Annotated in this window: 54 protein-coding genes, 1 tRNA gene and 1 riboswitch (1 of these 56 only partly in view); of the genes, 25 read left to right on the top strand and 30 right to left on the bottom strand. The window is 62.5% G+C overall.

Going from position 1 to position 55,278, the window contains the following annotated elements; genetic code table 11:
* From ccoN to QZ190_RS11335, 3 genes are all read right to left on the bottom strand, one after another.
* Positions 1 to 148, bottom strand: the 5' end (the start) of a protein-coding gene (gene ccoN / locus QZ190_RS11345) for a cytochrome-c oxidase, cbb3-type subunit I (RefSeq protein ID WP_291916337.1). It extends 1,292 nt beyond the left edge of the window; the window shows 148 of its 1,440 coding nt (coding positions 1-148); its start codon is at positions 146 to 148; the stop codon falls past the left edge of the window.
* Positions 149 to 218: 70 nt separating this feature from the next.
* Positions 219 to 356: a cbb3-type cytochrome oxidase assembly protein CcoS gene (ccoS, locus tag QZ190_RS11340; RefSeq protein ID WP_090046617.1), complete on the bottom strand. Its 138-nt coding sequence runs from the start codon at positions 354 to 356 to the stop codon at positions 219 to 221.
* A gap of 9 nt (positions 357 to 365) precedes the next feature.
* A complete protein-coding gene (locus tag QZ190_RS11335; RefSeq protein ID WP_291916326.1) occupies positions 366 to 2,762 on the bottom strand; it encodes a cation-translocating P-type ATPase in 2,397 nt (798 codons plus the stop codon).
* 107 nt (positions 2,763 to 2,869) lie between these two features.
* Here QZ190_RS11335 and QZ190_RS11330 point away from each other — a divergent pair, with 107 nt between their 5' ends.
* Together QZ190_RS11330 and QZ190_RS11325 are read left to right on the top strand one after the other, a co-directional pair.
* On the top strand, positions 2,870 to 3,313 hold the full coding sequence (locus tag QZ190_RS11330; protein ID WP_090139510.1) for a universal stress protein: 444 nt from the start codon (positions 2,870 to 2,872) through the stop codon (positions 3,311 to 3,313).
* Between the two features lie 229 nt (positions 3,314 to 3,542).
* On the top strand, positions 3,543 to 4,781 hold the full coding sequence (locus QZ190_RS11325) for an ABC transporter substrate-binding protein (RefSeq protein ID WP_291916321.1): 1,239 nt from the start codon (positions 3,543 to 3,545) through the stop codon (positions 4,779 to 4,781).
* 69 nt (positions 4,782 to 4,850) lie between these two features.
* On the opposite strand, the gene QZ190_RS11320 is transcribed toward QZ190_RS11325, so the two are convergent.
* The 6 genes from QZ190_RS11320 to QZ190_RS11295 all read right to left on the bottom strand — a co-directional run bounded on the left by QZ190_RS11320 (position 4,851) and on the right by QZ190_RS11295 (position 12,459).
* Positions 4,851 to 6,416, bottom strand: coding sequence for a malonyl-CoA synthase (locus tag QZ190_RS11320; protein WP_291916318.1), 1,566 nt, complete (start codon positions 6,414 to 6,416; stop codon positions 4,851 to 4,853).
* A gap of 75 nt (positions 6,417 to 6,491) precedes the next feature.
* The gene (locus QZ190_RS11315; RefSeq protein ID WP_291916315.1) at positions 6,492 to 7,487 is read right to left on the bottom strand and encodes a tripartite tricarboxylate transporter substrate binding protein; all 996 of its coding nucleotides are present in this window, start codon (positions 7,485 to 7,487) and stop codon (positions 6,492 to 6,494) included.
* A gap of 187 nt (positions 7,488 to 7,674) precedes the next feature.
* On the bottom strand, positions 7,675 to 8,343 hold the full coding sequence (locus QZ190_RS11310; protein ID WP_291916314.1) for an HAD-IA family hydrolase: 669 nt from the start codon (positions 8,341 to 8,343) through the stop codon (positions 7,675 to 7,677).
* The gene (locus tag QZ190_RS11305) at positions 8,336 to 9,595 is read right to left on the bottom strand and encodes a Tm-1-like ATP-binding domain-containing protein (RefSeq protein WP_291916311.1); all 1,260 of its coding nucleotides are present in this window, start codon (positions 9,593 to 9,595) and stop codon (positions 8,336 to 8,338) included. Before QZ190_RS11305 ends, QZ190_RS11310 begins: the two co-directional genes overlap by 8 nt.
* Entirely contained in the window at positions 9,592 to 10,956 is a 1,365-nt protein-coding gene (locus QZ190_RS11300) for an aminotransferase class III-fold pyridoxal phosphate-dependent enzyme (protein ID WP_291916309.1), read from the bottom strand. Before QZ190_RS11300 ends, QZ190_RS11305 begins: the two co-directional genes overlap by 4 nt.
* Positions 10,957 to 10,974: 18 nt before the next feature.
* Positions 10,975 to 12,459 carry an aldehyde dehydrogenase gene (locus tag QZ190_RS11295; protein ID WP_291916306.1) on the bottom strand — a complete coding sequence of 495 codons (1,485 nt, stop codon included), beginning with the start codon at positions 12,457 to 12,459 and terminating at the stop codon, positions 10,975 to 10,977.
* Positions 12,460 to 12,852: 393 nt separating this feature from the next.
* On the opposite strand from QZ190_RS11295, the gene QZ190_RS11290 reads away from it, so the two are divergent.
* Complete coding sequence (locus QZ190_RS11290) at positions 12,853 to 13,776, top strand: helix-turn-helix domain-containing protein (protein ID WP_291916303.1); 924 nt, start codon at positions 12,853 to 12,855, stop codon at positions 13,774 to 13,776.
* 17 nt (positions 13,777 to 13,793) lie between these two features.
* On the opposite strand, the gene QZ190_RS11285 is transcribed toward QZ190_RS11290, so the two are convergent.
* Positions 13,794 to 15,176, bottom strand: a complete 1,383-nt coding sequence (locus QZ190_RS11285; protein ID WP_291916300.1) for an alpha/beta fold hydrolase — start codon at positions 15,174 to 15,176, stop codon at positions 13,794 to 13,796.
* Between the two features lie 86 nt (positions 15,177 to 15,262).
* The gene (gene lgt, locus QZ190_RS11280; protein WP_291916297.1) at positions 15,263 to 16,060 is read right to left on the bottom strand and encodes a prolipoprotein diacylglyceryl transferase; all 798 of its coding nucleotides are present in this window, start codon (positions 16,058 to 16,060) and stop codon (positions 15,263 to 15,265) included.
* Between the two features lie 103 nt (positions 16,061 to 16,163).
* Here lgt and ilvD point away from each other — a divergent pair, with 103 nt between their 5' ends.
* Complete coding sequence (gene ilvD, locus QZ190_RS11275; RefSeq protein ID WP_291916294.1) at positions 16,164 to 17,864, top strand: dihydroxy-acid dehydratase; 1,701 nt, start codon at positions 16,164 to 16,166, stop codon at positions 17,862 to 17,864.
* A 104-nt stretch (positions 17,865 to 17,968) separates the two neighbouring features.
* Here the strand turns inward: ilvD and QZ190_RS11270 are convergent, their stop codons facing one another.
* A complete protein-coding gene (locus QZ190_RS11270) occupies positions 17,969 to 18,376 on the bottom strand; it encodes a heme-binding protein (RefSeq protein WP_291916291.1) in 408 nt (135 codons plus the stop codon).
* 193 nt (positions 18,377 to 18,569) lie between these two features.
* Here QZ190_RS11270 and QZ190_RS11265 point away from each other — a divergent pair, with 193 nt between their 5' ends.
* Positions 18,570 to 19,262 carry a Bax inhibitor-1/YccA family protein gene (locus tag QZ190_RS11265; protein WP_291916288.1) on the top strand — a complete coding sequence of 231 codons (693 nt, stop codon included), beginning with the start codon at positions 18,570 to 18,572 and terminating at the stop codon, positions 19,260 to 19,262.
* A gap of 88 nt (positions 19,263 to 19,350) precedes the next feature.
* Here the strand turns inward: QZ190_RS11265 and rlmD are convergent, their stop codons facing one another.
* The 5 genes from rlmD to surE form a co-directional block, all read right to left on the bottom strand.
* A complete protein-coding gene (gene rlmD, locus QZ190_RS11260; RefSeq protein ID WP_291916285.1) occupies positions 19,351 to 20,787 on the bottom strand; it encodes a 23S rRNA (uracil(1939)-C(5))-methyltransferase RlmD in 1,437 nt (478 codons plus the stop codon).
* Positions 20,788 to 20,852: 65 nt separating this feature from the next.
* Positions 20,853 to 21,638, bottom strand: coding sequence for a 3'-5' exonuclease (locus QZ190_RS11255; RefSeq protein ID WP_291916282.1), 786 nt, complete (start codon positions 21,636 to 21,638; stop codon positions 20,853 to 20,855).
* A 45-nt stretch (positions 21,639 to 21,683) separates the two neighbouring features.
* A complete protein-coding gene (locus QZ190_RS11250; RefSeq protein WP_291916279.1) occupies positions 21,684 to 22,529 on the bottom strand; it encodes a peptidoglycan DD-metalloendopeptidase family protein in 846 nt (281 codons plus the stop codon).
* A 14-nt stretch (positions 22,530 to 22,543) separates the two neighbouring features.
* Complete coding sequence (locus QZ190_RS11245; protein WP_291916408.1) at positions 22,544 to 23,218, bottom strand: protein-L-isoaspartate(D-aspartate) O-methyltransferase; 675 nt, start codon at positions 23,216 to 23,218, stop codon at positions 22,544 to 22,546.
* A 155-nt stretch (positions 23,219 to 23,373) separates the two neighbouring features.
* Positions 23,374 to 24,144 (bottom strand): 5'/3'-nucleotidase SurE, encoded by a 771-nt coding sequence (gene surE / locus QZ190_RS11240; RefSeq protein ID WP_291916277.1) that lies wholly within the window; start codon positions 24,142 to 24,144, stop codon positions 23,374 to 23,376.
* Between the two features lie 194 nt (positions 24,145 to 24,338).
* Between surE and QZ190_RS11235 the strand changes: the two genes are divergently transcribed.
* A complete protein-coding gene (locus tag QZ190_RS11235) occupies positions 24,339 to 25,313 on the top strand; it encodes an NADPH:quinone oxidoreductase family protein (RefSeq protein ID WP_291916274.1) in 975 nt (324 codons plus the stop codon).
* 77 nt (positions 25,314 to 25,390) lie between these two features.
* Here QZ190_RS11235 and QZ190_RS11230 read toward each other — a convergent pair.
* The 6 genes from QZ190_RS11230 to cysS form a co-directional block, all read right to left on the bottom strand.
* Positions 25,391 to 25,483 (bottom strand) — tRNA-Ser (locus QZ190_RS11230).
* Between the two features lie 18 nt (positions 25,484 to 25,501).
* On the bottom strand, positions 25,502 to 26,764 hold the full coding sequence (locus QZ190_RS11225; protein WP_291916271.1) for an aspartate kinase: 1,263 nt from the start codon (positions 26,762 to 26,764) through the stop codon (positions 25,502 to 25,504).
* A gap of 209 nt (positions 26,765 to 26,973) precedes the next feature.
* Positions 26,974 to 27,930 (bottom strand): tRNA lysidine(34) synthetase TilS, encoded by a 957-nt coding sequence (gene tilS, locus QZ190_RS11220; RefSeq protein ID WP_291916267.1) that lies wholly within the window; start codon positions 27,928 to 27,930, stop codon positions 26,974 to 26,976.
* 40 nt (positions 27,931 to 27,970) lie between these two features.
* The gene (locus QZ190_RS11215) at positions 27,971 to 28,945 is read right to left on the bottom strand and encodes an acetyl-CoA carboxylase carboxyltransferase subunit alpha (protein WP_291916264.1); all 975 of its coding nucleotides are present in this window, start codon (positions 28,943 to 28,945) and stop codon (positions 27,971 to 27,973) included.
* 49 nt (positions 28,946 to 28,994) lie between these two features.
* Positions 28,995 to 29,645: a DNA-3-methyladenine glycosylase 2 family protein gene (locus QZ190_RS11210; protein WP_291916261.1), complete on the bottom strand. Its 651-nt coding sequence runs from the start codon at positions 29,643 to 29,645 to the stop codon at positions 28,995 to 28,997.
* The gene (cysS, locus tag QZ190_RS11205; protein WP_291916259.1) at positions 29,642 to 31,018 is read right to left on the bottom strand and encodes a cysteine--tRNA ligase; all 1,377 of its coding nucleotides are present in this window, start codon (positions 31,016 to 31,018) and stop codon (positions 29,642 to 29,644) included. The genes QZ190_RS11210 and cysS overlap by 4 nt, the downstream gene beginning before the upstream one ends.
* Before the next feature lie 277 nt (positions 31,019 to 31,295).
* On the opposite strand from cysS, the gene QZ190_RS11200 reads away from it, so the two are divergent.
* Genes QZ190_RS11200 through QZ190_RS11185 form a run of 4 tightly spaced genes read left to right on the top strand, consistent with a single transcriptional unit; the run spans position 31,296 to position 33,899 of the window.
* On the top strand, positions 31,296 to 31,802 hold the full coding sequence (locus tag QZ190_RS11200; RefSeq protein WP_291916256.1) for a tetratricopeptide repeat protein: 507 nt from the start codon (positions 31,296 to 31,298) through the stop codon (positions 31,800 to 31,802).
* Positions 31,803 to 31,862: 60 nt separating this feature from the next.
* On the top strand, positions 31,863 to 32,573 hold the full coding sequence (locus tag QZ190_RS11195) for a peptidylprolyl isomerase (RefSeq protein ID WP_291916253.1): 711 nt from the start codon (positions 31,863 to 31,865) through the stop codon (positions 32,571 to 32,573).
* Between the two features lie 4 nt (positions 32,574 to 32,577).
* Positions 32,578 to 33,084 (top strand): peptidylprolyl isomerase, encoded by a 507-nt coding sequence (locus QZ190_RS11190; RefSeq protein WP_108331612.1) that lies wholly within the window; start codon positions 32,578 to 32,580, stop codon positions 33,082 to 33,084.
* Positions 33,085 to 33,095: 11 nt separating this feature from the next.
* A complete protein-coding gene (locus tag QZ190_RS11185; protein WP_291916245.1) occupies positions 33,096 to 33,899 on the top strand; it encodes a UDP-2,3-diacylglucosamine diphosphatase in 804 nt (267 codons plus the stop codon).
* Positions 33,900 to 34,075: 176 nt separating this feature from the next.
* On the opposite strand, the gene QZ190_RS11180 is transcribed toward QZ190_RS11185, so the two are convergent.
* Positions 34,076 to 36,877: a DUF349 domain-containing protein gene (locus QZ190_RS11180; protein ID WP_291916243.1), complete on the bottom strand. Its 2,802-nt coding sequence runs from the start codon at positions 36,875 to 36,877 to the stop codon at positions 34,076 to 34,078.
* A gap of 397 nt (positions 36,878 to 37,274) precedes the next feature.
* Here QZ190_RS11180 and QZ190_RS11175 point away from each other — a divergent pair, with 397 nt between their 5' ends.
* The 3 genes from QZ190_RS11175 to nrdR all read left to right on the top strand — a co-directional run bounded on the left by QZ190_RS11175 (position 37,275) and on the right by nrdR (position 40,032).
* Positions 37,275 to 38,042 carry a lytic transglycosylase domain-containing protein gene (locus QZ190_RS11175; RefSeq protein ID WP_291916240.1) on the top strand — a complete coding sequence of 256 codons (768 nt, stop codon included), beginning with the start codon at positions 37,275 to 37,277 and terminating at the stop codon, positions 38,040 to 38,042.
* 63 nt (positions 38,043 to 38,105) lie between these two features.
* Positions 38,106 to 38,274, top strand: a riboswitch (ZMP/ZTP riboswitch).
* A 51-nt stretch (positions 38,275 to 38,325) separates the two neighbouring features.
* Positions 38,326 to 39,570 carry a serine hydroxymethyltransferase gene (gene glyA, locus QZ190_RS11170; RefSeq protein ID WP_291916238.1) on the top strand — a complete coding sequence of 415 codons (1,245 nt, stop codon included), beginning with the start codon at positions 38,326 to 38,328 and terminating at the stop codon, positions 39,568 to 39,570.
* Positions 39,571 to 39,582: 12 nt separating this feature from the next.
* Positions 39,583 to 40,032: a transcriptional regulator NrdR gene (nrdR, locus tag QZ190_RS11165; protein ID WP_062405178.1), complete on the top strand. Its 450-nt coding sequence runs from the start codon at positions 39,583 to 39,585 to the stop codon at positions 40,030 to 40,032.
* A gap of 45 nt (positions 40,033 to 40,077) precedes the next feature.
* Here nrdR and QZ190_RS11160 read toward each other — a convergent pair whose 3' ends face one another.
* The gene (locus tag QZ190_RS11160; RefSeq protein WP_291916233.1) at positions 40,078 to 40,629 is read right to left on the bottom strand and encodes a GspH/FimT family protein; all 552 of its coding nucleotides are present in this window, start codon (positions 40,627 to 40,629) and stop codon (positions 40,078 to 40,080) included.
* Between the two features lie 135 nt (positions 40,630 to 40,764).
* Here QZ190_RS11160 and QZ190_RS11155 point away from each other — a divergent pair, with 135 nt between their 5' ends.
* The 5 genes from QZ190_RS11155 to ribD all read left to right on the top strand — a co-directional run bounded on the left by QZ190_RS11155 (position 40,765) and on the right by ribD (position 44,847).
* Entirely contained in the window at positions 40,765 to 41,226 is a 462-nt protein-coding gene (locus tag QZ190_RS11155) for a type IV pilin protein (protein WP_291916229.1), read from the top strand.
* Positions 41,227 to 41,248: 22 nt separating this feature from the next.
* Positions 41,249 to 41,971 (top strand): hypothetical protein, encoded by a 723-nt coding sequence (locus QZ190_RS11150; protein ID WP_291916226.1) that lies wholly within the window; start codon positions 41,249 to 41,251, stop codon positions 41,969 to 41,971.
* Complete coding sequence (locus QZ190_RS11145) at positions 41,968 to 43,149, top strand: hypothetical protein (RefSeq protein ID WP_291916224.1); 1,182 nt, start codon at positions 41,968 to 41,970, stop codon at positions 43,147 to 43,149. Before QZ190_RS11150 ends, QZ190_RS11145 begins: the two co-directional genes overlap by 4 nt.
* A gap of 71 nt (positions 43,150 to 43,220) precedes the next feature.
* The gene (locus tag QZ190_RS11140; protein ID WP_291916221.1) at positions 43,221 to 43,658 is read left to right on the top strand and encodes a hypothetical protein; all 438 of its coding nucleotides are present in this window, start codon (positions 43,221 to 43,223) and stop codon (positions 43,656 to 43,658) included.
* A gap of 73 nt (positions 43,659 to 43,731) precedes the next feature.
* Complete coding sequence (gene ribD / locus QZ190_RS11135) at positions 43,732 to 44,847, top strand: bifunctional diaminohydroxyphosphoribosylaminopyrimidine deaminase/5-amino-6-(5-phosphoribosylamino)uracil reductase RibD (RefSeq protein ID WP_291916220.1); 1,116 nt, start codon at positions 43,732 to 43,734, stop codon at positions 44,845 to 44,847.
* A gap of 4 nt (positions 44,848 to 44,851) precedes the next feature.
* Here ribD and rpiA read toward each other — a convergent pair whose 3' ends face one another.
* Positions 44,852 to 45,523, bottom strand: coding sequence for a ribose-5-phosphate isomerase RpiA (gene rpiA / locus QZ190_RS11130; protein ID WP_291916217.1), 672 nt, complete (start codon positions 45,521 to 45,523; stop codon positions 44,852 to 44,854).
* Between the two features lie 103 nt (positions 45,524 to 45,626).
* Between rpiA and QZ190_RS11125 the strand changes: the two genes are divergently transcribed.
* Entirely contained in the window at positions 45,627 to 46,670 is a 1,044-nt protein-coding gene (locus tag QZ190_RS11125; protein ID WP_090138851.1) for a quinone-dependent dihydroorotate dehydrogenase, read from the top strand.
* Positions 46,671 to 46,710: 40 nt separating this feature from the next.
* Here QZ190_RS11125 and QZ190_RS11120 read toward each other — a convergent pair whose 3' ends face one another.
* Both QZ190_RS11120 and QZ190_RS11115 read right to left on the bottom strand, forming a co-directional pair.
* Positions 46,711 to 47,529: a thioesterase family protein gene (locus QZ190_RS11120; RefSeq protein WP_291916210.1), complete on the bottom strand. Its 819-nt coding sequence runs from the start codon at positions 47,527 to 47,529 to the stop codon at positions 46,711 to 46,713.
* A 48-nt stretch (positions 47,530 to 47,577) separates the two neighbouring features.
* On the bottom strand, positions 47,578 to 48,687 hold the full coding sequence (locus QZ190_RS11115; protein ID WP_291916207.1) for an NAD(P)/FAD-dependent oxidoreductase: 1,110 nt from the start codon (positions 48,685 to 48,687) through the stop codon (positions 47,578 to 47,580).
* Between the two features lie 113 nt (positions 48,688 to 48,800).
* On the opposite strand from QZ190_RS11115, the gene QZ190_RS11110 reads away from it, so the two are divergent.
* Entirely contained in the window at positions 48,801 to 49,562 is a 762-nt protein-coding gene (locus QZ190_RS11110) for an SDR family NAD(P)-dependent oxidoreductase (RefSeq protein ID WP_291916204.1), read from the top strand.
* A 227-nt stretch (positions 49,563 to 49,789) separates the two neighbouring features.
* Here QZ190_RS11110 and QZ190_RS11105 read toward each other — a convergent pair whose 3' ends face one another.
* The gene (locus tag QZ190_RS11105; RefSeq protein ID WP_019431287.1) at positions 49,790 to 50,371 is read right to left on the bottom strand and encodes a Fe-Mn family superoxide dismutase; all 582 of its coding nucleotides are present in this window, start codon (positions 50,369 to 50,371) and stop codon (positions 49,790 to 49,792) included.
* A 284-nt stretch (positions 50,372 to 50,655) separates the two neighbouring features.
* The gene (gene xseA, locus QZ190_RS11100) at positions 50,656 to 52,011 is read right to left on the bottom strand and encodes an exodeoxyribonuclease VII large subunit (protein WP_291916199.1); all 1,356 of its coding nucleotides are present in this window, start codon (positions 52,009 to 52,011) and stop codon (positions 50,656 to 50,658) included.
* Between the two features lie 354 nt (positions 52,012 to 52,365).
* Between xseA and QZ190_RS11095 the strand changes: the two genes are divergently transcribed.
* The 5 genes from QZ190_RS11095 to kdsB form a co-directional block, all read left to right on the top strand.
* Positions 52,366 to 52,983, top strand: coding sequence for a MotA/TolQ/ExbB proton channel family protein (locus QZ190_RS11095; protein WP_291916195.1), 618 nt, complete (start codon positions 52,366 to 52,368; stop codon positions 52,981 to 52,983).
* A gap of 11 nt (positions 52,984 to 52,994) precedes the next feature.
* Complete coding sequence (locus QZ190_RS11090) at positions 52,995 to 53,417, top strand: biopolymer transporter ExbD (protein WP_291916193.1); 423 nt, start codon at positions 52,995 to 52,997, stop codon at positions 53,415 to 53,417.
* Between the two features lie 6 nt (positions 53,418 to 53,423).
* The gene (lpxK, locus tag QZ190_RS11085; protein WP_291916191.1) at positions 53,424 to 54,416 is read left to right on the top strand and encodes a tetraacyldisaccharide 4'-kinase; all 993 of its coding nucleotides are present in this window, start codon (positions 53,424 to 53,426) and stop codon (positions 54,414 to 54,416) included.
* A 73-nt stretch (positions 54,417 to 54,489) separates the two neighbouring features.
* Positions 54,490 to 54,696 (top strand): Trm112 family protein, encoded by a 207-nt coding sequence (locus tag QZ190_RS11080; RefSeq protein WP_108353913.1) that lies wholly within the window; start codon positions 54,490 to 54,492, stop codon positions 54,694 to 54,696.
* Between the two features lie 10 nt (positions 54,697 to 54,706).
* Positions 54,707 to 55,278 (top strand): 3-deoxy-manno-octulosonate cytidylyltransferase (gene kdsB, locus QZ190_RS11075; RefSeq protein WP_291916183.1); only part of this gene is annotated, 572 nt, incomplete at its 3' end.

Raw genomic sequence — 55,278 nt, 5'->3', positions numbered from 1 at the left:
TGCCGAAGTTCAGCGTCGGCCAAGTCAGCTGGGCCGCGATGATCACGCCCACCAGCATGCCCACCACACCCCAGACCACCGTCATGATGGCGAACTGCCTGACAACCTTGTCGTTGTAGGACGTCGCCTGCATATTGGCAAATTTCATTTTCACCTCTTGTTTTTAAAAGCTACCAGGGCAGTTTGCCCGGGTGTACACCGTGGCCACTTGATCAAAATCAATCGTCACGCAAAATTCGCTCACCTTCTGCCTCGATGTCTTCAAATTGACCACGGTCAATCGCCCACCACAGGCCCGCCAGGATGAAAAACACCAAGGCCACCGACAAAGGAATCAGCAAATAAAGAATGTCCATGCTGTTTTCTCAAACGGGTTGAAGGACCAGCGCCGGCTGCTGAAGCGACTCGGGCAAGGCCTGCGACAGGCGCAAAGCATTGAGCACCACCAGCAAGGAGCTGAGCGCCATGCCCAAGCCCGCAGCCCAGGCGGGCAGCCAGCCCATCAAGGCCAGCGGCACACAAGCGGCGTTGTAGGCCGCCGACCACCACAGGTTTTGCCGCACGATGCGCATCGTCTGGCGGCTGCGCTGCACCGTGCTGACCAGCACCTCGAGTTGGCCACCCATCAACACAAAATCGGATTTGGACTGCGCCAGCGGCACCGCTTGGCCCAGCGCGAAGGACACATCGGCCCCGGCGAGCACCGGCCCATCGTTCAGGCCATCGCCCACCATGGCCACTTTGTGCCCCTGGGCCTGCAAGGCCTGCAGGGCTTGCAATTTGTGCTGGGGGCTGCAGCCGCCTTGCGCATCGGCAATGCCCACAGCCTGCGCCACCTGGGCCACCGCAGCGGGGCCGTCGCCCGACAACACCTTCAGGCTCAAACCCATGTGTGCCAAGGCACGCACCACACCCGCCGCCTCGGGGCGCACTTGCTCGGCCAACTCAAAGCTGGCCAGCCAACCCGACGCATCGGCGAGACTCACCTGCAGGTGGTGCCCGGCGCGTGCCGGGGCCGCGCAAAAAGCGGCCGAGCCCAATCGCAAAGTTTGTGCGGCTTGGCCTGGCCGCGTCAACGCGCCTTGCACCCCCTGCCCTGCCAGCTCACTCACATCCTGCGCAGCCAGTGCCTCCAAGGCTTGCAAACGCCCGGTGGCTTCGGCGCGACGCCGGGCCTCGGACCACAGAGCCCGTGAGACCGGGTGCAAGGAATGCCGCGCGAGACTGCCTGCCCAGTCCAGGGCCTGGGCCGCACTCACACCATCGCGGGTGTGGATGCGGGCCACTTCAAAAGCATCGCGCGTGAGAGTGCCGGTCTTGTCAAAAATCACCGTGTCAATGAGCGCCAGGTTTTGCAGGGCACTCAAGCGCCGCACCAGCACACCACTGCGCGCCAACGCCCCGGCCGTGGCCAACATGGCGGCAGGCGTGGCCAGTGACAAAGCGCAAGGACAGGTCACGATCAGCACGGCCACCGCCACCATCACAGCGTGGGCGGGGTCGGTGGGCCACCAGTAAATGGCCGAAGCCAGCGAGGCCAACATCACCGCCACCAAAAAGGGCTTGGCCCAGCGGTCCACCAGCTGCGCCATGGCGGGCTTGGAGACCGAGGCGCTCTCCATCAAGGCCACGATTTGTGCATAGCGCGTGGCCGCGCCAATTTGCTCGATCTGCACCTGCAGCGTGCCGCTCAGGTTGTGGCTGCCTGCAATCACGCGATCACCCAAGCGCCGCGCCAGCGGCCTTGACTCTCCAGTCAGCAGGGCCTCGTCCACCTGGGTCTGGCCGGACAGTACGAGGCCATCGCCCGCAAAAGCCTCGCCGGGCAAGACCTCGATCACATCACCCACCTGCAGGCGGCGAATGGACATGAGCGCCCAGCTGCCATCGGCCTGGCGCTTGCGCACGCTGTCAGGCAGCCGGTTGAGCACGGCCTCCAGCGCCCCTGCGGTGCGGTCGCGCATGCGCAACTCCAGCCAGCGGCCCGTGAGCAAAAAGAACACGAACATGGTGAACGAGTCAAAAAACACCTCGGCACCGAACGGCCCCTGCGGCTCGAAAGTGCCCAGCGTGCTCACCACAAAAGTCACGACCATGCCCAGGGCCACGGGCAAGTCCATGCTGATCTGGCGCTCGCGCAGATCGCGCCAGGCGTTGCTGAAAAACGGGGTGCACGAGAAAAACATCACCGGCAAAGACAACACCCAGGACGCCCAGCGCAGCAAATGCATGGCTTCGTCCGAGATGTCGCCCGGCTGCGTGAGGTACGTCGGTGTGGCGTACATCATGACTTGCATCATGCACATGGCCGCCACCGCCCAGCGCCAAACCATGCGCCGGGCCTCTTCGCGCCTGCGCGCATGGGCGTGGGCATCGTTGGCGGGCAAGGCCTTGTAGCCATGGCGCTCGACCGAGCGCATCCATTCGGAGGGGCGCGTGAGCCCAGGCGACCAGACGATCTGGCCCCGGTGGCTGGCACCGCTGATTTGCACCGACTGCACGCCGGGCACGGCCCGCAAAGCATCTTCCAGGGTGATGGCGCAGGCCGCGCAATGCATGCCCTCGAACACCACACTGGAGCGCCAGCAGCCCGACTCGGTTTTTTCGGGCTGGCTGAACGCCGCCCACTCCTCGGGTGCGTCGAGCAGTTCCAGCCGCTGCTGCGGGGCGTCGCGCTCGACAGATGACAACGCCAGTGCCGCCGATTCCACCGCAGGATCTGGGGCAGATGTCAGGCCGGGCAAAACATTGACTTGGGTCATGTTTCGAAGATACGACAGCCCGCCCGATCAAAGCTTGATGTACATCAAGCGCTCCCGTTTGCCGCTCTTTTAAGCTGGGTTTTTGTCATTTTCAACAGGAGCACCTCATGTACAAACGCATCCTTGTGGCCACCGACGGCTCCACCTTGTCCAAAAAAGCGGTGGCCAGCGCCATCGAGCTGGCCGCCACCTGTGGCGCAGAGCTGATTGCCGTCAAGGTGGTGCCGCGTTACCCACAGGCCTACTTTGAAGGCAGCATCCCCCTGTCGGGCGAAGAGATCTCGCGCGTGGAAGCCCAATGGACCGAAGCGGCTCGGGTTCAGTTGGCCACGGTCGAAAAGAACGCCAAAGCCAAAGCCGTCAGCACCAAAGCCATCACCGTCAAATCGGATGTGGTCTCGGACGCCATCATTGCGGCAGCCAAAAAGCACAAAGCCGACCTGATCGTCATGGCCTCGCACGGCCGCAAAGGCATCAAACGCCTGCTGCTGGGCAGCGAAACCCAGCAGGTGCTGACGCATTCACACATCCCGGTGCTGGTGCTGCGCTGATGGGCAACTGAGGGTACGCCAGGCCGCGTGGTCCGTGCGCGGCGGCAATGCGGCGCAGCGGGTGGGCACGCCAGCCGATGGTCAAATGAGTTCACAAAGAAGAAATTAACTAAAATGAATTCACTTCAACCCATCCCATCGGCCCATGCGCACACTTTCCAGGCGACGCCTCAGCACCGACCGGCCAAACCCAAGCCAGCCTTGCCCACTTTGGAAAAAGGCCTTGGGCATGGTTTTGCTCATCGCCTCTGGGCTGGGCGCGGGCACAGCGCACGCCCAGGCGCTGACCATCGAGAGCTGGCGCAAAGACGATCAGATTTTCTGGGACAAGGTTCTGATTCCGGCCTTTCAGCGTCGGCACCCTGAAATCAAGTTGCAATTCAAACCCGAGGAGCCACTGGCCTACGATTCGCGGCTGGAGGCCCGGCTGTCCACCCGGCGCGCAGGCGACCTGATTTTTTGCAGACCCTTTGACGCCAGCGTGCGCATGCAGGCCAAGGGTTACCTGCTGCCCCTGAAGGAAGAGGCCCTGCAAAACTTCAACCCCCAGGCTCGCCGGGCCTGGACCACCGACGACGGCAGCACCACCTACTGCCTGCCAGTGGCCTATGTGATGCACGGCCTGTTCTACAACAAGAAAATCCTGCGCGAGCTCCAACTCGAGCCACCCAAGACCTGGGAACAGTTCTACCAATTGCTGAGCCAAGTGGCTGCCAAAAAGACGGTGACTCCACTGGCGCTGGGCACCGCCGACATGTGGGAATCGACCCAAGTGGTGTTCACCGGATTGGGGCCCAACTTTTGGGACGGTGAAAAGGCCCGGCAAGGGCTGATGGAGGGCACTGTCAAATTCACCGACCCGGGCTTCCTCAAGGCCTGGGACATGATGGCCCGGCTCAAGCCCTACATGCACCCCGAGCAAAACAGCATGTCCAACGGTGACATCCAGCTGCTGTTTGCCACGGGCAACGCAGCGGTCTACCCCTCAGGCTCCTGGGACATCGACTTTTTGCGCAGCACCAGCTTTGCTTACAAAAAACCCATCGATTTGGGTGTCTTCAAGCCCCCAGTTGAACAAGAAGGCCAGGCTTGCCACATCTCGGTGCACCCTGATTTCGGCATCGGGGTGAACAAGAACAGCCCGAACCAGGATGCGGCGCTCAAGTTCATCGCTTGGCTGGGCACCGCCGATTTCGCCCAGTTGCTCACCGACACGCTGACCGGCTACTTTCCTTTGGCGGACCACCCGGTCCAATTCAACGACCCCTTGGGTCAGGAGATGATGAGTTGGCGGCGCAGCTGTCAGGACACGATCCGCCTGAACGCCCAAAAAATCAACCGCGTCTGGCCCTCTATGGAAGAGGAGCTTTGGTACGCCAACGTGAAAGTGATCAACCAGGACATCAGCCCTGAACAAGCGGCTCAGCACATCCAGAGCGTGCACGAGAAAAACGCTTACCTCAAATGAAGCGCGCACTCAAATGGCCGCAAGATGCGGTCATTTGAGGAACGGCCCGTCTTGGGCGGGTGAAACCCTTCAGGCCGAAAACAGGTTTTTGTACTGATCGCGCAGCAGGTTTTTTTGAACCTTGCCCATGGTGTTACGCGGCAACTCGGGCACCACAAAACAGCGCTTGGGGATCTTGAAGTTGGCCAGTTTGGCTTTGAGATCGGCCACGATGGCTTCTGGCTTCAAGCTGGCTCCGGGTTTGGCAATGACCACCGCCACGCCCACCTCGCCAAAATCGGGATGGGACACCCCGATGACGGCACTTTCGGCCACGCCAGGCATCTCGTTGATGTAGCCCTCGATCTCGGCCGGGTACACGTTGTAGCCGCCGCTGATGATCAGGTCCTTGCTGCGGCCCACGATGGTCACATAGCCGCGCTCGTCCACTTTGCCCACATCGCCGGTTTTGAAGAAGCCGTCCGTGGTGAACTCCTCGGCTGTTTTTTCTGGCATGCGCCAGTAGCCCTTGAACACGTTGGGCCCTTGGACCTGAATGCCCCCAATCTCGCCCACGGGCATGTCTTGGCCATCGTCGCCTCGCACGCGCAAGGACACGCCGGGCAAGGGAAAGCCCACTGTGCCGCCACGTCGCTCTGACTGGTTGGCATAACGCGGGTCGGCCGCATAGGGGTTGGAGGTGAGCATGGCGGTTTCGCTCATGCCGTAGCGCTCCAAAATAGTGTGGCCCGTGCGCTGCTGCCATTCGCTGAAGGTCTCGATCAGCAAGGGGGCGGAGCCTGCGATGAACAAGCGCATCTGACGCACCGCCGCCTTGTCGAGGGAGGGCTCGGCCAGCATGCGCACATACAGCGTGGGCACGCCCATGAACACGGTCGCCTCTTTCATGCGGGCAATCACGCGCTTGGGGTCGAACTTGGCCATCCAGATCATCTTGCTGCCGTTGATCAGGGCGCCATGGATGGCCACGAACAGGCCATGCACATGGAAGATGGGCAAGGCGTGGATCAACACGTCACCGCGGCCATCAGGCCCGCCCGTCGATGTCCAGCCCCAATAGTCCTTGAGCGTGAGCGCGTTGCTCAGCAAGTTGCCATGGGTGAGCATGGCCCCCTTGCTGCGGCCGGTGGTGCCGCTGGTGTAGAGGATCGCTGCCAAATCATCGGCCTGTCGCGACACAGGGGTGTGCTGGTCGCTGTGGTGCGCAGCGCGCTCCAGCAAACTGCCCGTGCGGTCGTCGTTCAGGGTGAACACATGCTGGGTGCCTGCCTTGAACGCGATCTTGCTGACCCAGCCAAAATTGGCACCGCTGCACACCACCACGGCCGGCTCGGCGTTGCCAATGAAGTACTCGATCTCGGCACTTTGGTAGGCGGTGTTGAGCGGCAAAAACACGCAGCCTGCACGCAAGCAAGCCAGGTAAAGCACCATGGCTTCGACCGATTTTTCGACCTGCACGGCCACACGGCTGCCGCCTGGCAAATCCAGCGATTGCAGCAAGTTGGCCATCATGGCCGTGGCGCGGTCCAGGTCTTGCCAGCTGTAGCGCAGGCCTTCATCGGTTTCCACCGCCGTGGCCGACATGTCGGCAGGAAAAGCAGCCCGCAGGGCCGAAAACAGGTTGTTGTGGGTCATGGTTTCAAAATCGCAAGGTGTAAAAGGGCATGAACAAGGCCCGATCACAGGCCCGTTGAACATCCAGTGCCGCAATCAGTCGAGCTTGGCCCCGGAGGCCTTGACCACTTGCGACCACTTGGTCAGCTCTTTCTTGATGAAGCCATCGAACTGGGTGGTGGTCAGGTTGGGGAATTCCGCCCCCTGGTTGGCCCAGACGGCTTTGGCCTCGTCGGTCTGGCAGGCGCGACGGATCTCTTCAATGGCGCGGGCTTGGGCATCCGCTGGCGTGCCCTTGGGGGCCCACACGCCGTACCAGGTGGACACGGTGTAATCGGGTAAACCCAGCTCGGCCGAGCAAGGCACGTCCGGGAATGCCGCATTGCGCTTCGCACCCGAGACCATGAGGGCCTTGATGCGGCCGCCCTTGATGTGCGCCGCCGACGAGCCCAGGCCGTCGAACATCATGTCCACGTTGCCCGCGATCAGGTCTTGCAAGGCCGGGCCAGCACCCCGGTAAGGGATGTGGGTGATGAAGGTCTTGGTCTGCAGCTTGAACAACTCGCCGGCCAGATGGTGCGAGGTACCGCCCCCGGCAGAGCCGTAGTTCAGACGACCGGGGTTCTTTTTGACCATCTCCAGGAAGGCCTTGAAGTCGGCCGCCTGCACTTTTTTGGGATTGACCACCAGGACCTGTGGCACGTTGGCAACCAAAATCAAGGGGATCAGGTCGCGTTCCAGGTCGTAGTCCAGCTTGGGGTACATGCTGGGCGCGATCGTGTGGTGAACGGCACCCATGAACAGGTTGTAGCCATCGGGCGTCGATTTGGCGGCCACGCCAGCGCCCAAAGTGCCACCCGCTCCACCCCGGTTGTCAATGATGAGCTGCTTGCCGGTCAGCTTGGCAAATTGGGCCGACAGGGGCCGGGCGAAGGCATCGGTGCCGCCGCCTGCCGGAAAGGGCACCACCATGGTCACCGGTTTGGAAGGCCAGCTGCTTTGGGCCCGGGCCCACACAGGCAGTGAGCCCGTCACGGCGGCCATGGCCTTCAAAAAGTCGCGGCGTTGGCCCCAGGGGTTCAAGTTGTTCATGTCGTGTCTCCGGGTTTTGTTTGGAAGCGGCATCATAAAGTTTTTGCAAACACAGGCACGGGCCGGGGTGTCACGTCCGATCCCAGGCCCTACCGGCCCCTTCCCCCGTCAAGACGCCCCCCCTACATGCCCTGCTCTCGCCCTGCACTCGCCCTGCCTGGCCCTGTGCCAAGGCCCAAACCGCGCATCACAGTGCGGCCAGCAGCTGCAAGGCGGTGGCAAAACCGGCACCCGGTTGGCAAACATCCAGATGCACCACGGCCAAGCCGCAGCGCTGGGCGCCCGCCACGTTGCGCAGCTGGTCATCCACAAACACCGCATGCTCGGCCCGCACCCCCAAAGCCTGCACACACGCCTGGTAAGCGCGTGGGTCGGGCTTGAGGATCTGGGTGTAGGTGGCGTCCACGATCACGTCAAACTGCTGGAGCAAGGGCAAACGTTCGCGAAAATCAGCCCCATAAAACAGATCCAGCTCATTGGACAAAATGCCCAGCTTGTAGCCCAGCGCCTTGGCCTGGTGGATGGCCGTCACCGCTTCGGGCCGGATCACGGCCTGCACATCCACCCCCCGAGCGCGCTGCACAAAGGTTTGCATCGCGGTCCAGTCTTCGCCCAACAAGCCACCGACCTCGCGGGTGCGTTGCATCCAGTAATCGCGTTCACTGATCTGATCGGCCTGCATGGCTTGCCACAGCGCATCGGTTTCAGGCGCAAACGGGCCTTGCCAGTTGAGCGTGCCGGCAGCTAGGCCCAAAGCGGCTTCACTCAAGGCATGGGTTTCAAACAAAGTGCGGCTGATGACACCACCAAAGTCCAGAATCAAGGCCTTGTCTTCGGGTTTCACAGCATCAGACATGTGAGGCTTTCTTGCCCACAGCAGGCACCACCAGCCCTTTGGCCAGCCAGTCGTCAAACACTGCAAGCACCTGCTGTACAAAAGCAGCATCGTTGATGTGCGCGTCGATGCGCGAGACTTCGGCCGCGCCCCAATCGCATTGCGCCATTTCGTCCATCATCGCGGCCAGACCTTCTGGATCGTGCAGCGGTGCACCGGCCCGGTCCCACTCTTGTATGCCTTGCAGGGGCAGCACCAGGTGCACCGGGCCTTGCGCCTGGCGCAAGCGACTGGCCAACTCCCGAGCAAATTCACGGCGAATGTCTGCGTCGATGCCAACGGAGGCGATCAGGCGGTTGTGGTCGTGCGAGGGACGCCCTGCAAAGCGCTCGGGCATCTGGCCCCAGGCCGGGTAGTCCACCAGGTCGGTGGCACCCGGAGCGACGATCATCGGCACACCTTTCAGGCCTGCGCCCATCAGGCGGTCGGGGCCTGCACTGACCACCGAGCCGCCCATCTGGTTGACCATCTCCTGCAGGCTGAAGTCCATCACGCAGGCAAATTGACCCTGTGCAGCCAGTGATTCAAACGCCCGGCCCCCCATGCCCGTGGTGTGGAACACCGCCAGGTCAAACCCGCGTTTGTCCAGTTCGGGCTGCAGTTGCACCATGTATTTCAGGCAGCTCGAGCCCAAAGAGGTCATGCCCACCACCGGCCGGTCAAAGCGCGGCACCCGCGCCACGCGGCAGGCTCCCACCACCGCGCCTGCGGCTTGGGCCAGGGCCGACTGGCACAGGCTGTTGAGGCCATAGAGACCACCCGCCCAGAGCACCATCATCAAATCGGGCGGCATGCGATCGGGTGGCAACAGGGGCGAAAACGCCACCGTGGAAAGCACCACTTTGGGCACGCCCAGCGGCAAACTGCTGGCAACATCGAGCGCCAGATCGGTGCCCATGGTGCCGCCCAGCACCAGCAAGCCGTCCATGCGGCCCGTGCGCTGCAATTGCACCGCCAGGCGACTTGCGCCCAGGGCCATCAAGGCCATGGCGCTGTTTTCGTCGCCACTGTCCATCACCTGCTGCAGCGTCACGCCCGCTGCAGCGGCCACATCGGTGTTGGCAATGTCTGGGACCACCCGGCCTTTGGCCAGCACACCCACGTCCATGATCAGTGCCTGGCCGCCAGCGGCCTGCACCTGCTCGCGCATGAAGCCGATCTCGTCGCTCTTGGTGTCGACGGTGCCGACGATCAGAATGACCGGGCTCTTCATGCGCGCCCCTCCTGCACAGCAGCAAAGGCGGCTTCGAGCACGTCGCACATGAAGTCGACCTCCTCCCGGGTGATGACCAATGGCGGCGACAGGATCAGGTTGGGGCCGGAGATGCGCACCATCAAACCGGCCTTGTAGGCGGCCTTGGCCACCCGCGCCGGGATGTCGCTGGTGCGGGTCATGGGCGTGCGCTTGGCCTTGTCGCTCACCATCTCGATGCCCAGCATCAGGCCCACACCACGCACATCGCCCACAAAGCTGCAGGTGTCCACCAACTTGCGCAGGCGGGTTTGCAGGTGCGCCCCCACGCGGGCGGCGTTGCCGGGGATGTCCAGCGCCTCGATCTGGTCGAGCGTGGCCAGCGCCGCAGCGGCTGCGATCGGGTGCGCGCTGTAGGTGTAGCCGTGAGAGACCGAGGCCGTGCCCGTGGTGTCGGCGTCAAACACTTCGGCAATGCGGCGGTTGATGGCCGTGGCCCCGAGCGGGATGTAGCCCGAAGAAATGCCCTTGGCCAAGCACCACATGTCGGCATTCACACCCCACAGGCGCGTGCCAAACAGCTCACCAACGCGGCCAAAGCCGGTCACCACCTCGTCGGCAATCAAGAGCACACCGTACTTGTCGCAAATCTGGCGCACCAGCGGCCAGTAGTTGGGGGGCGGCACGATCACACCACCCGCACCCTGCACCGGCTCGGCAATGAAGGCCGCCACCGTGTCCGGCCCCTGGAACACGATTTCGCGCTCGAGCATTTCGGCGCAAATTTCGCCCAGGCGAATCGGGTCATCGGTGTAGGGGTTGTGGTACGCCCAAGGCGTGTCGACGTGAAAGCAGCCGGGCAGCAGCGGCTCGTAAGCGCGGCGGAAATTGGTGTTGCCGTTCACGCTCATGCCGCCAAAGTGCACGCCGTGGTAACCCTGGCGCAGGCTGATGAACTTGAAGCGGTCGGCCTGGCCTTTGAGCTTCCAGTACTGACGCGCCACTTTGAGCGCACCCTCCACCGCGTCCGATCCGCCGGTGGAAAACATCACCGTGGCCACGCCCTCAGGCTCCATCGTCTGCACCAGGCGTTTGGACAACTCGATCGCCCGCACATGGGTGGTGCCGCGGAACACGTTGTAGAACGGCAGCTCATCCATCTGCGCCACGATGGCGTCGCGCACAGGTTTGTTGCTGTGGCCCAGGTTGCAGGCCCACAGGCCCCCCACGCCGTCGAGCATCTTGTGGCCATCCACGTCCCAGATCCAGCAGCCCTCGCCTTTGGCGATGATGTCGGGTGTGGATTTTTTCATCTGCCCCGGGTGGGCCATGGGGTGCCACAGGTATTGGGCGTTGTCCGCCTTGAGTTGGGAGTGGTTCATGTCATTTACTTTCAAAAATCAAAGCTGAATCCAGGCCGTTTTCAGGTCCAGGTATTTGTCCAGGGCATGCATCGACTTGTCATGCCCATTGCCCGACTGCCGCACGCCGCCCAGCGGCACGGTGATGTCGGGGCCGCCATAGGTGTTGACGTGCACCAGCCCGGCCTTGATGGCGCGCACCATGCGGTGGGCACGAGACAGGCTGCCGGTCCACACCCCTGCTGCCAGCCCATATTCGGTGCCGTTGGCCAGGCGCACAGCATGGGCCTCATCGTCAAAAGGCATGACGGCCAGCACCGGGCCAAAGACTTCCTGCCGGGCAATCTCCATCTCGGGCTGAACGCCATCGAGGACGGCAGGGCTCATGTATTGGCCACCGGGCACAGGCGCAATCACCTGACCACCCGTACGCAGACGCGCGCCCTGCTCTAAAGCACGGGCCAGCATGCTCTGGTTGCGGGCCAGCTGGCGAGCGCTGCTGACGGCACCGATGTCGGTCGTCACATCGAGCGGGTCACCCACGCGCAAGCTGGAAGCGATGTTCTGCAGGCGATCCACAAATTCATCATGTACCGAGCGCTGCACCAAAAGGCGCGAGCCCGCCACACACACCTGACCGCTGTTGCGGAAGATGCCCATGGCCGAGACCTTGGCCGCCTGCGCCAGATCGGGCGCATCCTCGAACACCACATTGGGCGACTTGCCACCCAGCTCCAGGTACACCCGCTTGAGGTTGGACTCGGCCGAAGCCTTGAGCAACAGGCGTCCCACCGGGCCCGAGCCGGTGAAAGTCAAGATGTCCACATCCATGTGCCGCGCCAGCGCCTCGCCCGCCTCTGCGCCTGTGCCGGTGACCACATTGAGCACGCCCGGGGGCAAGCCCGCGTCCAGGCACAGCTGTGCCAGGCGCAGCAAAGACAGCGAGGCGTCTTCAGAAGGTTTGAGCACCACCGAATTGCCAGCCGCCAAGGCCGGCGCGATCTTCCAGGCACCGATCATCAACGGAAAGTTCCAGGGCACGATGGCCCCCACCACGCCGACCGCCTCCTTGTGGATCAAGCCCAGCGTGCCTTCTGGCGTGGGGGCGATCTCGCCGTTGATCTTGTCGACACACTCGGCGTAGTAGCGGAAGGTGCCCGCCGCGCTGCCCGGCTCGGCCTTCCAGGCCATGACGATCTCGGTGCCGTTGTCGCGCACGCCCAGCACCGCCAGTTCGGCATGGTTCGCCTCGATGCGGTCAGCAATGCGGTGCAGAATTTTCTTGCGCTCAGCCGGCGCCATGCGTGACCACACGCCCTGCTCAAAACTGCGGCGGGCCGCCTGCACCGCGCGGTCGACGTCCACAGCCCCGGCAGCGGCGATGCTGCAAAGCGTCTGCCCGTCGATAGGCGAGACCACGGGCAAGGTCTGGCCAGATGCTGCAGGCTGCCACTGTCCTTCGATCAGCAGACCTTGGTGGGCAATGGGCAAGTGACGCAGTGCGTCGATGTGTTCTTGTTTCAATGTGTTCTCCCAAAATTCAATCCATCAGTGGTTTCAATAAGAAAGATGCAGGACGATGCCCTCCTGCGCAGAGGACGCGATCAGATGGCAACCCGGGCGTCTGGCGCTTGTATGAAGACGTTGCGCCAAACCAGCCGAAGCACAGCTCGTCATGGGTCAGCAAAAAGCCTATGCCCAGGTTCACACGGCGTCTCTCAAGCCAAAGCCCATGCTAAGCACAAGGTGCGCAAGTCACTATCAAGTTTGGGCACCGCACACCCCGGGTTTTCACGAAAAAGCCTCCCTGCATGAAACAGGCACACTCGGGGTCATGCCCCAGACGACTGTTTTGTTTTTTTGATGAATCCTCCCAGCCCCGACCCACCCTGGGTCCAGGTACTGGACACCCAGGACATGGACCAGCACGCCCTGGCCCAGCAGGGCTGGGCGCTGCAATACGAACAACTCTCGCCCGGCCAGTTCAAGGGGCGCATCCACCAGGTGCAACTGCCCGAAGTGACCCTGCTGCGCGAAGACACCAGCATCGCCCTGCGCCAGCGCGGGCGACTCGACGAGAGCGTGTACGGCTTTGCCATGGCCCTGCAGGACTCACCGGATTTGTTTTTCAACGGCCAGCGGGTGCCGGCCCACGCCATCATGTGCGGCAAAGGCGACGAGGTGGACCTGACCACCCCACCCCACTTCACCCTGATCGCCGTGGTGGTTAACCGCAGCCTGCTCAACCCGCTGTGGGAGCGCATGTACCAAAAACCCCTGGCGCATTGGCTCGAAAAGCAGCTGGTGCTGCAAACCACCGACATCAAGGCCCAGAACCTGCGCGACCTGCAGCTCACCGTGCAGGACCAAGCCAGCGCCCTGGCGCACCGCCAGCACGACCCACAGGCCTTGCGCCAATTGCGCGATGAGATCTTGATGGAATGGCTCGAAGCCCTGCCCCCGCAGGTGGACACCTCGGAGCTGCCCAATTTGGAGCGGCGCAAGAAGCTGGTCGACCGCGCCTGTGAACTGATGCTCGGGCATGCCGACGAGCCTCTGTCCATCCTGGAGGTGTGCAGCCGGGTGGGCACGAGCCGGCGCAAGCTCAACTATTGTTTTCAGGACGTGCTGGGCACGACCCCGGTCAAATACCTGCGCTCTTTAAGGCTGAACGGGGTGCGCCGCGCACTGCGCCAGGCCGCATCGGGCGTGACCATCCAGGACATCGCCTCGCACTGGGGCTTTTGGCACCTGAGCCAGTTCGCTCAGGACTACAAAAAGCTATTTGGCGAGTTGCCGTCCGCCACCTTGAGGGACTTTGAGGGCCGCAAATCCAACTGACCCACAACGGGTCAGGCTCAGTAAGTCAACTCCAGCACCGTGGTGCGGCCCTCTGCCAAGGGCCAGGTCAAGCCCACCAGGCGCTCGCCGTTGAATTCAGCGGCCACAGTTCGCTGGGTTTTGTCATCCAGCCGCAGTTTGGAACTGGCCACGCCCGCTCCCGGGGGCACACCCGGCAAGCTCGTTTTGCCGTCCAGACGCATCTGGTCACGCTGCGGGTCGAAGTAACCGCGTGGCCGCACAAAGCTGACCAGCGACTGAGCAGTCTGGTCGGCTGGCGCAATCCGCTCGGGCTTCATGTGGACAATGCCGCTCGAGCGTGGAAATGCGCTGCGGTAAATGTGTGTCGTGGCATAGCCTTTGGCCGTGATAACAAACTCATAGGCTGCTTGTGATGTGCCTTTGAAAGGCCCCCAAAGCCCGTCGGTGCCCACAGTTTTTTGATGCACCGCACCGCCTTTGCGCTGCCCTGTCACAGGGTCGACCTCATAAACCTCAAGGCCTGCACCAACCAGTGGCAAATTGTTCACAAAGTTGCCACTCTGCGCGTCTTGTGGATTCAAGCCCAGACCCACCACTTTGCCGTTCAACAGCACCGAAGCCTCGGTTTGAATGCCCAAAGCAGGCGTGCGACCCGTGATGAATCGGTAAGTGGCTTCAAAAGCCGCTGCCGAATAAGAGGTTTCGCGGTGGTCAATGCGGGGGATCACCACATTGGTCGCCCCTTTGAGCTCCGGGCCGGCAAAAGTCACATTGGTGGGCTTGCCTTTCATGCCAATCCAAAGGCCATCGGGCTGGGCAAATTTGTCGTTGTTGTCCGAGCGGATGGTCATCCATTTGGCTGGGCCACACACCTCGTCACCTTGCGCATTTTTGGGCGCATTGAGCTGACTCAGAAAGGGTCCGGTGCCAGAAAATTCATTGGCTTCGTTGACGCCGGGGATGGCCTGAACACCGTGGTTGGGTGTGCCGCCCAACACCGCATGGCTGACGAGGTTTTGCCCTCCACCGTTGCAGATGAAGTTGCGAATCGCATTGCCACCCCGCGAGTTGCCCACCAAGACCACCTGCGCAGCACCCGTGCGCTTCAAGACCGCTTGCACTTCTTCGCGCAAAAAGGCCATGTGCTCGGCGGTGGAGGTGCGGCCCGCTTGGGGCTTGTTGTCGGCGTCTCGCGCCAGGGGATAGGGCACATCGATGGCATGCAGGCGCTCGCGCGGCCAACCATTGGATTCAAAGCGCCACATCGTGCTTTGCCACAAGGCGGCTGTGTCGCCATTGCCATGGACAAACACCACGGGCGGTTTGTCAGCCCCCGCAGTGGGCAAGGTGCCCGAACAGGCCCCCAGCAACAGGGTGGACAAAGCAGCAAGCCAAAGTTTTCTTCGCAGCAAGTTCATGGGACCCATCCTTCCATGTCAAAAGTGCTTCATGGTGAAGGATTCCGTTCATGGGTGCTGACCCGAAGGTGTCAGCCCAAACCGCTTCAGTTGGATTTTCGGGCTGAGAAGGCCCACAAAGCCACCCCGCCCAACATCATCGGCACACACAACCACTGCCCCATGCTCATGCCCAGGCTCAAGAGGCCCAGGTGCGCATCGGGTTCGCGGAAGAATTCGGCCACGAAGCGGAAAAAGCCGTAGCCCAGCAAAAAGGCCCCGGACACCTGCCCGGTGGGGCGGTCCTTGCGGGCAAACCACCAGAGCAGCACAAACAGCAGCAAGCCTTCCAGCGCGATCTGGTAGAGCTGCGAAGGGTGACGTGGCAAATCACCCGCCCCCCGGAACACCATGCCCCAAGGCAAGGAAGGATCGGCCACCCGGCCCCAAAGTTCGCCGTTGAGGAAATTGCCCACCCGACCGGCGGCTAGTCCCGTGGGCACACACGGCGCAACAAAGTCCATGACCTGCAAAAACGGCCGCTCGCGGGTGCGGGCAAACCAGACCATGGCCAGCATCACACCCAGCAAGCCCCCATGGAAGCTCATGCCGCCTTGCCAGATGGCGAAAATTTCGAGCGGGTTGGACAGGTAGTAAGCGGGCTTGTAAAACAGGCAGTAACCCACACGCCCGCCCAAAATGACGCCGAGCACACCCAAAAACAGGATGTCCTCCACATCGCGTTTTTGCCACTGCGGCAGGTGTTTGAAGGGCGCATGGCCCAGACGCCGCACGCCCAGCCAGAAAAACAGGCCAAAAGCGGCCAAATAGGTCAGGCCATACCAGTGGATGGCCAAGGGCCCCAATTGCAGGGCGACGGGGTCAATTTGAGGATGGATCAGCATGCCCGGATTGTGCACCGGAGATGCCTCGCACTGGACACAAAGGCCTGACCAGCGCCCGTTAGAATGTGGCGACCTTCTTTTGGGCTTCTACCGAGACACCACCATGAGCGACAAAATCATCCCGATCACCCCCATCAACAGCCGCAGCGCCAACATCACCGAGGGCAAATCCCGCGCCCCCAACCGGTCGATGTACTACGCCATGGGCTATGAACAGAGCGATTTCGTCAAACCCATGGTGGGCGTGGCCAACGGGCACAGCACCATCACCCCTTGCAACAGCGGCCTGCAAAAGTTGGCCGATGCCGCCATTGAGGGCATCGAAGCCGCCGGTGGCAACGCCCAAGTCTTTGGCACCCCCACCATCTCGGATGGCATGGCCATGGGCACCGAGGGCATGAAGTACTCGCTCGTGTCGCGCGAGGTGATTGCCGACTGCGTGGAAACCTGCGTGCAAGGCCAGTGGATGGACGGCGTGCTGGTGGTCGGCGGTTGCGACAAAAACATGCCCGGCGGCCTGATGGGCATGCTGCGCGCCAACGTGCCCGCCATTTATGTGTACGGCGGCACCATTTTGCCGGGCCGCTACCAAGGCAAAGACCTGAACATCGTGAGCGTGTTTGAAGCCGTGGGCGAAAACGCTGCAGGTAAGCTGAGCGACGATGACCTGCTCGAGATCGAAAAGCGCGCCATCCCCGGCACGGGTTCGTGCGGCGGCATGTACACCGCCAACACCATGTCTTCGGCTTTCGAGGCGCTGGGCATCTCTTTGCCCTACTCCTCCACCATGGCCAACGTGCACGACGAAAAAGTCGAGTCGGCCAAAGAGTCGGCCCGCGTTTTGGTGGAAGCCATCCGCAAAGGCATCAAGCCACGCGACATCGTGACCCGCAAGTCCATTGAAAACGCTGTGGCCGTGATCATGGCCACCGGCGGCTCCACCAATGCGGTCCTCCACTTCTTGGCCATCGCGCATTGCGCAGGCGTTGAGTGGAGCATTGATGATTTCGAGCGCATCCGCCAGCGCACGCCCGTTTTGTGCGACCTGAAACCCAGCGGCAAAGCATTGGCTGTGGACCTGCATGTGGCCGGTGGTATTCCGCAAGTCATGAAAATTTTGCTCAACGCGGGCTTGTTGCATGGCGACTGCATCACCATCACCGGCCAAACCATTGCCGAAGTGCTCAAAGATGTGCCGGACGCCCCACCCGAGCAAAGCGTGATCCACACCATCGAGAACGCCATGTACAAACAAGGCCACTTGGCCATCTTGAAGGGCAATTTGTCGCCCGAAGGTGCTGTGGCCAAGATCACCGGTCTCAAAAACCCGGTCATCACCGGCCCGGCCCGTGTGTTCGACGACGAGCAATCGGCCCTCGAAGCCATTTTGGCGGGCAAGATCAAAGCCGGCGACGTGATGGTCCTGCGCTACCTCGGCCCCAAAGGCGGCCCCGGCATGCCCGAAATGCTGGCCCCCACGGGCGCCCTGATCGGTGCCGGTCTGGGTGAAAGCGTGGGCCTGATCACCGATGGCCGTTTCTCCGGCGGCACCTGGGGCATGGTGGTGGGCCACGTCGCCCCAGAAGCCGCAGCCGGCGGCACCATCGCATTTGTGCATGAAGGCGACAGCATCACCATCGACGCGCACAAGTTGATTCTGGAACTCAACGTGCCCGAAGCCGAACTGGCCAAGCGCCGCGAAGGCTGGAAAGCCCCAGAGCCCCGTTACACCCGTGGCGTGCAGGCCAAGTTCGCATTCAATGCATCGAGCGCCAGCAAAGGGGCGGTGCTCGACCTGTATTGATGCGTTCTTGACGCCCACAAAAAAGCCGCTGTGAAGCGGCTTTTTTGTGGGTCAATGGTTTTGAAAAACCATCAGGGCCGCCCCAGGCTGCCCGGATCAGGCCATCACAGGCCGATGGCGGCGATACCGGCCTTGGCGATCTGAGCGTCTTCGTTCGACTTGACGCCGCTCACACCGACTGCGCCCAGGCAAAAACCATCTTTCATGATCGGCACGCCACCTTCGAGCATGCCTTGAATGGTCGGGGCCGACAAAAAGGAAGTGCGTCCACCGTTGATCACGTCTTCGTACACCTTGCTCTCGCGGCGACCCAAGGCTGCGGTGTGCGCTTTGGCCGGGGCGATGTGCGCGGACACGGGAGGCGCACCGTCCAGACGGGCAAAGTGCAGCAAATGGCCGCCCGCATCCACAATGGCGATGCTGACTGCCCAATGGTTCTGGAGGGCTTCGGCTTCGGCAGCGGCGGCGATGGCTTTGACATCGGACAGTTCGAGAGAGGACTGAGTTTTCATGGGGATGAGGGTCTGAAGAATGGAAGTCACAAGCATACACGCGCGCCGCCCATCGATTGCTCACCCCCAATGCAAAACTGATTCACCCGGATAACCCCATCAACTGCCGGAAATCCCTGGCTTGTGTACCCCGCCCGGTTGGGGCCTCTACAATGGCCCAACCTTTTTCAAAGGCCTTTTCAGGAGATACACCATGAGCGACCTTCGCACCCTCAATTCCGCTGGCTGGGGCCATGTGGACCTGGCGGCACGCAACCGCGTTCTGCGCAACACCTATTGGCTGCTCGCCCTGAGCATGCTGCCCACTGTGCTGGGCGCTTGGGTTGGCGTGAGCACAGGCATCACCCAATCACTCACCGGCTTTGTGGGCCTGGTGGTGTTTTTGGGCGGTGCATTCGGTTTCATGTTCGCCATCGAGAAAACCAAAAACTCGGCCGCTGGTGTGCCCGTATTGCTGGCCTTCACCTTCTTCATGGGCCTGATGCTCTCGCGCATGATCGCCATGGTGCTCGGCTTCAAAAACGGTGCTGACTTGGTGATGACCGCTTTTGCAGGCACAGCCGGTGTGTTCTTTGTCATGGCCAGCCTGGCCAGCGTCATCAAGCGCGATCTGTCCGGCATGGGCAAATGGCTGTTTGTTGGCGCCATGGTCCTGATGGTGGGCGGCATCATCAACGTGTTTGTGGGCTCCACTGCGGGCATGCTGGTCCTCTCGACCTTGGCCATCGGCATTTTCAGCGCCTTCTTGTTGTATGACCTCAAGCGCATCCTGGATGGCGGCGAGACCAACTACATCAGCGCCACCTTGGCCCTGTACCTGAGCGTCTTCAACATCTTCCAAAGTCTGCTGGCCCTGCTGGGCATCATGGGCGGCGAACGCGACTGATCTGCATTCCTCTCGCAAAAAAGGCTCCCTCCGGAGCCTTTTTTTTGTGCTTGCAGGGGCCCAATAGCCCGCTGCCCATTGCGTGGCCTCAGACCAACTCAAACACCGCCATGCTCTCCACATGGGCGGTGTGCGCAAACATGTTGATCACCCCTGCGGCCACGCAGCGGTAACCGGCGCGGTGCACCAAAATGCCCGCATCCCGGGCCAACGTGGCGGGGTTGCAGCTCACATACACAATGCGCTGGGGTGGTGTCCAGCCTTGGCGCAGGTCCTGGTTTTCGTGCAGCTCGGCCAGCGCTTTGCTCAGGGCAAAGGCGCCTTCGCGCGGCGGGTCGACCAGCCATTTGTCGGCAGTACCGTCGGCCACCAGCATTTCGGGCGTCATCTCGAACAAATTGCGCGCCACAAACTGCGTGGGGGCCAAGGTCTGACCTTCGGGCCGTGTGGCTTGGTTGCGGGCGTAGTTGTCGCGTGAACGCGCCACCAGGGTCTCTGCCCCTTCAATACCCAGCACCTCGCCCGCTTGCGTGGCCAGCGGCAAGGTGAAGTTGCCCAGACCGCAGAACCAGTCGATCACCCGCTCGGTCTTTTGCGCTTGCAGCAAGCGCAGCGCGCGGGCCACCAGCACGCGGTTGATGAAGGGATTCACTTGGGTGAAATCGGTGGGCCGAAATGGCATGGTGATGCCAAAGTCGGGCAGACCGTAACTGAGCTGCGCCCCACCCTCGTCCAGCAAATGCACCGTGTCCGGGCCTTTGGGCTGCAGCCACCACTGCACCTGGTGCTCGGCGGCAAATGCCCGCAGCAGGGCTTTGTCACCCTCGCTCAAGGGTTCCAGGTGGCGCAGCACCAAAGCCGTGACCTCGTCGCCGCAGGCCAGCTCCAGCTGAGGCAGGGTTTCGCGGGCCTCCATCTGGCCGATCAAGGCGCGCAATGGCAGCAGCATGCGGCTGACGTGGGGCGGCAGGACCGGGCAGACTTTCATGTCCGCGATGTAACGGCTTTTGCGCTCGTGGAAACCAATCAGCACTTCGCCTTTCTTGATCACGTAACGCACCGACAGGCGGGCGCGGTAGCGGTAGCCCCAGGTCGGACCCTCGATGGGGCGCAGCATGGTTTCGGCTTTGACTTTGCCCAGGTGCCACAGGTTGTCTTCGAGTACCCGTTGCTTGATGGCCACCTGGGCCGAAGCCTCCAGGTGCTGCATCTTGCAGCCACCGCAGGCCCCCGCATGCAAGCCGAAATGCGGGCAGCCTGGCCGCACACGTTGAGACGACTCGTGGTGGATCTGGGTGACGGTGCCTTGCTCCCAGTTGTTCTTTTTGCGGTGCACGTTGACCGACACCAGCTCAAAAGGCAAAGCGCCTTCGATGAACACGACTTTGCCGTCAGGTCGGCGGGCGATGCCTTGGGCATCCATGTCGAGGGAGCCCACACGCAGCCAGCCCTCGGGCAGGTCGGCGCTGGAGTGGCTGGGTTCGTCGGCGTGGGCTTGGGAAAGGGAAATGTCTGGATCGCTCATGCCCCAATTGTCTCAGGATGTGAGGCCACCCTTGAGGGCCCAGCACACAGTTTCGCTAGGAAACTTCAGGTCCAGGCTTGCAAGTATTCCTGCCAGTGCGGCTCTTGCGGGGCCAAGTTGCCCAACTCGTCCTGGACAAAGGCGATTTCCTGCGCGTACTCTGCCTCGGTGAAGCCGCCGCGCATTTTCTGAAAGCGGCAGTACAGCAAATAGGTGTTCATCACATCGGTTTCGCAGTAGCGCCGAATGTCTTCGGTGTGCCCGGCCTGAAACTGCGCATAGACCTGCGAGCCGTCCATGCCCAGCTTGCCCGGAAAGCCGCACAGCTTGGCCAATGCATCCATGGGTGCATTGTTTTTAGGGGTGTATTTGGCCAGCAAGTCCATCAGGTCCAGGTGGCGCATGTGGTAGCGCGAGATGTAGTTGTTCCACTTGAACTCGCGGTCATCGTCGCCCAGGTCCCAGTACTTGTCGGCCACCACGCCGTGCATCAAACCCCGGTAGTGCAACACCGGCAAATCGAAACCGCTGCCATTCCAGCTGACCAATTGGGGGGCATGCTTTTCAATGGCCTGAAAAAAGGTCTGAACCACTTTGGCTTCGCTGTGGCCATCGCGGTCCACAAAGGAGTGCACGCGCAAACCCTCGGCATTGCGAAACACGCAGCTGATGCACAGGATGCGTTGCAGGTACAGGGGCATGAAATCGCTTTTGCCCTCTGCCGCCCGCTCGGCCTGCCACTGAGCGTGCACCTGCACATCGGTCAAGGCCACGTCATTTGGGTTGAGCCGCCGCCAACCCGCCATGTCGGGGATGGTTTCGATGTCGAACACCAGAACAGGCCAGGGCATGGTTCGAGCCGGCGCTTGTGATGATCGACCCAGCGGCTTGGCGCTTCAGCGCGCAGGCAGGTACTTGGCCGGGTCCACCGGTTTGCCTTGACGGCGGATCTCGAAATGCAGCTTCACGCGGTCGGCGTCTGTTTTGCCCATTTCGGCGATTTTTTGGCCCTTACGCACTTTCTGGTCTTCCTTCACCAGCAAGGCCTGGTTATGGGCATAGGCGGTCAAAAAGGTGTTGTTGTGCTTGAGGATGATCAGGTTGCCATAGCCGCGCAAACCTGCACCGGCATAGACCACCTGGCCATCGGCGGCGGCCAGCACCGGGTCGCCCGCTTTGCCCGCAATGTCCAGGCCCTTGTTTTTGGCCTCGTCAAAGCCAGCGACCACGGTGCCACTAGCGGGCCAGGCAAAACCCAGACCTTCGTCGTTGGCAGACGGTGCGGATGCAGATGTGGGCGCGGGCGCGGGTGCGGGTGCTGCTGCAGGCTTAGCGGATGTCGCCACTTCGGCACTGCCACCGATCGGCTGCACCACCACGCCACTGGCCTCTACTGTGGCGCCCGGTGGGGCTACACGCAAAACCTGCCCCACCTCGATCAAATGGGCGTTGGGCAGGTTGTTCCAGCTGGCCAAATCACGCCATGAGTGGCCATGGTCCAAAGCAATGCGGGTCAAGGTGTCGCCGCGTTGCACGGTGTAATACCCCGGCTTGCCCGCGTTTTCCGCGCCCGGCATGACCTTCACCGTCTCTGCTGCGGGTGCAGCCGCCGGGGCGCTCATTCTGGTGCTGGCACCGCGCGTTTCTACGGGTGCGGGCGCACGCGGGGAGGAGGTACACCCGGCCAACACCAGCAGTGTCAAAGCTGCGAGCCAAAAACGGGAAAATTCACGAAACATCATCCGGTGCCATTCCATCATGCAATCCCCGATTTTAGAGGCACAAAGTGAACCGCCTCCAAGACCTGTCGATCAAAGCCCGTGGCGGTTTTGCGAATCACCACCAGCGCCTGGTGCCCCGAGGCCGTCACCGTGGGGGCCACCAGCCGGGCCCCGACGGCCAACTGGTCCAGCCAGACCGAAGGCACCTCATCACCCCCCGCAGCCGAAATGATCCCGGCATAAGGGGCACCTTTGGGGAAACCCAGCATGCCGTCGCCCAGCAGCAGGTGCACATTGGGCAAGCGAAAAGGCAGCAGGTTTTTTTTGGCTTTTTCGTGCAAGCCGCGCAAGCGCTCGATGCTGTAGACCTCGGTCGCCACCAGGCTGAGCACAGCCGCTTGGTAACCGCAACCGGTGCCAATTTCCAGCACCCGTCCCAGTTTGCCCGGCACATCTTGTCGCAGCAACTCGATCATGCGGGCCACCACATTGGGCTTGGAGATCGTTTGGCCCAAGCCGATGGGCAAGCTGGTGTCTTCGTACGCTTGACCCGCCAAAGCGGTTTCGACAAAACGGTGCCGCTCCACCTGGCCCATGGCCTGCAAAACCCACGGGTCCTGCACGCCCTGCTCGGCCAATTTGGCCACCATGCGCTCGCGCACCGCGCTCGAATCCAGGCCCAAACCGCTGGACACAGGGGTGGCGGGCATGGCTTTAAGCCGCCCCGGCCCAAGGCTGGGCAGCCCATTGCTCGCCACCAGCCCGGCCGCAGGACGTGGATGGGCCTTGGCCACCTGAGGGCTCAAAGAAGCCGAAGACGGGCCCCCACTGGGGGGCAACTTGGCCGGAAAACTGGGCCTGGCTTTCATGCCCCGTCCTGCGACCACAGGCGCGCACAGGTCTGGCTCCAGGCCTGCAAGTGGTCGTGTTCGGTCAAATCCACCTTCAAAGGCGTGACCACCACATGCCCCTGGTCGGCTGCATGGAAATCGGTGCCTGCGCTGTCGTCCATGGCCGCACCGGCTGCGCCAATCCAATACATGGTCTGACCCCTCGGGTCCACCTGCGTGATGACCGGCTCGGCCGCATGCCGCCGCCCGAGGCGACACACCTTGGGCGGCTTGATCTGCGCCAACGGCAAATTGGGGATGTTCACATTCAGCAACCAGGGCCGCGGGCCGATCAGGCTCTGCTGCATCATCTGCTGGACCATTCTGGCCACGGTGCTGGCTGCGGCATCGAGGTGCGCCCAGCCCTTGTCGATTTGCGAGACTGCGATGGCGGGAATGCCAAACAAATACCCCTCCATGGCCGCGCCCACGGTGCCCGAGTACAAGGTGTCGTCACCCATGTTGGCCCCGTTGTTGATGCCCGAGATCACGAGATCCGGGCGATAGCCCAACAAACCCGTCAAAGCGATGTGCACACAGTCAGCGGGCGTGCCATTGACGTAGCGAAACCCATTGTCGGCCCGGTTCACATACAGCGGCGTGTGCAGGGTCAGGGCATTGGATTTGGCGCTGTTGTTGTGCTCTGGGGCCACCACTTCGACATCGGCCATGTCCTTGAGCGCGTTGTACAAGGCCACAATGCCCTCGGCCCGAAAGCCATCGTCGTTGGAGATCAGGATTTTCATAGTTGAGCGTTTGTTCAATCGGTCATTGTAGGGGGATGCCCCAGGTGCACGGGCCCACCCGTTAAAGGCCACGATGGCGGCCAAAACGGTGGCGCTCGGGCCCTGCGCAGGCGGTCGCTAGGGGGACACGAAGGTCAGCGCCTGAATGCCTAAGATCATCATTTTTGATTCCTGATTTCATTTGGAGACACGGCATGCATGCTTGGCTTTGCGAGAACCCCACGGGCGTTGACGCCCTCACCTGGAAAGAACTGCCCACCCCGACACCCGGACCGGGCCAGGTGCTCATTCAGATTGAGGCGGCCAGCCTGAATTTCCCCGACCTGCTGATCGTGCAAAACAAGTACCAGATGAAGCCCGAGTTGCCCTTTGTGCCGGGCTCGGAATACGCGGGCACGGTGCAGGCTGTCGGTGAAGGCGTGACGCACATCAAAGTTGGACAAAGCGTCGCCTGCCTGTCGGGCACGGGTGGCTTTGGCACCCACACCCTGGCCCCGGCCAAACTGTGCATGCCTTTGCCCGCCGGTTTTCCGGCCACCGATGGCGCTGCCTTCATCATGACCTACGCCACCTCGCACCATGCGCTGGTGGACCGTGCAGCCCTCAAAGCGGGAGAGACCGTGCTGGTGCTGGGCGCTGCAGGCGGCGTGGGCACAGCGGCCATCCAGATAGCCAAAGCCATGGGGGCCAAAGTGATTGCGGCGGCATCGACCGACGAAAAATGCGCCCTGTGCACCACACTGGGGGCCGATGCCACCATCAACTACAGCACACAAAACCTGCGCGAAGCCCTGAAAACCCTCACCGAAGGCAAAGGCCCCGACGTGGTGTACGACCCCGTGGGTGGCGATCTGGCCGAACCCGCTTTCCGCTCGATTGCTTGGCGTGGGCGCTACCTGGTGGTGGGCTTCGCAGGCGGCCCCATCCCCTCGCTGCCGCTGAACCTGCCCTTGCTCAAGGGCGCATCCTTGGTCGGTGTGTTTTGGGGCGACTTTGCTAAACGCGAACCCCAAGCCAACGCGGCCATGATGGGCGAACTGGCCCAGTGGTACGGCCAAGGCAAGATCAAACCCGTGCTGGACCGCACCCTGCCCATGAGCGAGCTCAAAGCCGCTTACGCCCTGATGGGTTCGCGCAGCGTTAAAGGCAAACTGGTGATGGTCAACTGATGGACTGAAAACTGCCCCCAGGCGAGGGGCAGTGCCCAAGAAAAAAGCCCGTGAGACGAATCTCACGGGCTTGGTTCTGGCGGAAACGGAGGGATTCGAACCCTCGATGAGGCTCTACACCCCATACTCCCTTAGCAGGGGAGCACCTTCGGCCACTCGGTCACGTTTCCAGTGGGTCAGATTATAGCTTACGCTTGGTCAAGATCGAAGGCTTTGTGCAGGGCGCGCACGGCCAATTCCATGTATTTTTCGTCGATCACGACCGAGGTCTTGATTTCGGAAGTCGAGATCATCTGGATGTTGATGCCCTCTTCGCTCAGGCTGCGGAACATCTTGCTGGCCACGCCCACATGGCTGCGCATGCCGATGCCGACGATGGACACTTTGCAAATCTTGGCGTCGCCCAACACTTCGGCCGCACCCAATGAGGGCAGCACTTTTTCCTTGAGCAGGTCGATGGTCTTGGCGTAGTCGTTGCGGTGCACGGTGAAGCTGAAGTCGGTCTTGCCGTCTTTGCTCAGGTTCTGGATGATCACATCGACTTCGATGTTGGCATCGGCCACAGCGCCCAGAATTTGGTAGGCGATGCCGGGCTTGTCGGGCACGCCCAACACGGAGATTTTGGCTTCGTCGCGGTTGAATGCGATGCCGGAAACGACGGCTTGTTCCATTTGTTCGTCTTCCTCAAAAGTGATCAGGGTGCCGGATGCGGCTTCTTCGTTGATGTCGATGTCCCAGGGCGTGAAGCTCGAGAGCACACGCATGGGCACTTTGTACTTGCCCGCAAATTCCACCGAGCGGATTTGCAGGACCTTGGAGCCGAGCGAGGCCATCTCCAGCATTTCTTCAAAGCTCACGGTGTGCAGGCGTCGGGCTTCGGGCACCACGCGCGGGTCGGTGGTGTAGACACCGTCCACGTCGGTGTAGATCAGGCACTCGTCGGCTTTCATGGCAGCAGCCACGGCCACCGCCGAGGTGTCAGAGCCGCCACGGCCGAGCGTGGTGATGTTGCCCTCGCTGTCCACACCCTGGAAGCCGGTGATGATGACCACTTTGCCTGCGGCGAGGTCGGCGCGCACACGGACGTCGTCGATCGATTCGATGCGGGCCTTGGTGTAGGCATCGTTGGTCTTGATGGCCACTTGCCAACCGGCATAACTGACCGAGGGCTGGCCTTCGGATTGCAGCGCAATGGCCAGCAATGCAGACGATGCCTGCTCGCCCGTGGAGGCCAGCATGTCGAGTTCGCGGCTGTAGGCGGTGTCGGGCTTGGCGGGGGCCAGCTCTTTGGCCAAGCCCAGCAAGCGGTTGGTCTCACCGCTCATGGCGCTGGGCACCACCACGATCTGGTGGCCAGCACGGGCCCATTTGGCCACGCGCTTGGCGACATTGCGGATGCGCTCGGTCGAGCCCATCGAGGTGCCGCCGTATTTGTGAACGATCAAAGCCATGTGTAGTTTGGGTAAAAGAAAAAAGCGGATGCGGCGCTGCAAAGCATTCGGACGCCGCACTCCCGGCGTTCAAAAGGGGGTTGAGCCCCCAGCAAAACCTGTCAATTGTAGCAACCGGGCTGACGCGTACATGACCCGGCAGGCCCGGCGGCCAGGCTTGTCCAACCGCTGGGGCCAGCTCGCACGGCCCCGCGCATGGGCCAGGGGTCTCAGGCACCCACAAATGACAAACTGGGGCCGTCGCGCTCGACAAAGCCCTGCCCTACTTTCAGATGCAAACGGTGCCCCCGCGTGGTGCAGGCCGCCACCTGGTCGAGCAGCTCGTGCAGTTGCGCGGTGCTGGGCGTGGTGGCATGGCACTGCCGCAGCCAGTGGCGCAACACCAGCGCTTGGCGGGCACGGCTGAGCTGCTGCAGGGCCTGGATGCGTGGGGGCACACCCACTTGCGCCAGATCTTGCGCCGCCACTTCGTTCAACACCTCTTGCGCTTGCGCAGCATGGGCGGCGCTGCGGGCAAAGGTCTCGCGAAAAGCGGGCAGGGCCTGGGCCAGCGCGGGCAAGACGCGGGCGCGGATGCGGTTGCGGGTGAACTTCTCGTCCGTGTTGCTGGAGTCTTCCACCCAGCCTTGTCCTTGGCTTTGCAGCCATTCACGCAGGCTCACACCCGGCACAGCCAGCCACGGGCGGTGCCAGGCCAGGCCCTGCCGCTGCCAGTTCGCGGGCATGCTGGCCAAACCGGGCAGGCCTGCGCCACGCGACAAGGCAATCAACAAGGTTTCGATCTGGTCATCGGCGTGCTGGGCCAAGGCGACATCGCGCACCTCGGGCCATTCGGTCTTAACGGCTTCGGCCAGCGCGGCATAACGGGCTTGGCGCGCAGCGTCTTCGGGGCTTTGGCCCGGTGCGTGGCCCGCCTGCACTCTGCGCACGGCCAGTGGCACCCCCAGGGCCAGACACAGTGCTTGGCAATGCGCCTCAAAGCCATCGGCAGCGGCCTGCAGGCCGTGGTGGATGTGCACCGCCCTCACCTGCCCGGGCCATCGACGGGCACAGGCCAGGAGCAGCGCAGTGGAGTCGGCTCCGCCACTGAACGCGACCGCAAAAGGAAGGCCCGGGCTGAAACCAGCCAGGGCCTGTTCGGGGGTGGGTGAGCGCTGTGCTGCCATGGGTAAAGCCTGCGGCTGCGCAGCGGGTATCACAACCGATTTACTTGCCCGCTTTGGTGTCGGTGAAGCGGCCGTAGCTGTTGAGGCGCTCATAGCGGCGCTCGAGCAGTTCTTTGGGTTTGAGGTCGGCCACCTGACGCCAGGCATCGCCCAAAGCGCGCTTGAGGAAAGACACCATCTGATCCGTGTCGCGGTGCGCACCGCCCACAGGTTCGTTGACGATTTTGTCCACCAGACCCAAGGCCTTGAGGCGGTGGGCGGTGATGCCCAGGGCATCGGCCGCCACTTCGGCCTTTTCGCTGGTTTTCCACAAAATGGAGGCACAACCTTCGGGGCTGATGACCGAATAGACCGAGTACTGCAGCATCAAGACCTGGTCGGCCACCGAAATGGCCAAAGCCCCGCCGGAGCCGCCTTCGCCAATGATGGTGGTGATGATCGGCACTTCGAGCTGGGCCATCTCAAAGATGTTGCGGCCAATGGCCTCTGATTGACCGCGCTCTTCGGCGTCAATGCCGGGGTAGGCGCCTGGCGTATCGACAAAGGTGAAGACGGGCAGCTTGAATTTTTCGGCGGTCTTCATGAGGCGCAGCGCTTTGCGGTAGCCCTCGGGTTTGCTCATGCCAAAGTTGCGCAGCGTGCGCTCTTTGGTGTCGCGCCCTTTTTGTTGGCCCAGCACCATGCAGGCCTGACCATTGAAGCGGGCCAGGCCGCCCACGATCGACAAATCGTCGGCAAAGTGGCGGTCGCCGTGCATCTCGACAAAGTCAGTGAAGATGCCGTTGATGTAGTCCAACGTGTAAGGACGCTCTGGGTGGCGCGAGATTTTGGTGACCTGCCAGGGGCTCAGGTCGCTGTAAATGTCTTTGGTCAGTTGCTGGCTTTTTTTGCTCAGCTGATCGATTTCGAGGGTGATGTCCACCGCCGACTCGGTCTGCACATAACGCAATTCTTCGATCTTGGCTTCGAGTTCGGCAACGGGTTGCTCAAAGTCGAGAAATGTTTTTTTGGCCAAGTTGGACTCCTCTCTGTTCAGTTTCCGGGTGGACGCGGTGTCCAGCCCCTCAATACGCCACCGGCACGGGGTCCAGCGAGCGCCAAATATACCAAGTTGCCACGGTCGAATACGGGCTCCAGGCCTGAGCGACCTCGCGGGCGTCGCTGCGGCTAACAGGCTCGCCCGAGAAATAGTTGCGGCTGATGCCGTTGATCAGCCCCACATCATCGAGCGGCAGCACATTGGGCCGCAGCAGGTGAAAGATCAGGAACATCTCGGCCGTCCAACGGCCAATGCCGCGAATTGCCACCAGCTCATCGATGATGGCCTCGTCGTCCATCTCTTGCCAGGCCTTGACGTGCACCGTGCCCGAGCTGAAGTGCACCGCCAGATCGACCAGGTACTCGACCTTGCGGGCCGACAAACCGGCCGCGCGCATGTCGTCCACTTTGAGTTTCAGCACGGCGCCAGGCGTGAGCCGTTTGGACAAGGCTGAAAACCGGTCCCACACCGATTGGGCGGCCTTGACCGAAATTTGCTGGCCCACGATGGAGCGCGCCAGCGTCACAAAAGCATCGCCCCGGGTCTCCAAAATGGCATCGCCAAATTGGGGAATGAGCTTTTTCATGACCCGGTCTTTTTTGGCCAGGTGCGCACAGGCCTCGGCCCAATAAGCGGGCGTGACAGGGATCACCTCCAGGCTGGGGCTGAGCGTCACTGCGCCGACTCCCAGGTCGTGCCTGCGGCCGAGTCCTTGAGCACAATGCCTTGCGCCAGCAAATCGTTGCGGATGCGGTCGGCTTCGGCAAAGTTCTTGGCCTTTTTGGCGTCCGCTCGGGCCTGAATCTGGGCCTGAATGGCCGCCTCATCCAAACCGGCCCCTGCCTGCAGGTACACCGTCGGGTCGGTTTGCAGCAAACCGAGCAAGCCGCCCAAGGCTTTGAGCAAGCCCGAACGCTCGGCCGAGCCGCTGCGGTTGACCTCGCCTGCCAATTCAAACAGCACGGCCACCGCCTCGGGCGTGCCGAAGTCTTCGTCCATGGCGGCTTTGAAGCGAGCGGCCAAAGGGTCGGACCAGTTGATTTGCACCTCGGCTGGCGGCACAGCCTGAAGCGCGGTGTACAGGCGCTTCAAAGCGCCCTTGGCGTCATTCAGGTGCACATCGCTGTAGTTGAGCGAGCTGCGGTAATGGCTGCGCACAATGAAAAAGCGCACCGTCTCGGCATCGAACTCCTTGAGCACATCACGGATGGTGAAGAAGTTGCCCAGGCTCTTGGACATCTTTTCGTTGTCCACATTGATGAAGCCGTTGTGCATCCAAAAACGCGCCAAAGGCTGGCCGTTGGCGCCTTCACTTTGGGCAATTTCGTTTTCGTGGTGCGGAAACTGCAGGTCGGCCCCGCCGCCGTGGATGTCAAAGGTCTGACCCAGCAGCTCGCAGGCCATGGCCGAGCACTCGATGTGCCAGCCAGGACGGCCTGTGCCAAAGGGACTGGCCCATTTCACGTCTTCCGGCTCGGTGGGTTTGGCGCTCTTCCAGAGCACAAAGTCCAGCGGGTCTTGTTTGTCTGTTTCTACGGCCACGCGCTCGCCCGCGTTCAATTCGTCCAGCGACTTGCCGGACAACTTGCCGTAACCGGCAAACTTGCGCACCGAATAGTTCACGTCGCCATTGCCCGCGCGGTAGGCCAGGCCCTTTTGCTCCAGCGTGCCGATCATGCTCAGCATCTGGGGCACGAAGTCGGTGGCGCGGGGCTCGTGCTGGGGGCGCTCAATCCCCAGGGCATCGGCGTCCTGGTGAAGCGCGTCGATCATGCGGTCGGTCAAGCCGCGGATGGTTTCGCCGTTTTCCAGGGCGCGTTTGATGATCTTGTCGTCGATGTCGGTCACGTTGCGCACATAGGTGACCTTGTAGCCACTGGCTTTGAGCCAACGCTGCACCACATCGAACGCGATCATCGAGCGGGCGTGGCCCAAGTGGCACAGGTCGTACACGGTCATGCCGCACACATACATGCGCACATGGCCGGGCTCGGCCGGAGAAAAATCGGAAACAGCACGGCTGAGCGTGTTGAAAATGCGCAAACTCATGTCAGATCGAAAAAATGGCGGTCAACAAAAGCCGCTTGGGGTGCTGTGCACCCGGGGCCGTGGGGACAGGCAACGGCGGCAAAACGGCTCAAAAAAAGCCAGCGCGCACGGGGCTGGCGGCACCTTTCGGCACACGGAAAACCGCTGGGGGCTCCGCTACAATGACCGCTCAGTATATCCCCGAGCCAAGGCCTGTGGTGCTCTTTTTGAGTCGGCCTTTGCCACCCCCAGCGGCTCGGTAGCGTCTTTTTTCACCCCCCTCTTTCTTTGGGCACGCATGCGAACCTGGCTCAGTTGGATGGCTTTTTGCACCCTGTGGACTTGCAGCCTCGGCGTGCGGGCCGACGTGTACACCGATGTCAACGCCTTGGTGCAAAGCGGCCAATGGGCGCAGGCCCAGGCCTTGGCAGAGGCCCGGCTGAAAACCGCGCCCACCGACCCCCAAATGCGCCTCTTGCAAAGCCATATCCAGACCGGCCTGGGCCAAACCCAGGCGGCCATGGACACGCTGCGCACCCTGACCCAGTCTTACCCCGAATTGCCGGAACCCCACAACAACCTGGCGGCCTTGCTGGTGCGTGAGAACCGCCTCGACGAGGCGCTGGCCGCTTTGCAAGCGGCCATCAGGGCGCGGCCGGACTACGCGCTGGCCCTGGAAAATCTGGGCGATCTGCACCTGGCGCTGGCCGCTCAGGCTTTCGCGCGGGCTCGGGTTGTAACACCTGCGCAGACCCGATTGCAAACCAAGCAACTGGCCACCGAACAGGTGATGCGCACCCCCTGAAACCCGTCCCCGCCCGGAATCGCTTGCCTTAAGACCTGGCCCACCACCGATCAACCTCTCATGCCTTCAACCATGTCGTCTCTGAACCACCACCGCCGCTGGGCCGCCCTGGCCCTGAGCCTGAGCTTGCTGGCCCCTTGGGGCGCACAGGCCCAAAACCCCAGCACGCCATCGAACACGCCCAAGGTGCGCATCAGCACCTCCATGGGTGACATCGAAGCCGAGCTGTACGCCGACAAGGCCCCCAAAACCGTGGCCAACTTTCTGCAATATGTGAACGACAAGCACTACGAGGGCACGATTTTTCACCGGGTGATTGCCGGCTTCATGGTGCAAGGCGGTGGCTTTGATGCCCAGTACAAAGAAAAGAAAACACGCGCGCCTGTCCCACACGAGGGACGACAAGCACTGGCTGGCGGTCTGAAAAACACCACCGGCACGCTGGCCATGGCCCGCACCAACGACCCGCAATCGGCCACCGCGCAGTTTTTCATCAACGTGGTGGACAACGCCTTTCTGGACCCCACCCCGATCCCTGACGGTGACCCGGTCGCCAAATTTCAATACCAGGGCCGCGTCTACGAAAACGTGGCCCGCGCCCAACTGCTGAACGCACCCCAGCTGTTCGGCTACACCGTTTTTGGCAAAGTCACGTCCGGCATGGACGTGGTCCAAAAAATCCGCAACACGCCCACGGGCGCAGGCGGCCCCTTCCCGACCGATGTGCCCCGCACGCCGGTTGTCATCCAATCCATCACTTTGTTGAAGTAACACCATGAGCAACCCACAAGTCGAACTGCACATCACCGGCTACGGTGTCATCACCCTCGAACTGGACGCTGAAAAAGCCCCCAAGTCGACCGAAAACTTTCTGGCCTATGTGAACAAGGGCCACTACAACAACACGATTTTTCACCGCGTGATCCCGGGCTTCATGGTCCAGGGCGGCGGCTTTGAGCCCGGCATGAGCCAAAAGCCCACCGATGCCACGATCGAAAACGAAGCCAACAACGGCCTGAAAAACGACGAGTACACCGTGGCCATGGCCCGCACCTCGGCACCCCACTCCGCTTCCTCGCAGTTCTTCATCAACGTCGCCAAAAACGACTTTTTGAACCACACCGCCCCTTCCATGCAAGGCTGGGGCTATGCCGTGTTCGGCAAAGTGGTCAAGGGCACCGAAGTGGTCGACCAGATCAAAGGCGTGAAAACCGGCAACCGAGGCGGCCACGGTGACGTGCCCAAAGAGGACGTCGTGATCGAAAAAGCCGTCGCACTGTGATGGGCTGAGCCTTGTCCGCTGACCCGCGCACCACAGCCCCAACCCTCGGTCGGCTGACTGCGCCAGCGGCATGGCAAACCGTGGACCTGATCTCGGACCTGCATTTGCAGGCTTCCGAGATGGCCACGTTTGAGGCGTGGCGGGACTACATGGCCCGCACCACCGCCGATGCGGTGCTGATCCTGGGGGACCTGTTTGAAGGCTGGGGGGGCGACGATGCCGCCGAGGCAGACCCTTTTTTGCAAAGCTGCGCGCAGGTTTTGCGCCAAACCGCGCAGCGCTTGCATGTGGCCTTCATGCCCGGTAACCGGGATTTCCTGGTGGGGCCGGCCTTCTTGTCCGATTGCGGCGTACACGCCTTGAGCGACCCTTGTTTGCTGCAGTGGGGCGCGCAGCGCATGGTGCTCAGCCACGGGGATGCCCTGTGCCTGGACGACCGCGCCTACCAAGCCTTTCGCCAGCAGGTGCGCAGTGCCGACTGGCAAACCGAATTTTTGGCCAAACCCTTGCACGAGCGCTTGGCGCTGGCCCGCGCCATGCGCACACAAAGTGAATCGCAAAAATACAGCGGCGCGGTCTACGCCGATGCCGACGCGATCATGGCTTTGAATTGGCTCCATGCCGCCGGCGCAAATCGCCTGGTGCATGGCCACACGCACCAGCCTGCCGACCACCCGCTGGGCACGGGGCTCAGGCATGTGCTGAGCGACTGGTCGCTGGACCACGCGCCGCACAGGGCCCAAGTGTTCAGAATGCAGCGCGGTGGTGATTTCACCCGTTTGGACCTGACGCCAACCACCAACAGCACTTTGTAGGCCTTCAAGCCCGGCACTCAGCCTGCGCGCCTTCTGGCTTTGGATGCGCTGCTACCCGACACGCAGACATATAGGACCATCAAGGCCCGACTTATGGCCGAGGTCGCGCCACAGCGAGCACGTGGCTGTCGATCAGCCCACATCGCTTGTGGGGGTGTCCACAAGCGGCGCCGGACTCAACTGCGCAACAAGTTCTTGAGCACGTTTTGCAAGCGGCGGGCTGTGGCTTCCTCGTGGGGGCCTGACAGCACCTGCGCCACATCCTGAGCCCAGGTTTCGCTGGGGCCAGGCTGGTTGCGCTGGGTCAGCAATTGCAACTGCAGGGCGCGGCGTTCGCTGAGTTTGTCTGCAGGCGTCGGCACATCGGCCGCCATCTCCAGGCGCAGCAAGGCGGTGGCTGCAGGGGTTTTGGGCTCGGCGCTCACGGCTTGGGCCCAGGCCTGGCGGGTGGAGGCGTTGACGCCTTTGCCCAGCTCCTGCACCGTGGGCAAGGCCTCGGCCTGGCGCTCTTGCCAAGCCGTCATCACTCGGCCCAGGGTCTCGCCATGCGCCTGAGCGGCCAGCTTGCGCAGCGACATTTCGGCGCGCTCCAGGGCTTCGCGTTGCGCGCGGAAAGCCGCATCACCCAGACGTGGGCCTCGGTCTTCACGGGGTGCGCGGTCGCCAAAACGGTCGCCGCCGCGTTCAGCACCACGGTCGCCAAAACGGCCCGCGCCTGGTCCGCGGTCACCCCCGGGGCGCGCGCCGCGCTCGCCAGGGCGGCCATCACGTCGGCCGTCGCGCCCGGCAGGGGCTTCGGCGCGCTTTTGGCCAGGACGGTCGTCGCCGCGCACGGCCACCACGGGTTTGGCAGGCTTGGGGGCCACAACGGGTGCCGCAGGCTGCTCTTGGCTTGCGCTGTCAGATTCTGCCTCCGTTGATCCAGCCTCGCTGGCTTGTTCATCCGCCGGAGCCTCAGCGGCAGTAGTCGCTGCTGAAGCCTCCTCCCCTTGGGTCTCGGCCGACGCGTCAGGCGTGGGCGCAGCCACTGGGTTGGCAGTTGAAGTCGCGGCAGACTGGGCGGCTTGCGCCTGCAAGGCTTGACCACGCAAGGCGGCATCGAGGGCGGCCATGGCGGCGCGGATCTTGGCCGCATCGCCGCTGGCATTGGCAGCGTCCAGCGCTTTGGAGGCGTCGATGACCGCGCGGTCATGGGCACTCACGGGGCCTGCAGCCTGCGGGCGCTCTGTGCCTTTGCGCTGGAACGCTTCGTCCAGGGGGGCGCGGAACACTTCCCACAATTTTTGTTCGGTCTTGCGGTCCAGCGGCACCGACTGCGCTTCCACTTGCCAGCGCTGCTGCAGGGCCTTGACTGCGTCCACACGCAAAGCCGGTGCAGCGCCCACTTCGCGCGCTTCGTTGATCAGGGCTTGGCGACGCTCAATGCTGGCTTTTTGCGCCGCTTCGAGGCGGGCCGCTGCGGCTTTGAAAATGCCTTTCCATTGGCCCTGCATTTCGCCAAAGGCCTTCTCGCTCAGGTGTCCGGCATTGCGCCAACGGTCGGCAAACTGGTGCAGGGCGCGCAACTGGGCACGCCAGTCTTCGCTTTGGGCGTTCTCTGCGGTCCAGGCTTTGACCTCGTCCATCAGCGCCACGCGCTGGGCGCGTTGGTCGGCCGAGTCTTTTTTCATCTGCTCGAGCCAGGCCAACACGGTTTTGTAGGCCTCGTTGCAAGCCGCATCAAAGCGCTTCCACAGCGCATGGTTGGGCAGGCCTCCTTGGTCGATTTGCTTCCAGCTGTCGCGAAGTTGGCGCAGCTTGTCCTGCATTTTTCGGCCACCCACGGTGGGGGCTTTGTTGGCGTCCAGCAGGGCTTCGGCCTGGGTGACCAGCTCGGTGCGCACCTGATCGGCCAGCCAGCGCTGCCAGCCTTCGGCGTCGCCGCCCGCCGTCAAGGCCTTGTGCAGACGCTCGTCCAGGCTGGTGTCCAGATGCTTGCCATGGGTCTTGAGCGCATGGCGCAAGGCCACGGTGGCCTCGGCAGGCGAGGCTTCTTGGGCTTCGGTGAGTTGCTTTTCCAGCACCTGCAAAACCTCGGTCACGGCCGCCATGGCTTGCTCGCGCAAGGCCTGGCGCTGGGCCGGGTCGATTTTGGGTTTGGCCGGTTTTTCGGCGGGTTCTGTTTTGGCGGTCTTGGCAGGCTTGGCCGATTCGGCAGCTGCAGCGGCGTGCTGCGGCAATTCACCCCGCTGTCGGCGGATCTCATCGGCCCACACGGGCACGGGGGGCAAGGCGGCCGAAGCGTCGGTTTGGGCCAGAGCGGCCACGACTGCTGCGGCCGAAAAGCCATCCCACACCGCCTGCAGTTGTTTGCCTGCAGCATCCAGCTGGGGCGGGTACTTCAGATCCACGCTGGGCCAGACGCTGTTGTGCGTCAGGGCCTGGGCCTGGTTTTGCCACTGCATCACATCGGCCTGCAAGCCGGTTTGTCCACCCAGTGCCTCGGCCAGAGATTTGGTCGACAAGACCTCGATGCGCTGGGCCAAAAGCACGGCCGCTTCGCGCTGCACCATGACCTGATGTTGCAAGTCTTCTACGCCCTTGACCACTTCGGCCAAACGCTGCTTGAAGCCAGCCAAGGGCTCGCGTGACAGCGGAGCCCCGGCTTTGGCGGCATCGCGCTGCCAGGCCAACGCATCGGCAATGTTCAGACGCGGTGCTTGCAGCAACTGCTCAGCTTTTTGGGCCCATTCGGTGGCCAAGGACTCTTGCCCGTGCAGGCGTTTGATGTCGTCGAGCTTTTCCTTGAGCAACTTGGCCACGCCCTTGTCGCGACCCGAGAGTTCACGGTACACCTCGGACATGAGGTCCTCAGAAGGCTCGGTCAGCAACCACTCGCGCAGGCGAGCGCTGCGCTCACCCGAGGTGGGGGCATTGAAAATCCCGGACGTCAAGGCATCCAGAGAGGCGAGGTCAAAAGGCTTGGAGGTTGAATTCACGGTAAAAACTTTAAAAACACGGTGCTTGCCCACGGGGCATCCGGACCGACTTGGCTGGGCTTGCAAAAGCAAAACAAGCCATTGGGCATCAAACGTCTATTTTCGCCGGTATTTGAACAGCTCAGGGCGTTAGCGCAGATTCAGGTGAATTCTCTGTTCAATTGCCAACACCCAGAATTTTGATATTCCAATTTTCAACAATCAAATCAAATCATTATGCTTGACGGGTTATTAAAAATTCCTAAAATCCGCCAAGCTTGGAACATCAGGGATAACCCCATAGCACCACCGAGCCGGGCTCTACAGGCCAACATGCCGACCTTGTGATGGGTCGCGCACCCCCATCATTCAAGTGAGCGTTACCCAGATAACCGCCCCTTGGCATCAGAGGAGTTCAATGACAGCAAGCATCAAGTGGAGCCGCATCAGGCTGGTTTTAGCGACCTTGATTTTCGACGTGCGTGAAGGATTTGTGGAAATCACCAGGCACAGCCTGGCCGTGATCGGTTTGGCGGTGGTCGCCACGGCCCTGACATTTGCCGCCCGCCCTGGCCTGCAACAATCGGCCAGTGAAACCCTGATGGGTTGGCTCCAATTGCGCCAGACCCATCAAGTTCAAGCCCAGGAAACACCTGCGGCGCTAACGGCGGCCGAGCGTTCCACGGCCACCCCCACCCAAGAGCTGAACAGTGAACAACTGGCGGTGACCCACTGGCTGAGCCGCAAATACAAGATCTCGCCCGAGCCCTTGGCCGCGTTGGTGTCCGAAGCCTGGTCTTTGGGCGAGCGCAGTCAGATTTCCCCCACATTGATCCTGGCCATCATGGCCATCGAGTCGCGCTTCAATCCTTTTGCATCGGGCAGCCAAGGCGGCATGGGCCTGATGCAAATCGAGCCAGACGCGCACAGCTCGGCCTTGTCACCCTTTGGTGGCAGATTGGCCGCTTTTGACCCCCTGACCAACCTGAGAATCGGCACGCGCCACCTGCAGGCCTTGATTCAGAATGCCAGCTCACTGGAAGATGCCTTGCAGCTGTATGCGAGGGATTCCGGCCAAACACAAGACAGCCTCTATGTCGACAAGGTCCTGGCCGAGCAAAAGCTGCTGGACAATGCTGGCAAGGGTCAGAAAACTGCGCTGGCAAACAGAACAAACCCTCTCTGAGCAAAAAGAGACCCGCCCATCTTCACGCTGTTGCCAAGAACGGCCTGGCGGCTGGGCTAAACTCTATGGGTGCGCGACTGGCGATAGGAGCCTGTTTTCTCAGCAAAACAGAACACTCTGACGTGGAGCGTGGTGACCCGACTCACTGCCGAACCACTGGGAAGCGCACAGCCTGACCGGGCGTTTGTCTTCATCCGGACCAGGTTTTAAGCCGTTCGCCTGGGCAGCCCTTGTCCGTTCACGCCGGGTTCTGGTCAAGGTCACCTCCATCCAAAGGACTGCCATGTACAACCGCAACACACTGATTGAACAAACCGACCCCGAACTGTTTGCCGCCATCCAGGCCGAAAACGCGCGTCAAGAACACCACATCGAGCTGATCGCGAGCGAAAACTACGCCTCGCCCGCCGTGATGGCCGCCCAAGGCAGCCAGCTCACCAACAAGTACGCCGAAGGCTATCCGGGCAAGCGCTACTACGGTGGCTGCGAGCATGTGGACGTGGCCGAGCAACTGGCCATTGACCGCATCAAACAAATCTTTGGCGCAGAAGCCGCCAACGTGCAGCCGCACTGCGGTGCATCGGCCAACGAGGCCGTGTTCCTGGCGTTCCTCAAGCCCGGCGACACCATCATGGGCATGAGCCTGGCCGAAGGGGGCCACCTGACCCACGGCATGCCGCTGAACATCTCGGGCAAGTGGTTCAACGTGGTGTCTTACGGTTTGGACGCCAACGAAGCCATCGACTACGACGCGATGGAAGCCAAGGCCCGCGAAACCAAACCCAAGCTGATCATTGCAGGCGCTTCGGCCTACTCTTTGCACATCGACTGGGCGCGCTTTGCCAAAGTGGCCAAGGAAGTCGGCGCCATCTTTTTGGTGGACATGGCCCACTACGCGGGTCTGATTGCTGCGGGCGTCTACCCCAACCCCGTGCCCCACGCTGATGTGGTCACCTCCACCACCCACAAGAGCCTGCGCGGCCCCCGTGGCGGCATCATCTTGATGAAGGCCGAGCACGAGAAAGCCATCAACAGCGCCATCTTCCCCGGCCTGCAAGGCGGCCCGCTGATGCACGTGATCGCGGCCAAGGCGGTGGCCTTCAAGGAAGCTTTGGCCCCTGAGTTCAAGGCCTACCAAGCCCAAGTGATCAAGAACGCACAAATCATCGCCGAGACCTTGACCGCTCGCGGCCTGCGCATCGTCAGCGGCGGCACCCAGAGCCACGTCATGCTGGTGGACCTGCGGGCCAAGGGCATCACCGGCAAAGTGGCCGAAGCCGCTTTGGGCAGCGCCCACATGACCATCAACAAAAACGCCATCCCGAACGACCCTGAAAAGCCGTTTGTGACCAGCGGCGTGCGCATCGGCACCCCGGCCATGACCACACGCGGCTTCAAGGACGAAGAAGCCCGCGCCACCGCCCACCTGATCGCCGATGTGCTGGACAACCCGCTGGACGAAGCCAACTTGGCCGCTGTGCGCGCCAAGGTGCACGCGCTGACCAGCCGCTTCCCGGTTTACGGCTGATCGGCCCCCAAGATGAAATGCCCGTTTTGCAGCCACCTCGAAACCCAGGTGGTCGAGACCCGTTTGGCCGAGGACGGAGATTTCATCCGGCGTCGTCGCCAATGCGGGGCCTGTGAGAAGCGCTTCACCACCTACGAAAAGCCGGAAGTCAACTTTCCGGCCATCGTCAAAAAAGACGGCAGGCGCATCGATTACCAGCGCGACAAACTGCGTGGCAGCTTGAACCTGGCTTTGCGCAAGCGGCCCGTGAGCACCGAACAGGTGGACAGCGCCATCGAGCGGATTGAGGAAAACCTGCTGAACCTGGGCATCCGTGAAGTGGCCTCCCACCGCATTGGCGAGTTGGTCATGCGCGAGCTCAAAAAGCTCGACAAAGTGGCCTATGTGCGCTTTGCCAGTGTGTACCGTAACTTCGAAGACATCGACGCGTTCAAGACACTGGTCGACGAAGTGCAGCGATAAGAGACCGCCCTGAGCCAGCGCGGGTGCATAGCCTAAAACCCACCCTCAGCAATTCGCACCTTCCTGGCGATCGGCTTTTTCCAGCCGGGGCTTGCCCACCGCGTTGATCACCACCCGCCAGACATGGGCTTGCCCTGCCCCACACAGGGTCAAGGTCCCCGCCTGAAAGGCACCCGTGGTGCTTTGGCTGCGGCCTTGTGGGCCGTAAGAGATGTAGCGGTCCACCGTGTTATTGCCTTGCAGCGTCAAAAAGCCTGGCAAGGCTTCGTGCAACTGCAGCACGGTCTCAGCCGGCTCGCGACGGCCGCTGTCGTTGCCATCGACAAACACCACCCAGCCTTGCGCCCAGGTGCCCTCTGTGGCGCATTCAGGCCCCGCATGGGCTGCAGTTGATCGCACACACAAGGTCACGCGCTGCTGGCGGCGCAAGGCCTCGGAACGCGCCAGCAGCAAGCTGGCCTGCAGTTGCTCCGCATGACTTTGCATCTGGTGCTTTTGCCTCAAGCCTTGGAGGCTGGGCGCTGCCAAAGACAACAGCACCGCCAGCAAAGCCAAAACCACCAGCGCTTCGAGCAGCGTGAAACCCCGGTTGTGCATGAGCGGCCCTCCCTCTGGGTCTGTCCAAAATTGTCCCGATTCAGCCTGTGATGGCCCTTTATTGACCACCCTTTGACCGGCTGTACAAGTGATTATTAAGTATTCACAATGACAAACCCAAGCGAGGAGAGTGACATGCGTTGTTCCCAAGGAAGCGTTGTGGTGTGCGCACCAACAAGCCAAACCGGCTGGACCCTCAGCGAATTGCTGGTCAGCCTGGCCTTGATGGCCGTCCTGGCGGCTGTTGCCTTGCCCGCGTTTCAGACGCAGCAGCGCCAAGCTCGGCGCAGCGATGCGCAAAGCGCCTTGCAGCAACTGCAACTGGCCCAAGCCCGTTGGCGTGGCACCCAAAGCAGCCATGCTGCCGATTTGGCCAGCCTAGGCTGGGCGGGCGACTTGTCCCCTGGCGGTCATTACCGCCTGGCGATTGAAGACGCCAGCAGTGAAGGCTACAGCCTGATCGCCACCCCCATCGGCGCGCAAGCGCGCGACAGCACCTGCGCCCCCATGCGCCTGCAACTGCGGCACATGGCCACCGTGGTGTTCAGCAGCGGAGCCGATCTGGCCAGCGATCCGGGTCGCTGCTGGCGGCAGTGAGTCGCTCGTGGCTGCGCTCCGCATGCACCCGCTTGACCGGCCGATAACCCTGCGTGCGGCTCGGCACAAAACGAATGGCCCTGCGGCATTGGGCGTCGCGGGCCAGACCTGTGACCGTCAATCGCGTACGCAAGCAGGCGAAACACTGGTGGGCTTATTGGTGGGCCTGGGCGTGGGTTTGGTGGTACTGGCCGCAGGCAGCCAGATGCTGGCCCAGCAAATGCAAGGCCATCGGCTGGCCCTGCAAGACAGCCATGTGCACCACGACCTGCGCTCGGCGCTGGACAACATCGCCCGGGAGTTGCGCCAGGCACAGTCTCTCGGACAAGCCTGGCGTGGGCGTGGCACGGCGCAATGCGGTGACGCTTTTTGCGGGGGCCAAGCCGACTTGCGGGTGGAGGGCCAGCGCATCGGCTTTGGGCTCGACCACAACCTCGACGGCCAGCTGGACAACAACGAGTGTTCAGGCTTTCGGTTGAAGGACCACGAGCTGCAGATTCGCACCGCCTGTACACCCGAGGTCTGGACCGATTTGACCGATGCAGGCAGCCTGAAAATGACCGGCTTGGCTTGGCAGGTGCACTGCGAAAAACGTGGGCGCTGGGTGGCGCGTTGGGTGACGGTGCAGCTCAGTGCGCAGTGGCCGCGCGACGCCACACGGACCCTGAGCCTGTCGCAAACCGTGTCGCTGCGCAACGACGTGCCCGCCTCGCCCTGGCCTGCGGCGTGTGGGGCCGCCCCATGATCGGCCTGCTTGCGCAGCGCCATCTCGCAGCCCCATCGGATCGCGCGGGGCACAAGGCGCACAAGAGACGCCAGGGGCGAAAGGCGTTAGAGGGACAGTCGGGGGCCATCAGTTTGCTGGTGGCGATCAGCCTGACGCTGCTGGCGAGTCTGGCCAGTTTTTACAGCGCCCGCAGTGTGCTGGTGGACCGCCTGGCCAGCCACAACCAAAGCCAGGCCGCTCAGGCGAGGCTGGCCGCCGAAGCCGCCCTGGCCTGGGCGCGGGCCGAGATGCAGCGGCAACACGCCAGCAGTCAGGCGCCACCCGTCTGGGGCCCGGGCACAGGCACCGCGCCCTGTCCTGCCGCCTTCAGCGGTCCACGTTGGCAGTGCGTGGCCCTGCAGCCACCTGCACACCCGGGCCTGCCCGACGCCGTGGCAAAAGTGCTGGCCGTGCGCGACCTGATCCGCTCGCCCCATGTGGCCCAATTGTTGGCCAGCGCCAGCTTGAAAGATGGCACAAGCCGTGCGCAGGTCCAGGCACAAGTCTTCATCCCCACCGTGGCTCCAGCCCCACCTCACCCCAACACAGCGGCCGTGGTGCTCCACGGCTGCACTTTGGCCGCCAAACCTTCGACCCAGATGGCTGCCAGCAGCGGAACATCCAACACAGGGGCCAGCACTTGCCCCACCAGCACCAGCCCCCCCAGCCCTGGCACTTGCACGCCAGCTGCCTGGACCAGCGTGCTGGGCGACATCACCCCCGATCAGATCTGGGCCTGGTCAGAGGCGCAGTCGCGCAACGGCCTGAATGCCCTGAGCCAACCCGCACGCAGCGTTTATTGGGTGGACAGCCCCGCCACCTGGAGCCAAAGTCTGGGCTCAGCAGAGGCCCCTGTGCTGTTGGTGTTTTCGGACCAAGCCTGCGCCCAGCGCTGCCCGTCCATGGCTGCGGGTGTGCGCGTGGTGGGCACCGTGGTTCTGCAAACCCAATGCCAGGATGACAGAGCCCGGGCTTGGCACGCCGGGCACATCGAAGGGCAGTTGGTGGTGGCGTCGGGCTTGCCCGAATTGCAAGCCGGCAGCCGCATCGAGGGCCGTGAACTGGCCCAAGCCCCTTACCGACTGCCATGGCCCGCAGGCATGGACGCGCGCCAGGTGCAACGCGTGCCTGGCAGCTGGCGCGAGGGCGGGCCATGAGCAACCGGTTCAGCCAAAACCCCGCCCTCAAATGGCCTCCTCGCACGCCATCCCGGTGCGGGATGCAAGGCATGGCACTGATCGAAGCGCTGGTGGCCTCGGCGGTGCTGGGCATAGGGCTGGCCGCAGCCACGCGCCTGACCTTGCACACCCTGCACACCGCCAGCGACACGCGCCAGCGCACGGTGGCCCTGGCCCTCGCCCTGGACGCCATGGACTGCCACCAGTCGGGCCGCACAGGCTGCGCCTTGCAAGTCTCCAGCACGGTCCAAGGCACGACCTACAGCCTGCAAGTCCAGCTGCAATCGCGCCCCGGCCTGGCCTTGGAGGACCTGCAGGTGCGTGTGCAGTGGCCGACCTCAGGACCGGCTTTGGGCACAGTGGGTGGCCATTTGGGTGGAGGCCTTGGCGCAGGCGCGGCCGGGCAGGCCCAGCCGCACACGGGCGAACTCGTTGTGCACAGCAGCCGCGATGCGGTACCCGTCTGGCTTGGCGTATCCTTGCCATGATTTGCTGCACCCGACATTCGCCGTGACCCTTTCGACCCCGACACCCCCTGCCGACCGCCCCCTGCACCCGGCCATGAATTTGGCATTAAGCCTGGCCCGCCAGGCCCTGTGGCTGACTTCGCCCAACCCGCGTGTGGGCTGCGTCATCACCGCCGCCGATGGCTCGGTGCTGGGCCTTGGCCACACCCAGCGGGCAGGCGGCCCACATGCCGAGGTCATGGCCCTGCAGGGCGCAGCCGAACGCGGGCACAGCGTGCAAGGCGCCACCGCCTGGGTGACGCTAGAACCCTGCGCCCACCAAGGCCGCACCGGACCTTGCTGCGACGCGCTGGCGGCAGCAGGCATTGGCCGCGTGGTGGCGGCCATGACCGACCCCAACCCAAAAGTCGCAGGCCAAGGCATGGCGCGGCTGGCGGCGGCGGGTGTGCAGACCGAAACACTGAACCCGCAGGACGACATCGCCGTGCAAGCCCGTGAGCTGAACATCGGCTTTTTCAGCCGCATGGAACGTGGCCTGCCCTGGGTGCGCATGAAAGTGGCGGCCTCACTGGACGGCCAAACCGCTTTGCAAAACGGCCAAAGCCAGTGGATCACCGGGCCCGAGGCCCGCGCCGATGGGCACGCCTGGCGTGCCCGCGCCTGCGCCATCTTGACCGGCATCGGCACCGTGCTCGAAGACGATCCGCAACTGAACGTGCGCGGCCTGAACGTGCCGCGCCAGCCGCACCTGGTGGCGGTGGACAGCCGCCTCGACATGCCCTTGAGCGCCCAACTGCTGGACACCCAAGGCGCAGGCGATCAGGCCAGGCAAATCTGGATTTACACGGCAGTTGACCCTACCAACGCTGCTCAAGCCGAGAAACGCGCCGCCCTGTGCGCACGCGGCGTCACCGTGATCGACATGCCCGGCCCAGGCGGCAAAGTCGATCTGGCCACCATGCTGCGCGACCTGGCACGGCGCGAAATCAACGAGCTGCATGTGGAAGCCGGCCACAAGCTCAACGGCTCCTTCATCCGCGAGGGACTGGTCGACGAGTATTTGGTCTACCTCGCCCCCCAACTGCTGGGGCCTGGCCAAGGCATGGCCAATTTGCCGGTGCTGACGGCGCTGAGCGATGCGGTCCAGCTGGGCTTTCACGCGGTGGACCGCATCGGACCGGACTTGCGACTGCTGCTGCGCCGGGTCTGAGGCTTCAGAACGCCAGCGTCTTCACGCCTTCAGAAGTGCCCAGCAAACACACTTGGGCTTTTTGCAGCGCAAACACCCCCACCGTCACCACACCCGGCCACTGGCTGACGGTGTTTTCAAAAGCCACCGGGTCGGTGATCTTCAAACCCTTCACATCGACGATGTGCTGGCCGTTGTCGGTCACCAGCGGCTGGCCGTCTTTGAGGCGCACAGCGGCCGTCCCGCCCATGGCCGCGAACTGGCGCATCACCCGGGCGGTGGCCATGGGGATCACTTCCACGGGCAAGGGAAAAGCGCCCAGCGCATCCACCAACTTGCTCTCGTCCGCGATGCAGACAAACTGTTGGCTCTGGGCCGCCACAATTTTTTCGCGGGTGAGCGCCGCGCCGCCACCCTTGACCATGTGGCCTTGGTGGTCGATCTCGTCTGCGCCGTCGATGTACACCGACAGGCTCTCGACCTCGTTGCTGTCAAACACCGGAATGCCCAAGGCCTTCAGGCGCACGGTGGAGGCTTCAGAGCTGGACACCGCGCCCTTGATCTGGTCTTTCATGCTGGCCAGCGCGTCGATGAATTTATTGACCGTGGAGCCGGTGCCCACGCCGACGATCTCGCCGGGGACAACGTATTTCAGGGCGGCTTGGCCCACCAGGGCTTTGAGTTCGTCTTGGGACATGAAAGGGGCTCGGTTGGAAAGTCAAAAAGGCGGGCCGGGGTTTGAGACAATCGGAGCAACCGATCCCTACACAACACCTCCTGCACCAGCCCGGAATTATCCAATGTCCCTGATCCCTTATTGCCTGACCCGCCCTGTTTTGTTCAGGATGGACCCCGAAGAGGCCCACGACTTGACCATCGAAGGCCTGGCCCGCACCCAGAACACCCCACTTGATCGCCTTTACCGCCAACCCTTTGTGGCGCAGCCCATCACGCTGGCGGGTCTGCATTTCCCCAATCGGGTCGGCATGGCTGCGGGTCTGGACAAAAACGCCCGCTGCATCGACGGTCTGGGCGCCATGGGTTTTGGCTTTGTCGAAGTCGGCACCGTCACCCCCAAGGCGCAGCCGGGCAACCCCAAGCCGCGCATGTTCCGCCTGCCCGAAGCCAACGCGCTGATCAACCGCCTGGGTTTTAACAACGACGGGCTCGACGCCTTCATCGCCAACGTCAAGCGCTCCAAGTTTCGCCAGCAGGGCCGCCTGCTGGGTCTCAACATCGGCAAAAACGCCGCCACGCCGATTGAAAACGCCACCGACGACTATTTGATCGCGCTGGCCGGCGTTTACCCGCACGCCGACTATGTGACGGTGAACATCTCCAGCCCCAACACCAAAAATCTGCGCGCCCTGCAAAGCGACGAGGCGCTCGACGGCCTGCTGGGCGCCCTGGTGGCGCGGCGCGAAGAACTGGCCGCCGAACACGGCCGCCGCGTGCCCATGTTCCTCAAAATCGCCCCCGATCTGGACGAAACCCAAGTGGGCGTCATTGCCGCCACCCTGCAAAAGCACGGCATGGACGGCGTGATCGCCACCAACACCACGCTGGCGCGAGACGCCGTGAGCGGCTTGGCGCACGCCGAAGAAACCGGCGGCCTGTCCGGCTCGCCCGTGCTCGAAGGCAGCAACCGCGTGATCCGCGGGCTGCGCGCCGCCTTAGGCAAAGATTTCCCCATCATTGGCGTGGGCGGCATCCTGAGCGGGCACGACGCGATCTCCAAAATAGAAGCCGGGGCCGACGTGGTGCAGATCTACACCGGCCTCATCTACAAAGGCCCGGCGCTGGTGACCGAGGTGGCGAGTGCGTTGCAGCAGATGAAGCGCTGAAGCAAAGCGCTGAAGATCAGCCTGCATTGACCCCGTGTGATCATTCCTTGAAGTAAACCAGCTGGTGCGTGCTCGCCAGCAGTTGGCCTTCTGGGCTCCACAGCTCGCCGGTCTGGTCAAAGTAGCCGTGGCGGTAATTCAGTGCCGTGGCCACGCCCAGCACATGGCGCGTACCCACTTGCGCCAGCAAGGCGCTGTCGGCGTGGAAATAGGTGGTGAGGGACACGGTGCCGATCATCGCCCGGCGACGGCGGCGGATGTAAATACGCGGGAAAAAGCTGTCGCTCAAGGCCGCCAGCGAGGCGAAGTCCAAGGCCCGTTCGGGCTCGTCGCGCACCCACAGGGTGGAGCGCGAGTGGGTCTGTTCTTGTTCGTCAAAAGTCGTTGGGAAAGCCCCTTCGACAAAGCGCATGTCGTAGCGCTGCGGCCAGGCGGGCATGCCTTTGACGGGCATGCGGGACAAGGCATCAGGCTCGGGCAGGTTGGCGGGCATGACCGCTTCGACATCCGACCAGGTCTCGCGCCGAACGGCGAACACAGCGGTGGCCGTAGCCACCACGCCTTCTGCTTGATGGGCTTCGATGATCCAGTGTTGGGTCGAGCGGTTGGTGCGCACGGGCCGCGCCACCAAGCGGATGTCACCATCGGCCACCGGCGCGGCAAAATTGACCGTGAGCGCCACCGGCTCGCCCAGGCGCTCGGGGTGCAGCATGGCGGACTGGATCAACTGCGCAGCGGTGGTTCCACCAAAGGGGCCCACCATGTTGGCGTAAGCCGGGTGGGTCGCGCCTGTGAATTCGTGGGGCGCTTGCGCAAGTGCAGAGGCGCGCAGGTCAATGGCTTCGTCGAATGGGTGCATGCGCTCGATGATAGGCGCGCCCTGGCACGCCACGCTGTCCCAAAAGCATCAAGCCAGGCGTGCGCAGACCTCTTCAGCGATGGCCAAAGAGCTGGTCAAACCCGGCGACTCGATGCCCAGCAGGTTCACCAGACCCGGCACGCCGTGCTCGGCCGGGCCCTGGACCATGAAGTCGGCCGCTGCTTCGTTCGGGGCATTGATCTTGGGACGCATGCCCGCATAACCCGGCTGCAAGGCACCGTCTTGCAGGGCAGGCCAGTATTTGCGCACCTCGGCATAAAAAGCGTCGCCCCGGCGCGGGTCGACTTGCAGGTCAGCAGGATCCTGAACCCACTGGACATCAGGCCCGAACTTGGCCTGACCGCCCAGATCGAGCGTGAGGTGCACACCCAGCCCGGCCGCTTCGGGCACGGGGTAGATCAAACGCGAAAACGGGGCCTTGCCCGCCAGCGTGAAGTAATTGCCTTTGGCGAAATACGCCAAGGGCAGCCGGCTGTTATCAAGACCCTCCATGGCGCGTGCCACCGCCACGGCGTTCAAGCCTGCGGCGTTGACCAGCACCTTGCAAGCCAGCTCGGTGCCGTCTTGCGAGGTCACGCGGATCGGGTGGGTGGCGGTGCCATGCTTGAGACCGATGTGCTGCACGGGTGAGACCAGGGCCAGCAGGCCGCCAGCGTTTTCCATGTCGCCTTGCAGGGCGAGCATGAGGCCGTGGCTGTCCACTACACCCGTGCTGGGCGAAAGCAATGCGGCTTCGCAGGCCAGCGCGGGCTCCAGCGCCCGGGCCTCGGCGGCACTGAGTTTTTGCAGGTCATGCACGCCGTTGGCAGCTGCCTTGGCCCGGATGCCGTCCAGCGCCAGCACTTGCTCGGGGCTGGTGGCCACGATCAACTTGCCCAGGCGCTGGTGCGCCACACCGCGCTCGGCGCAATAGGCGTAAAGCATTTGCTTGCCCTGCACACACAGCCGCGCCTTGAGCGAGCCCGCCGGGTAGTAAATACCCGCATGGATGACCTCGCTGTTGCGCGAGCTGGTGCCCGTGCCAATCGCATTTTCCGATTCGAGCACCAGCACTTCGCGGCCCGACAGCGCCAGCGCCCGCCCCACAGCCAGGCCGACCACGCCGGCCCCGATCACGACAGCATCAACTTGTTCCATGGGCTCCATTGTGTCGCAGGCTGAGCGCCTCACCGCCTCGGGTGACACCCGCAAGACAGACACGGGCAACGCGCACGGGCAGACTGCCCAACATTCAACAAGGAGACCGTTTCATGTCACTGTTCAATCTCAAAGGCAAAGTCGCTGTGGTGACGGGTTCGAGCCGGGGCATTGGCCGCTCCATTGCGCACCAGCTGGCCATCGCCGGGGCCAAAGTGGTGGTGTCCAGCCGCAAGCAAGACGCTTGCGAGGCGGTGGTCAAAGAGATTCAGGCCGCTGGCGGCGAGGCGATGGCGATTGCGGCCAGCATCTCCAGCAAGGAGCAACTGCAAAACCTGATCGCGCAGACCCGTGAGACTTGGGGCGTGATCGACATCCTGGTGTGCAACGCGGCCACCAACCCCTATTACGGCCCGGCCACGGGCATGAGCGACGAGGTGTTTGACAAGGTCATGCGCAACAACGTGTTGTCGAACGCCTGGCTGTGCAACCTGGTGTACCCCGACATGAAGGCCCAAAAGGATGGCGCCATCGTGATCGTGTCGTCCATTGGCGGATTGCACGGTTCGTCGGTGATTGGCGCTTACAACCTGTCCAAGGCGGCCGACATGCAGCTGGCGCGTAACCTGGCAGTGGAATGGGGCCCGGACAACATACGCGTGAACTGCATTGCGCCGGGCTTGATCAAGACGGACTTTGCCAAGGCACTGCACGAAGACCCGGTGCTGAGTGCCAAGTACAACAGCCAGGCCCCTTTGCGCCGCATGGGTGAGGCGGATGACATTGGCGGCATCGCGGTGTTTTTGGCGAGCCCAGCGGCAAATTACGTGACGGGTCAGACCGTGGTGGCCGATGGCGGGATGATGATTCGCTGATTTACTTGTTTTGCGAGGTCCGCTGAGAATGGGGTGGGGCCGGGCGCCTCATGCTGGGGTACCAGAAATCGGCACCCGGCCCCACCCCATTCTCAGCTGCATGGTTGATCTCAGACAGTCAAAGGGCATTTCGAAAACGAAGATTTGTCCAAGGGCCCCATTGACTTTCGGCCCCTCAAAGCACAAAGCCCGCATAAGCGGGCTTTGTGACTTGAAGGCCGACGGGATCAGCCGAAGTTCTTCTCTGCAAACGACCAGTTCACCAGTTTGTCGAGGAAAGTCTCAACGAACTTGGGACGCATGTTGCGGTAGTCGATGTAGTAAGCGTGCTCCCACACGTCCACAGTCAGCAAGGCAGTATCGCCAGTGGTCAGCGGGGTGCCGGCAGCGCCCATGTTGACGATGTCCACCGAGCCGTCGGCTTTCTTGACCAGCCATGTCCAGCCGGAGCCGAAGTTGCCCACGGCGCTCTTGACGAAGGCTTCCTTGAAAGCGGCGTAGCTGCCGAATTTGGCGTTGATGGCTGTGGCCAATGCGCCTGTGGGCTCGCCACCGCCATTGGGCTTCATGCAGTTCCAGAAGAAGGTGTGGTTCCAGATCTGGGCAGAGTTGTTGTAGACGCCGCCGCTGGACTTCTTGATGATTTCTTCGAGGGACATGCTCTCGAATTCAGTGCCTTTTTGCAGGTTGTTCAGGTTCACCACATAAGCGTTGTGGTGCTTGCCGTGGTGAAACTCCAGGGTTTCCTGGCTGTAATGAGGTGCCAAAGCGTCGATTGCGTAAGGCAGTGCGGGCAAGGTGTGTTCCATGGGGATGTCCTTTTGTTGTTGCGGGTTGAGGAAAGACCTGAGCATTTTAGGGTCTGTGTGATCGCCCTTTTGAGTGACAGGTCACTGCGCAAGAGCCTTGAACGGTTTGACATCGACCATCTCCGCCACATTCCACACCGTCCACCGCCGTCATGGGCCGGGGCCTGGGCACCGATTTTGGGTACTCCCTCATGAGGTGCCCAGGCCCCGGCCCATGGCGGCTTAACCTCAACGGTTGACCCGATGCGGCCCCCCCCCCAAACAGCTGAGCCGTCAAACAAAACTCAAGGGGTCACCGTCAAAGGCACGTCCCCATCCGCCAAAGTAGCCCGCACCGCCTGGCCCGGCTGAAACTGGGCCGCATGGGTCAAGGCCTGGCCGCGCTCATCGCTGAGCCAGGCATAACCACGCTCCAACACCTGACGCGGATCCACCGACGACAAACGCAAAGCGGCCCGCTCCAGGCGCTGGGCGCGTTGCGGCAACTGCTGAGCCCGGTTGAAACCCAAACGGTCGCTCAGACGCTCCAACTGGTGACCCTGCCCCAGCCATTGGCTTTGCACCCCAGCCTGCAAACGACCGGCCAAGCGGTCCAGCCACTGGCTGTGCTGGCCCAGCAAGGCCTGCGGGCGGCCCAGCCGTGATGCCACCGCATTCAGCCGCTGACTCTGTCGCTCTTGTTGACGGACCAAACCCACACCCAAGCGCGCCGCCACCGCATCCAAACGTTGCGCTTGGCGGTCTTGCTGTCGCAACAGCCCCCGGCCGAGGCGATGCGCCAGCACCGACAGGGCTTCCAGACCCGCACCCCGGTCGGTCGCGGCCATCTCGGCCGCGGCCGTGGGCGTCGGGGCACGCACGTCGGCCACAAAATCAGCGATGGTGAAATCCGTCTCGTGGCCCACGCCGCAAATCAGCGGCACCGGACTTTGGGCGATCAAACGGGCCAGATTTTCGTCGTTGAAGGACCACAGGTCCTCCATAGAGCCGCCGCCGCGCACCAACAAAATCACGTCCACGGGCGGACACAGCGGGTTGTCTTCTGCCGTCAAAGCGTACATATTTTGCAAGGCCTGCGCCAGCGTGGCCGCAGCGCCAGCGCCCTGCACCAAGGCCGGGGCCATCAGCACCGGAATGTGCGGCACGCGCCGCTGCAAGGCGGTCACCACGTCGTGCCAGGCGGCTGCGCCCAAAGACGTGACCACCCCAATGGCACGAGGCTGGGTGGGCAAAGCACGTTTGTGCGCGGGGTCGAACAGGCCCTCGGCTTCGAGCTTGGCCTTCAGACGCAAAAACTGCTCAAACAGCGCGCCCTGCCCTGCGCGCTCCATGGATTCGACGATCAGCTGCAGATCGCCCCGGGCTTCGTACACACCCAAACGACCCCGCACTTCGACCAATTCGCCATCGCGCGGCGCAAAGTCCATCAAACTGGCGGCACGCCGAAACATGGCGCAGCGGATCTGACCTGTGTCGTCCTTGATGGAAAAATAACAATGTCCACTTGCGGCACGCGAAAACCCCGAAATCTCACCGCGCAAGGTGACCGGGTTGAACTGGGCGTCCAGGCTTTCAGCCACCGCGCGGCACAGCGCTGACACCGTCCAGGCTCGGGTTTTTTTCATTTCTGAAGGACTCATGTCCTCGATTGTCCTACAGCCGGCAGACGCTTCGCCGCAGCCTCCGTCAGCCAGTCTTCCACAGGCTTGAACGAGGCCATCGGCCAAGGCACAAGACCGACACCATGTTCTGGTAAAAACTCAAGTCCTTGATTCAGTTGATTTTTTTCATCTTTAATGCGTATATCGAAACATATATATAAAACTTAAAAATTCAAAATACACAACCAAGCCCGAACTTCTTCACAAAGTTATCCACAGCCCCAACAACCCCTTGAATGCGTGCTGGCCATGTGCTGAGCGCGGGCCTGGAACGCAAGTCATCGTCCATAATCACGTGCTTTTGTCACTTTGTCTCCCGAAGAAGGAACTGTTTTGTTATCCATCATTCAGGCCGCTGGATGGCCCATCTGGCCGCTGATTTTGTGCTCCGTTTTGGCTTTGGCCTTGATCCTTGAGCGCCTGTTTCAGCTGCGTGCCCACAAAGTCATGCCCGCCCAGACACTGGAACAGGCTGTAGAAATCACCCGTCGCGGTGTTCCACCCGAAGAGACGGTGCTGCAACTTGAAAAAAAAGGCGTGCTCGGTCCCGTTTTGGCCAGCGGACTGCGCTGCCTGCAAAAAAACCCTGCCGCCTCTGATGAGGACATCCGGGCGCACATGGAAATGGCGGGCCGCTTGGCGGGCCGACATCTGGAGCGCTACCTGACAGCCTTGGGCACCATCGCTTCAGCAGCCCCTTTGCTGGGATTGCTCGGCACCGTCATCGGCATGATCGAGATTTTTGCGGCCCAGACCGCAGGCTCCAGTCAACCGGCCCAACTGGCCTATGGCATCTCTGTGGCGCTGTACAACACCGCATTTGGTTTGATCGTGGCCATTCCGGCACTCATGTTCTGGCGCTATTTCAGATCCCTGGTGGACAATATGCTGCTGTCGATGGAGGTGGCCAGTGAACAATTTGCCCGCCACTTGAGCCATCTGCGCCACTGAACGAGTCCGCTGTGAACTTTCGCCAACGCACCCCCTCGGCCGAGCCCGAGATCAACCTCATCCCCTTCATCGATGTTTTGTTGGTGGTGCTCATCTTTTTGATGCTCACCACCACCTGGTCTCGCCTGACCGAAATCAACATGACCCTGCCCCTGGCAGACGCCCAAAAGCAAAAAGATCGGCCACAGCAGATTGTCTTGTCGGTCACCGCCCATGGCCAATATGCGGTGAACAAATCCCCCATCGAAGGCACTTCGGTGAGTGCTTTGGCGGCCGTTTTGGGCCCCCTGGCCTCCAAAGAAGCGACCTTGGTGATCAGCGCCGATGCCCAAGCCAGCCACCAATCGGTCGTCAACGCCATGGAAGCGGCCCGCCGCACGGGGCTGTCTCAAATCACCTTCGCCACCCAGTCACCCGAGCCCTCCGGCTCCTGACACCCTATGCACCTGTCCGCCTGGCTGCACCAGCAATTGCCACGGGTCTGGACTTCGCGGGGCCTGTTCGCATGGGTGTTGCGGCCCATTTCCTTTGTGCATGCAGCCGTGCTGGCCGCCCGCAGTCTGGTCTGGCGCATGGGCTGGCGGCAAGCCCATCGCTTGCCGGTGCCGGTGATTGTCGTGGGCAATGTGGTGGCCGGCGGTGCAGGCAAAACCCCTTTGACCATGGCCTTGGTGCAGCATTTGCAACAAAGGGGCTGGCATGTGGGCGTGATTTCTCGTGGCCATGGCCGCCAGACGCGCGACACCCGCGCTGTCATGCCCGACAGCCTGCCCGCCGATGTGGGCGACGAGCCCTTGCTGATCCGTCAAAAAACCGGCGCGCCCGTTTGGGTGGCGGCCGCACGCGCCGAAGCCGGGCGTGCCTTGTTGCAAGCCCACCCCGAAGTCAATTTGCTGGTGTGCGACGACGGCCTGCAGCACTGGGCCCTGGCACGGGACCTGGAAATATGCGTGATGGACGAGCGCGGCGTGGGCAACGGCTGGCTGCTGCCGGCCGGGCCTTTGCGTGAGCCCTGGCCCCGGCCAGTGGGCTTGTTGCTGCACACCGGAGACAACGGCTTGCCGGGCGGCTTTCAGGCGCAGCGCCAGTTGGCCCCAATGGCGCACGATGCGCAAGGCCGCAGCCTGGCTTTGTCCAGCCTGATCGATCAGCCCGTCGATGCAGTCGCCGGTCTGGCCCGCCCCGAGGCATTTTTTGCCATGCTGCGGGCCACCGGTCTGCAACTGCATCACACGACCGCTTTGCCCGACCATTTTGACTACGCAAATGGAGCGCCAGTTGGCACGGATCGCCCCTTGCTGTGCACCGAAAAAGACGCGGCCAAGCTCTGGCAGCACCAGCCCAGGGCACTGGCCGTGCCCTTGGTGCTGACGCCCGAAGCCGCGTTTTGGCTGGCGCTGGACCAGCGTTTGGCCGAAAAACCCTTCCGCTGAAAGCCCCCAACCAGGCAGCTTGCGCTGAGCTGCAACCCCTGCCCGGCGGGTCCTGCACCGTTATCATTGCCCCATGGACACCAAACTGCTTGAACTGCTGGTCTGCCCGGTCACCAAAGGACCGCTGGATTTTGACCGCGAGACCCAGGAGCTGCTTTCGCGCAGCGCCCGACTGGCCTACCCCGTGCGCAAGGGCATTCCGATCTTGCTCGAAAACGAAGCGCGCACCTTGAGCGACGAAGAAATCGAGAAACTGGCCGCTTTGCGCCCCCCGCTCTGAAAGACCACGCATGCGTCTGGCCCCTCACCCAAGCGACTTCAGCGTCCTGATCCCCGCGCGCATGGCGTCCAGTCGCCTGCCGAACAAACCCCTTGCCGACATCGCCGGACTGCCCATGGTGGTGCGCGTGGCCAAGCGCGCCATGCTGTCAAACGCTGGCCAAGTGGTGGTGGCCGCCGATGATGAACGCATCGTGGCCGCCTGCGCGGACCACGGCGTGCAAGCCCTTTTGACCCGCCAGGACCACGTCAGCGGCAGCGACCGCTTGGCTGAAGCTTGCCAGCTGCTGGGCCTGAGCGATGAGGCCGTTGTGGTCAACGTGCAAGGCGACGAGCCCTTGATCGATCCCGCACTGATTGACCAGGTGGCCCAGCTGCTCATCGAACGGCCCGAAGCCAGCATGAGCACAGCCGCCCATGCCATCAGCCAACTGGTCGACTTCTGCAACCCGAATATCGTCAAAGTGGTCACGGACGCCCGCCAGATGGCGCTGTACTTCAGCCGCGCACCCATTCCTTGGTGGCGCGATGGGCAAACCGCTGGCAACCCGGGCGGCGAAGCTTTCACCGAACTGCCCAGCCC

Source organism: Limnohabitans sp., assembly GCF_017848645.1.
Taxonomy (GTDB): Bacteria; Pseudomonadota; Gammaproteobacteria; order Burkholderiales; family Burkholderiaceae_C; genus Limnohabitans_A.
This window is presented reverse-complemented; position numbering and strand designations above follow the sequence as displayed.

What these genes read in the sequence shown, in the direction of transcription:
- ccoS (WP_090046617.1), bottom strand. Translation starts at nt 356, where the DNA reads ATGGACATTCTTTATTTGCTGATTCCTTTGTCGGTGGCCTTGGTGTTT.
- QZ190_RS11335 (WP_291916326.1), bottom strand. Translation starts at nt 2,762, where the DNA reads ATGACCCAAGTCAATGTTTTGCCCGGCCTGACATCTGCCCCAGATCCT.
- QZ190_RS11330 (WP_090139510.1), top strand. Translation starts at nt 2,870, where the DNA reads ATGTACAAACGCATCCTTGTGGCCACCGACGGCTCCACCTTGTCCAAA.
- QZ190_RS11325 (WP_291916321.1), top strand. Translation starts at nt 3,543, where the DNA reads ATGGTTTTGCTCATCGCCTCTGGGCTGGGCGCGGGCACAGCGCACGCC.
- QZ190_RS11320 (WP_291916318.1), bottom strand. Translation starts at nt 6,416, where the DNA reads ATGACCCACAACAACCTGTTTTCGGCCCTGCGGGCTGCTTTTCCTGCC.
- QZ190_RS11315 (WP_291916315.1), bottom strand. Translation starts at nt 7,487, where the DNA reads ATGAACAACTTGAACCCCTGGGGCCAACGCCGCGACTTTTTGAAGGCC.
- QZ190_RS11310 (WP_291916314.1), bottom strand. Translation starts at nt 8,343, where the DNA reads ATGTCTGATGCTGTGAAACCCGAAGACAAGGCCTTGATTCTGGACTTT.
- QZ190_RS11305 (WP_291916311.1), bottom strand. Translation starts at nt 9,595, where the DNA reads ATGAAGAGCCCGGTCATTCTGATCGTCGGCACCGTCGACACCAAGAGC.
- QZ190_RS11300 (WP_291916309.1), bottom strand. Translation starts at nt 10,956, where the DNA reads ATGAACCACTCCCAACTCAAGGCGGACAACGCCCAATACCTGTGGCAC.
- QZ190_RS11290 (WP_291916303.1), top strand. Translation starts at nt 12,853, where the DNA reads ATGGACCAGCACGCCCTGGCCCAGCAGGGCTGGGCGCTGCAATACGAA.
- QZ190_RS11285 (WP_291916300.1), bottom strand. Translation starts at nt 15,176, where the DNA reads ATGAACTTGCTGCGAAGAAAACTTTGGCTTGCTGCTTTGTCCACCCTG.
- lgt (WP_291916297.1), bottom strand. Translation starts at nt 16,060, where the DNA reads ATGCTGATCCATCCTCAAATTGACCCCGTCGCCCTGCAATTGGGGCCC.
- ilvD (WP_291916294.1), top strand. Translation starts at nt 16,164, where the DNA reads ATGAGCGACAAAATCATCCCGATCACCCCCATCAACAGCCGCAGCGCC.
- QZ190_RS11270 (WP_291916291.1), bottom strand. Translation starts at nt 18,376, where the DNA reads ATGAAAACTCAGTCCTCTCTCGAACTGTCCGATGTCAAAGCCATCGCC.
- QZ190_RS11265 (WP_291916288.1), top strand. Translation starts at nt 18,570, where the DNA reads ATGAGCGACCTTCGCACCCTCAATTCCGCTGGCTGGGGCCATGTGGAC.
- rlmD (WP_291916285.1), bottom strand. Translation starts at nt 20,787, where the DNA reads ATGAGCGATCCAGACATTTCCCTTTCCCAAGCCCACGCCGACGAACCC.
- QZ190_RS11255 (WP_291916282.1), bottom strand. Translation starts at nt 21,638, where the DNA reads ATGCCCTGGCCTGTTCTGGTGTTCGACATCGAAACCATCCCCGACATG.
- QZ190_RS11250 (WP_291916279.1), bottom strand. Translation starts at nt 22,529, where the DNA reads ATGATGTTTCGTGAATTTTCCCGTTTTTGGCTCGCAGCTTTGACACTG.
- QZ190_RS11245 (WP_291916408.1), bottom strand. Translation starts at nt 23,218, where the DNA reads ATGCCCGCCACCCCTGTGTCCAGCGGTTTGGGCCTGGATTCGAGCGCG.
- surE (WP_291916277.1), bottom strand. Translation starts at nt 24,144, where the DNA reads ATGAAAATCCTGATCTCCAACGACGATGGCTTTCGGGCCGAGGGCATT.
- QZ190_RS11235 (WP_291916274.1), top strand. Translation starts at nt 24,339, where the DNA reads ATGCATGCTTGGCTTTGCGAGAACCCCACGGGCGTTGACGCCCTCACC.
- QZ190_RS11225 (WP_291916271.1), bottom strand. Translation starts at nt 26,764, where the DNA reads ATGGCTTTGATCGTTCACAAATACGGCGGCACCTCGATGGGCTCGACC.
- tilS (WP_291916267.1), bottom strand. Translation starts at nt 27,930, where the DNA reads ATGGCAGCACAGCGCTCACCCACCCCCGAACAGGCCCTGGCTGGTTTC.
- cysS (WP_291916259.1), bottom strand. Translation starts at nt 31,018, where the DNA reads ATGAGTTTGCGCATTTTCAACACGCTCAGCCGTGCTGTTTCCGATTTT.
- QZ190_RS11200 (WP_291916256.1), top strand. Translation starts at nt 31,296, where the DNA reads ATGCGAACCTGGCTCAGTTGGATGGCTTTTTGCACCCTGTGGACTTGC.
- QZ190_RS11195 (WP_291916253.1), top strand. Translation starts at nt 31,863, where the DNA reads ATGCCTTCAACCATGTCGTCTCTGAACCACCACCGCCGCTGGGCCGCC.
- QZ190_RS11190 (WP_108331612.1), top strand. Translation starts at nt 32,578, where the DNA reads ATGAGCAACCCACAAGTCGAACTGCACATCACCGGCTACGGTGTCATC.
- QZ190_RS11175 (WP_291916240.1), top strand. Translation starts at nt 37,275, where the DNA reads ATGACAGCAAGCATCAAGTGGAGCCGCATCAGGCTGGTTTTAGCGACC.
- glyA (WP_291916238.1), top strand. Translation starts at nt 38,326, where the DNA reads ATGTACAACCGCAACACACTGATTGAACAAACCGACCCCGAACTGTTT.
- nrdR (WP_062405178.1), top strand. Translation starts at nt 39,583, where the DNA reads ATGAAATGCCCGTTTTGCAGCCACCTCGAAACCCAGGTGGTCGAGACC.
- QZ190_RS11160 (WP_291916233.1), bottom strand. Translation starts at nt 40,629, where the DNA reads ATGCACAACCGGGGTTTCACGCTGCTCGAAGCGCTGGTGGTTTTGGCT.
- QZ190_RS11155 (WP_291916229.1), top strand. Translation starts at nt 40,765, where the DNA reads ATGCGTTGTTCCCAAGGAAGCGTTGTGGTGTGCGCACCAACAAGCCAA.
- QZ190_RS11150 (WP_291916226.1), top strand. Translation starts at nt 41,249, where the DNA reads ATGCACCCGCTTGACCGGCCGATAACCCTGCGTGCGGCTCGGCACAAA.
- QZ190_RS11145 (WP_291916224.1), top strand. Translation starts at nt 41,968, where the DNA reads ATGATCGGCCTGCTTGCGCAGCGCCATCTCGCAGCCCCATCGGATCGC.
- QZ190_RS11140 (WP_291916221.1), top strand. Translation starts at nt 43,221, where the DNA reads ATGGCACTGATCGAAGCGCTGGTGGCCTCGGCGGTGCTGGGCATAGGG.
- ribD (WP_291916220.1), top strand. Translation starts at nt 43,732, where the DNA reads ATGAATTTGGCATTAAGCCTGGCCCGCCAGGCCCTGTGGCTGACTTCG.
- rpiA (WP_291916217.1), bottom strand. Translation starts at nt 45,523, where the DNA reads ATGTCCCAAGACGAACTCAAAGCCCTGGTGGGCCAAGCCGCCCTGAAA.
- QZ190_RS11125 (WP_090138851.1), top strand. Translation starts at nt 45,627, where the DNA reads ATGTCCCTGATCCCTTATTGCCTGACCCGCCCTGTTTTGTTCAGGATG.
- QZ190_RS11120 (WP_291916210.1), bottom strand. Translation starts at nt 47,529, where the DNA reads ATGCACCCATTCGACGAAGCCATTGACCTGCGCGCCTCTGCACTTGCG.
- QZ190_RS11115 (WP_291916207.1), bottom strand. Translation starts at nt 48,687, where the DNA reads ATGGAACAAGTTGATGCTGTCGTGATCGGGGCCGGCGTGGTCGGCCTG.
- QZ190_RS11110 (WP_291916204.1), top strand. Translation starts at nt 48,801, where the DNA reads ATGTCACTGTTCAATCTCAAAGGCAAAGTCGCTGTGGTGACGGGTTCG.
- QZ190_RS11105 (WP_019431287.1), bottom strand. Translation starts at nt 50,371, where the DNA reads ATGGAACACACCTTGCCCGCACTGCCTTACGCAATCGACGCTTTGGCA.
- xseA (WP_291916199.1), bottom strand. Translation starts at nt 52,011, where the DNA reads ATGAGTCCTTCAGAAATGAAAAAAACCCGAGCCTGGACGGTGTCAGCG.
- lpxK (WP_291916191.1), top strand. Translation starts at nt 53,424, where the DNA reads ATGCACCTGTCCGCCTGGCTGCACCAGCAATTGCCACGGGTCTGGACT.
- QZ190_RS11080 (WP_108353913.1), top strand. Translation starts at nt 54,490, where the DNA reads ATGGACACCAAACTGCTTGAACTGCTGGTCTGCCCGGTCACCAAAGGA.